The organism is Streptomyces sp. NPDC026538 (genome assembly GCF_055567535.1).
The window spans coordinates 281,872-337,244 of record NZ_JBVHQG010000009.1; the positions used below are offsets into that span (position 1 = coordinate 281,872).

Annotated in this window: 56 protein-coding genes and 1 pseudogene (1 of these 57 running past the window's edge); 36 read left to right on the forward strand and 21 right to left on the reverse strand. The window is 70.5% G+C overall.

Annotated features, from left to right (window positions below; all coding sequences use genetic code 11):
• Window positions 1-37: 37 nt before the first annotated feature.
• Window positions 38-631, forward strand: coding sequence for a histidine phosphatase family protein (locus ACZ4N4_RS32795; protein ID WP_453575452.1), 594 nt, complete (start codon window positions 38-40; stop codon window positions 629-631).
• A 288-nt stretch (window positions 632-919) separates the two neighbouring features.
• Here ACZ4N4_RS32795 and ACZ4N4_RS32800 read toward each other — a convergent pair whose 3' ends face one another.
• Entirely contained in the window at window positions 920-1,363 is a 444-nt protein-coding gene (locus ACZ4N4_RS32800; protein WP_467595830.1) for a DUF6314 family protein, read from the reverse strand.
• Window positions 1,364-1,401: 38 nt separating this feature from the next.
• Window positions 1,402-1,638, reverse strand: a complete 237-nt coding sequence (locus ACZ4N4_RS32805) for a hypothetical protein (RefSeq protein ID WP_467595591.1) — start codon at window positions 1,636-1,638, stop codon at window positions 1,402-1,404.
• A gap of 187 nt (window positions 1,639-1,825) precedes the next feature.
• Between ACZ4N4_RS32805 and ACZ4N4_RS32810 the strand changes: the two genes are divergently transcribed.
• Window positions 1,826-4,312: an alpha-L-arabinofuranosidase C-terminal domain-containing protein gene (locus ACZ4N4_RS32810; protein ID WP_467595593.1), complete on the forward strand. Its 2,487-nt coding sequence runs from the start codon at window positions 1,826-1,828 to the stop codon at window positions 4,310-4,312.
• On the opposite strand, the gene ACZ4N4_RS32815 is transcribed toward ACZ4N4_RS32810, so the two are convergent.
• Together ACZ4N4_RS32815 and ACZ4N4_RS32820 are read right to left on the reverse strand one after the other, a co-directional pair.
• Window positions 4,299-4,751 (reverse strand): carboxymuconolactone decarboxylase family protein, encoded by a 453-nt coding sequence (locus tag ACZ4N4_RS32815; protein ID WP_467595596.1) that lies wholly within the window; start codon window positions 4,749-4,751, stop codon window positions 4,299-4,301. The genes ACZ4N4_RS32810 and ACZ4N4_RS32815 overlap by 14 nt on opposite strands.
• A 51-nt stretch (window positions 4,752-4,802) precedes the next feature.
• The gene (locus ACZ4N4_RS32820; protein ID WP_467595599.1) at window positions 4,803-5,705 is read right to left on the reverse strand and encodes a LysR family transcriptional regulator; all 903 of its coding nucleotides are present in this window, start codon (window positions 5,703-5,705) and stop codon (window positions 4,803-4,805) included.
• 81 nt (window positions 5,706-5,786) lie between these two features.
• On the opposite strand from ACZ4N4_RS32820, the gene ACZ4N4_RS32825 reads away from it, so the two are divergent.
• The 5 genes from ACZ4N4_RS32825 to ACZ4N4_RS32845 all read left to right on the forward strand — a co-directional run bounded on the left by ACZ4N4_RS32825 (window position 5,787) and on the right by ACZ4N4_RS32845 (window position 11,249).
• Window positions 5,787-6,710, forward strand: coding sequence for a DMT family transporter (locus ACZ4N4_RS32825; protein ID WP_467595602.1), 924 nt, complete (start codon window positions 5,787-5,789; stop codon window positions 6,708-6,710).
• Between the two features lie 194 nt (window positions 6,711-6,904).
• Window positions 6,905-9,526 (forward strand): YfhO family protein, encoded by a 2,622-nt coding sequence (locus tag ACZ4N4_RS32830; RefSeq protein ID WP_467595605.1) that lies wholly within the window; start codon window positions 6,905-6,907, stop codon window positions 9,524-9,526.
• A gap of 22 nt (window positions 9,527-9,548) precedes the next feature.
• Window positions 9,549-10,523: a glycosyltransferase family 2 protein gene (locus ACZ4N4_RS32835; RefSeq protein WP_453575466.1), complete on the forward strand. Its 975-nt coding sequence runs from the start codon at window positions 9,549-9,551 to the stop codon at window positions 10,521-10,523.
• Window positions 10,523-10,936, forward strand: a complete 414-nt coding sequence (locus ACZ4N4_RS32840; protein WP_467595608.1) for a GtrA family protein — start codon at window positions 10,523-10,525, stop codon at window positions 10,934-10,936. The genes ACZ4N4_RS32835 and ACZ4N4_RS32840 overlap by 1 nt, the downstream gene beginning before the upstream one ends.
• Before the next feature lie 130 nt (window positions 10,937-11,066).
• Entirely contained in the window at window positions 11,067-11,249 is a 183-nt protein-coding gene (locus ACZ4N4_RS32845) for a hypothetical protein (protein ID WP_467595611.1), read from the forward strand.
• A 31-nt stretch (window positions 11,250-11,280) separates the two neighbouring features.
• On the opposite strand, the gene ACZ4N4_RS32850 is transcribed toward ACZ4N4_RS32845, so the two are convergent.
• On the reverse strand, window positions 11,281-11,571 hold the full coding sequence (locus ACZ4N4_RS32850; protein ID WP_467595613.1) for a hypothetical protein: 291 nt from the start codon (window positions 11,569-11,571) through the stop codon (window positions 11,281-11,283).
• Between the two features lie 133 nt (window positions 11,572-11,704).
• On the reverse strand, window positions 11,705-12,841 hold the full coding sequence (locus ACZ4N4_RS32855; RefSeq protein WP_467595616.1) for an ABC transporter substrate-binding protein: 1,137 nt from the start codon (window positions 12,839-12,841) through the stop codon (window positions 11,705-11,707).
• A 90-nt stretch (window positions 12,842-12,931) separates the two neighbouring features.
• On the opposite strand from ACZ4N4_RS32855, the gene ACZ4N4_RS32860 reads away from it, so the two are divergent.
• The 5 genes and pseudogenes from ACZ4N4_RS32860 to ACZ4N4_RS32880 form a co-directional block, all read left to right on the forward strand.
• On the forward strand, window positions 12,932-13,426 hold the full coding sequence (locus tag ACZ4N4_RS32860; protein WP_467595619.1) for a MarR family winged helix-turn-helix transcriptional regulator: 495 nt from the start codon (window positions 12,932-12,934) through the stop codon (window positions 13,424-13,426).
• Between the two features lie 1,177 nt (window positions 13,427-14,603).
• On the forward strand, window positions 14,604-14,741 hold the full coding sequence (locus tag ACZ4N4_RS32865; protein WP_467595621.1) for a hypothetical protein: 138 nt from the start codon (window positions 14,604-14,606) through the stop codon (window positions 14,739-14,741).
• Window positions 14,742-14,884: 143 nt separating this feature from the next.
• Window positions 14,885-15,418: a SigE family RNA polymerase sigma factor gene (locus tag ACZ4N4_RS32870; RefSeq protein WP_467595623.1), complete on the forward strand. Its 534-nt coding sequence runs from the start codon at window positions 14,885-14,887 to the stop codon at window positions 15,416-15,418.
• Entirely contained in the window at window positions 15,415-16,203 is a 789-nt protein-coding gene (locus ACZ4N4_RS32875) for a hypothetical protein (protein ID WP_467595626.1), read from the forward strand. The genes ACZ4N4_RS32870 and ACZ4N4_RS32875 overlap by 4 nt, the downstream gene beginning before the upstream one ends.
• 279 nt (window positions 16,204-16,482) lie before the next feature.
• Window positions 16,483-16,773: pseudogene (locus ACZ4N4_RS32880) on the forward strand (non-reducing end alpha-L-arabinofuranosidase family hydrolase); the annotation flags it as partial.
• Between the two features lie 89 nt (window positions 16,774-16,862).
• On the opposite strand, the gene ACZ4N4_RS32885 reads toward ACZ4N4_RS32880, so the two are convergent.
• Window positions 16,863-18,569, reverse strand: coding sequence for an RICIN domain-containing protein (locus tag ACZ4N4_RS32885; RefSeq protein ID WP_467595832.1), 1,707 nt, complete (start codon window positions 18,567-18,569; stop codon window positions 16,863-16,865).
• A gap of 217 nt (window positions 18,570-18,786) precedes the next feature.
• Between ACZ4N4_RS32885 and ACZ4N4_RS32890 the strand changes: the two genes are divergently transcribed.
• From ACZ4N4_RS32890 to ACZ4N4_RS32925, 8 genes are all read left to right on the forward strand, one after another.
• Window positions 18,787-19,017 (forward strand): hypothetical protein, encoded by a 231-nt coding sequence (locus ACZ4N4_RS32890; protein ID WP_467595628.1) that lies wholly within the window; start codon window positions 18,787-18,789, stop codon window positions 19,015-19,017.
• 649 nt (window positions 19,018-19,666) lie between these two features.
• Window positions 19,667-20,695: an N-acetyl-gamma-glutamyl-phosphate reductase gene (gene argC, locus ACZ4N4_RS32895; RefSeq protein WP_467595631.1), complete on the forward strand. Its 1,029-nt coding sequence runs from the start codon at window positions 19,667-19,669 to the stop codon at window positions 20,693-20,695.
• The gene (argJ, locus tag ACZ4N4_RS32900; RefSeq protein ID WP_467595634.1) at window positions 20,692-21,846 is read left to right on the forward strand and encodes a bifunctional glutamate N-acetyltransferase/amino-acid acetyltransferase ArgJ; all 1,155 of its coding nucleotides are present in this window, start codon (window positions 20,692-20,694) and stop codon (window positions 21,844-21,846) included. The genes argC and argJ overlap by 4 nt, the downstream gene beginning before the upstream one ends.
• A complete protein-coding gene (gene argB, locus ACZ4N4_RS32905; protein ID WP_453575472.1) occupies window positions 21,843-22,751 on the forward strand; it encodes an acetylglutamate kinase in 909 nt (302 codons plus the stop codon). The genes argJ and argB overlap by 4 nt, the downstream gene beginning before the upstream one ends.
• A gap of 38 nt (window positions 22,752-22,789) precedes the next feature.
• Window positions 22,790-23,944: an acetylornithine transaminase gene (locus tag ACZ4N4_RS32910; protein ID WP_467595835.1), complete on the forward strand. Its 1,155-nt coding sequence runs from the start codon at window positions 22,790-22,792 to the stop codon at window positions 23,942-23,944.
• Between the two features lie 7 nt (window positions 23,945-23,951).
• Window positions 23,952-24,497 carry an arginine repressor gene (locus ACZ4N4_RS32915; protein ID WP_351320293.1) on the forward strand — a complete coding sequence of 182 codons (546 nt, stop codon included), beginning with the start codon at window positions 23,952-23,954 and terminating at the stop codon, window positions 24,495-24,497.
• A 109-nt stretch (window positions 24,498-24,606) separates the two neighbouring features.
• Window positions 24,607-25,194 (forward strand): RNA polymerase sigma factor, encoded by a 588-nt coding sequence (locus ACZ4N4_RS32920; protein ID WP_453575474.1) that lies wholly within the window; start codon window positions 24,607-24,609, stop codon window positions 25,192-25,194.
• The gene (locus ACZ4N4_RS32925) at window positions 25,184-25,936 is read left to right on the forward strand and encodes a hypothetical protein (protein WP_453575476.1); all 753 of its coding nucleotides are present in this window, start codon (window positions 25,184-25,186) and stop codon (window positions 25,934-25,936) included. The genes ACZ4N4_RS32920 and ACZ4N4_RS32925 overlap by 11 nt, the downstream gene beginning before the upstream one ends.
• Before the next feature lie 50 nt (window positions 25,937-25,986).
• On the opposite strand, the gene ACZ4N4_RS32930 is transcribed toward ACZ4N4_RS32925, so the two are convergent.
• The 7 genes from ACZ4N4_RS32930 to ACZ4N4_RS32960 form a co-directional block, all read right to left on the reverse strand.
• Window positions 25,987-27,801 carry an ABC transporter ATP-binding protein gene (locus ACZ4N4_RS32930; RefSeq protein WP_467595639.1) on the reverse strand — a complete coding sequence of 605 codons (1,815 nt, stop codon included), beginning with the start codon at window positions 27,799-27,801 and terminating at the stop codon, window positions 25,987-25,989.
• Between the two features lie 75 nt (window positions 27,802-27,876).
• Window positions 27,877-28,059, reverse strand: coding sequence for a hypothetical protein (locus ACZ4N4_RS32935; protein WP_467595641.1), 183 nt, complete (start codon window positions 28,057-28,059; stop codon window positions 27,877-27,879).
• A 277-nt stretch (window positions 28,060-28,336) separates the two neighbouring features.
• Window positions 28,337-29,137, reverse strand: a complete 801-nt coding sequence (locus ACZ4N4_RS32940) for an FAD:protein FMN transferase (RefSeq protein ID WP_467595643.1) — start codon at window positions 29,135-29,137, stop codon at window positions 28,337-28,339.
• A complete protein-coding gene (locus ACZ4N4_RS32945) occupies window positions 29,130-29,918 on the reverse strand; it encodes an FMN-binding protein (protein WP_467595646.1) in 789 nt (262 codons plus the stop codon). The genes ACZ4N4_RS32940 and ACZ4N4_RS32945 overlap by 8 nt, the downstream gene beginning before the upstream one ends.
• Before the next feature lie 43 nt (window positions 29,919-29,961).
• Complete coding sequence (locus tag ACZ4N4_RS32950; RefSeq protein ID WP_467595648.1) at window positions 29,962-31,344, reverse strand: ferredoxin reductase family protein; 1,383 nt, start codon at window positions 31,342-31,344, stop codon at window positions 29,962-29,964.
• A 59-nt stretch (window positions 31,345-31,403) separates the two neighbouring features.
• The gene (locus ACZ4N4_RS32955) at window positions 31,404-31,898 is read right to left on the reverse strand and encodes an FMN-binding protein (RefSeq protein ID WP_467595651.1); all 495 of its coding nucleotides are present in this window, start codon (window positions 31,896-31,898) and stop codon (window positions 31,404-31,406) included.
• 10 nt (window positions 31,899-31,908) lie between these two features.
• Complete coding sequence (locus ACZ4N4_RS32960; RefSeq protein WP_453575490.1) at window positions 31,909-33,267, reverse strand: ferredoxin reductase family protein; 1,359 nt, start codon at window positions 33,265-33,267, stop codon at window positions 31,909-31,911.
• Window positions 33,268-33,417: 150 nt separating this feature from the next.
• Here ACZ4N4_RS32960 and ACZ4N4_RS32965 point away from each other — a divergent pair, with 150 nt between their 5' ends.
• Both ACZ4N4_RS32965 and ACZ4N4_RS32970 read left to right on the forward strand, forming a co-directional pair.
• Complete coding sequence (locus tag ACZ4N4_RS32965) at window positions 33,418-34,158, forward strand: response regulator transcription factor (RefSeq protein WP_453575554.1); 741 nt, start codon at window positions 33,418-33,420, stop codon at window positions 34,156-34,158.
• 59 nt (window positions 34,159-34,217) lie between these two features.
• Window positions 34,218-35,645 carry a sensor histidine kinase gene (locus tag ACZ4N4_RS32970; RefSeq protein WP_467595839.1) on the forward strand — a complete coding sequence of 476 codons (1,428 nt, stop codon included), beginning with the start codon at window positions 34,218-34,220 and terminating at the stop codon, window positions 35,643-35,645.
• A 75-nt stretch (window positions 35,646-35,720) separates the two neighbouring features.
• Here ACZ4N4_RS32970 and ACZ4N4_RS32975 read toward each other — a convergent pair whose 3' ends face one another.
• The 3 genes from ACZ4N4_RS32975 to ACZ4N4_RS32985 form a co-directional block, all read right to left on the reverse strand.
• Window positions 35,721-36,425: a L,D-transpeptidase family protein gene (locus ACZ4N4_RS32975; RefSeq protein ID WP_467595655.1), complete on the reverse strand. Its 705-nt coding sequence runs from the start codon at window positions 36,423-36,425 to the stop codon at window positions 35,721-35,723.
• A 3-nt stretch (window positions 36,426-36,428) separates the two neighbouring features.
• Window positions 36,429-37,016 carry a pyridoxamine 5'-phosphate oxidase family protein gene (locus ACZ4N4_RS32980; RefSeq protein WP_467595658.1) on the reverse strand — a complete coding sequence of 196 codons (588 nt, stop codon included), beginning with the start codon at window positions 37,014-37,016 and terminating at the stop codon, window positions 36,429-36,431.
• A 142-nt stretch (window positions 37,017-37,158) separates the two neighbouring features.
• On the reverse strand, window positions 37,159-38,037 hold the full coding sequence (locus ACZ4N4_RS32985) for a hypothetical protein (RefSeq protein ID WP_467595661.1): 879 nt from the start codon (window positions 38,035-38,037) through the stop codon (window positions 37,159-37,161).
• A 212-nt stretch (window positions 38,038-38,249) separates the two neighbouring features.
• On the opposite strand from ACZ4N4_RS32985, the gene ACZ4N4_RS32990 reads away from it, so the two are divergent.
• The 5 genes from ACZ4N4_RS32990 to ACZ4N4_RS33010 all read left to right on the forward strand — a co-directional run bounded on the left by ACZ4N4_RS32990 (window position 38,250) and on the right by ACZ4N4_RS33010 (window position 44,255).
• On the forward strand, window positions 38,250-39,446 hold the full coding sequence (locus ACZ4N4_RS32990; RefSeq protein ID WP_467595664.1) for an argininosuccinate synthase: 1,197 nt from the start codon (window positions 38,250-38,252) through the stop codon (window positions 39,444-39,446).
• Between the two features lie 98 nt (window positions 39,447-39,544).
• Window positions 39,545-40,978 carry an argininosuccinate lyase gene (argH, locus tag ACZ4N4_RS32995; protein ID WP_453575500.1) on the forward strand — a complete coding sequence of 478 codons (1,434 nt, stop codon included), beginning with the start codon at window positions 39,545-39,547 and terminating at the stop codon, window positions 40,976-40,978.
• A 139-nt stretch (window positions 40,979-41,117) separates the two neighbouring features.
• A complete protein-coding gene (locus ACZ4N4_RS33000; RefSeq protein WP_467595667.1) occupies window positions 41,118-42,092 on the forward strand; it encodes an aldo/keto reductase in 975 nt (324 codons plus the stop codon).
• 82 nt (window positions 42,093-42,174) lie between these two features.
• The gene (locus ACZ4N4_RS33005) at window positions 42,175-42,726 is read left to right on the forward strand and encodes a TetR/AcrR family transcriptional regulator (protein WP_467595669.1); all 552 of its coding nucleotides are present in this window, start codon (window positions 42,175-42,177) and stop codon (window positions 42,724-42,726) included.
• Window positions 42,723-44,255, forward strand: a complete 1,533-nt coding sequence (locus ACZ4N4_RS33010; protein WP_467595672.1) for an MFS transporter — start codon at window positions 42,723-42,725, stop codon at window positions 44,253-44,255. Before ACZ4N4_RS33005 ends, ACZ4N4_RS33010 begins: the two co-directional genes overlap by 4 nt.
• A gap of 4 nt (window positions 44,256-44,259) precedes the next feature.
• Here ACZ4N4_RS33010 and ACZ4N4_RS33015 read toward each other — a convergent pair whose 3' ends face one another.
• Window positions 44,260-45,900 (reverse strand): multicopper oxidase family protein, encoded by a 1,641-nt coding sequence (locus tag ACZ4N4_RS33015; RefSeq protein ID WP_467595675.1) that lies wholly within the window; start codon window positions 45,898-45,900, stop codon window positions 44,260-44,262.
• Window positions 45,901-46,061: 161 nt separating this feature from the next.
• Window positions 46,062-46,733, reverse strand: a complete 672-nt coding sequence (locus tag ACZ4N4_RS33020; RefSeq protein WP_467595678.1) for a lysophospholipid acyltransferase family protein — start codon at window positions 46,731-46,733, stop codon at window positions 46,062-46,064.
• Window positions 46,734-47,053: 320 nt separating this feature from the next.
• Between ACZ4N4_RS33020 and ACZ4N4_RS33025 the strand changes: the two genes are divergently transcribed.
• From ACZ4N4_RS33025 to ACZ4N4_RS33035, 3 genes are all read left to right on the forward strand, one after another.
• The gene (locus tag ACZ4N4_RS33025) at window positions 47,054-48,232 is read left to right on the forward strand and encodes a glycerophosphodiester phosphodiesterase (protein WP_467595681.1); all 1,179 of its coding nucleotides are present in this window, start codon (window positions 47,054-47,056) and stop codon (window positions 48,230-48,232) included.
• Between the two features lie 74 nt (window positions 48,233-48,306).
• A complete protein-coding gene (locus ACZ4N4_RS33030) occupies window positions 48,307-48,813 on the forward strand; it encodes a sigma-70 family RNA polymerase sigma factor (protein WP_467595683.1) in 507 nt (168 codons plus the stop codon).
• 44 nt (window positions 48,814-48,857) lie between these two features.
• Window positions 48,858-49,355, forward strand: a complete 498-nt coding sequence (locus ACZ4N4_RS33035) for a GNAT family N-acetyltransferase (RefSeq protein WP_351700595.1) — start codon at window positions 48,858-48,860, stop codon at window positions 49,353-49,355.
• A gap of 114 nt (window positions 49,356-49,469) precedes the next feature.
• Here the strand turns inward: ACZ4N4_RS33035 and ACZ4N4_RS33040 are convergent, their stop codons facing one another.
• Complete coding sequence (locus ACZ4N4_RS33040) at window positions 49,470-49,910, reverse strand: hypothetical protein (RefSeq protein WP_453575514.1); 441 nt, start codon at window positions 49,908-49,910, stop codon at window positions 49,470-49,472.
• Window positions 49,891-50,250, reverse strand: coding sequence for a hypothetical protein (locus ACZ4N4_RS33045; RefSeq protein ID WP_450758976.1), 360 nt, complete (start codon window positions 50,248-50,250; stop codon window positions 49,891-49,893). The genes ACZ4N4_RS33040 and ACZ4N4_RS33045 overlap by 20 nt, the downstream gene beginning before the upstream one ends.
• Before the next feature lie 69 nt (window positions 50,251-50,319).
• On the opposite strand from ACZ4N4_RS33045, the gene ACZ4N4_RS33050 reads away from it, so the two are divergent.
• From ACZ4N4_RS33050 to cbiE, 6 genes are all read left to right on the forward strand, one after another.
• Complete coding sequence (locus ACZ4N4_RS33050; RefSeq protein ID WP_467595687.1) at window positions 50,320-50,967, forward strand: HAD family hydrolase; 648 nt, start codon at window positions 50,320-50,322, stop codon at window positions 50,965-50,967.
• Window positions 50,968-51,287: 320 nt separating this feature from the next.
• A complete protein-coding gene (locus ACZ4N4_RS33055) occupies window positions 51,288-52,322 on the forward strand; it encodes a methionine ABC transporter ATP-binding protein (protein ID WP_467595690.1) in 1,035 nt (344 codons plus the stop codon).
• Window positions 52,319-53,044, forward strand: a complete 726-nt coding sequence (locus tag ACZ4N4_RS33060) for a methionine ABC transporter permease (RefSeq protein ID WP_467595694.1) — start codon at window positions 52,319-52,321, stop codon at window positions 53,042-53,044. Before ACZ4N4_RS33055 ends, ACZ4N4_RS33060 begins: the two co-directional genes overlap by 4 nt.
• 77 nt (window positions 53,045-53,121) lie before the next feature.
• A complete protein-coding gene (locus ACZ4N4_RS33065; protein ID WP_453575522.1) occupies window positions 53,122-53,958 on the forward strand; it encodes a MetQ/NlpA family ABC transporter substrate-binding protein in 837 nt (278 codons plus the stop codon).
• 223 nt (window positions 53,959-54,181) lie between these two features.
• The gene (locus tag ACZ4N4_RS33070) at window positions 54,182-54,811 is read left to right on the forward strand and encodes a GNAT family N-acetyltransferase (protein WP_453575524.1); all 630 of its coding nucleotides are present in this window, start codon (window positions 54,182-54,184) and stop codon (window positions 54,809-54,811) included.
• A 113-nt stretch (window positions 54,812-54,924) separates the two neighbouring features.
• Window positions 54,925-55,373, forward strand: partial view of a precorrin-6y C5,15-methyltransferase (decarboxylating) subunit CbiE gene (cbiE, locus tag ACZ4N4_RS33075; RefSeq protein WP_453575525.1) — the 5' end (the start) only. The gene runs 784 nt beyond the window's last position; only the first 449 of its 1,233 coding nucleotides appear in the window; it begins with the start codon at window positions 54,925-54,927; its stop codon lies beyond the right edge, outside the window.

Here is a 55,373-nt window from a genome sequence, read left to right on the forward strand (position 1 = left end):
CCTTGACCTGCGCACTTGAGCGTCACACCATCGCCGCATGTCACTTCGGGTCACGTTCGTCGCGGCCGCACGCAGCTCACCGCTGCTCGCGGAGCGCTTCGAGGACGCCCGCCCCCTGGACCAGGCGGGCTGGGAAGAGGTGCAGCGCGTCGCCGCCGACCTGCTACCGCTCGCGGCGGCCGAGCTGCGCTACTGTTCGCCGACTCCGCGCAGCCGTGCGACCGGCGAGGGTCTGGGGTACGCCCCGCTGGTCCAGCTCGCCCTGCGCGACTGCGACATGGGCCGCTGGCGCGGGCTGACGCTGGGTGAGGCGATGGCCAGGGAGCCGGACCAGGTGGACGCCTGGCTCTCCGACCCGCGCGCCACCCCGCACGGCGGCGAGTCGCTGCTGTCGTTCATCTCCCGGGTCGGCGGCTGGCTCGACACCCGCCCGGTGGACGACGGCGGCCGGATCGTGGCCGTCGCCGAGCCGTCGGTGATCCGCGCCGCGCTCGTCTACGCCCTCAAGGCGCCGCCGTCGACCTACTGGAACATCGACGTGCGCCCGCTGTCCACGACCACGGTCACGGGCCGCGGAGGCCGCTGGAACCTGCGGTTCGACGTATCGCCGGCTCAGGCCGCACGCACCTGAGCGCTCCGCCGCAAGTGCCGGACCGCGCGGTCGGCCGGGCGTCGTGCCCTGGTGGTCGGTCATGCGTCGTGCCGTGGTGGCCGGCCCGGCCGTGCGTCGTGTCGTGGTGGTCGGCGTGCGTCGTGCCGTGGTGGTCGGTCGTGCGTCGTGCCGTGGTGGCCGGCCCGGCCGTGCGTCGTGCCGTGGTGGTCGGCGTGCGTCGTGCCGTGGTGGTCGGCGTGCGCCATGCCGTGGTGGCCGGTCGTGCCCACGTGACGGTGGGCCGGTGCCGGATCCGCTTGTCCGGTCTCAGGCCCGGCGTACGTAGTCGGTGGTCAGGACCAGGTCCTTCGCCGGGCCGCCGACCCGCCAGACCGTGCGCCAGTGGTCGGCGTCCCGGACGGTGAACTCGCCCCGGTAGAGGTCGGCCGCGCACGGGTGGTCGGCGACATACCGCCCCGAGGTCAGGTCCAGGTCGTGGAAGGGCCGCCCGTCGGCGAACCGCACGTCCGCCGTCCCGGGCCGCGGCCCCGGCAGGAACCGCAGCGTGCGCTCGGCCGGCCGCGCCACTCCCTGCCAGGTGAACGTCCCCGACTCCTCGTGCAGCAGCCCGCCCCCCTCCAGCGCCCGGAACACGGCGGCCCCCTCGAACCACCCTTCGTCCCCGCTCGTCAGGTCCCGCACACTCCGCTCGACACGCCACCGCCCGGCCAGATGCGCGAGCACATCCGCCACCGGCCAGAAATCATCCACGGTCGTGCCTTCGGTCGTGCCATCGGTCGTGTCTTCGGTCATGGCTTCTTCGGGCGGGGGGAGCCGGCCGGCGCCTTGCGCTCGGCCTGCTGCCGGATCTCGTGGTGCGAGGCGTGGCCGGTCGCCCGGAACGCCTCCTCGTACGCGGCCAGCGCCGCGCCCAGCCCGCCACCCGCCGTGCCCCGGCGCCGGATGTACCGCGCGAGCCAGGTGAAAGCCGTGAGGACGACGGCCAGCCCGGCGATCACGAACAGGTACGGCAGCAGCGTCTGCATGCCCCGACCTTACGCCCGCCGTGTCACCCGGCCCGGGGTCGGGCGGCGTCCGCCCCATTGACGCGCTCATGCCCCGTACCTATCTTTCCGTTCGAAGTGCTGACCGCTGTCCGATATTTCGAACCCGATTGACCTCGGTTGCGCCTGGCCCCTCCAGGCCAACTCCTTCACGAGCCGCGGAGTATCCATGTCACGCACCAACCGCACCCGGCTGAGACTCGGCCTCGGAGCAAGCGCTTTCCTGCTCGCGGTGGGCCTGGTCCCGGCCCCCGCCCACGCCGAGGACGTCACCGACTACGCGATCACCGTCGACCCGACGGTCCAGGGCGCCAGGATCGACAAGACGATGTACGGCGTCTTCTTCGAGGACATCAACCGCGCCGCCGACGGCGGCCTCTACGCGGAACTCGTCCAGAACCGGTCCTTCGAGTACACGACCGACGACAACAAGTCGTACACCCCGCTCACCGCCTGGACGGTCACCGGCGCCGCCCAGGTCGTCGACGACTCCGGCCGTCTCGACGACCGCAACCGCGACTACCTCTCCCTGTCCGCCGGTTCGGCCGTCACCAACTCCGGCTACAACACCGGCATCCGGGTCGAGGACGGCAAGAAGTACGACTTCTCGGTCTGGGCCCGCGCGGCGGGCCGCACGACCCTCACCGTCGGCCTGTCGGACGCCGGCGGCACACTCGCCACCGCCCGCCGGGTGGCCGTGCGGAAGAACGGCTGGGCCCGGTACAGGGCGACCTTCACCGCGACCCGTACCAGCTCCGCCGGCCGCCTCACCGTGGCCACCTCGGACGCCGCCGCGCTCGACATGGTCTCCCTCTTCCCGCGCGACACCTACCGGCACGAGCCCAACGGCCTGCGCAAGGACCTCGCCGACAAGATCGCCGCCCTGCACCCGGGCTTCGTCCGCTTCCCCGGCGGCTGCCTGGTCAACACCGGCTCGATGCAGGACTACAGCGCGGCCTCCGGCTACCAGCGCAAACGGTCGTACCAGTGGAAGGACACCATCGGCCCGGTCGAGACGCGCGCCACGAACGCGAACTTCTGGGGCTACAACCAGTCGTACGGCCTCGGCTACTACGAGTACTTCCGCTTCGCCGAGGACATCGGCGCCATGCCGCTGCCCGTCGTCCCGGCCCTGGTGACCGGCTGCGGCCAGAACCAGGCCGTCGACGACGACGCGCTGCTGAAGCGGCACATCCAGGACACCCTCGACCTCATCGAGTTCGCCAACGGCCCGGTGACCAGCGAGTGGGGCCGGAAGCGGGCCGAGATGGGCCACCCCGAGCCCTTCCACCTCACCCACATCGAGGTCGGCAACGAGGAGAACCTCCCCACCGAGTTCTTCGCCCGCTTCACGCGGTTCCGGGCCGCCGTCCAGGCCGCGTACCCGTACATTCAGGTCATCTCCAACGCCGGCCCGGACGACTCGGGCACCACCTTCGACACGGCGTGGCAGCTCAACAAGGACGCCAAGGTCGACATGGTCGACGAGCACTACTACAACAGCCCGCAGTGGTTCCTGCAGAACAACGACCGCTACGACTCCTACGACAGGAGCGGGCCCAAGGTGTTCCTGGGCGAGTACGCCTCGGGCGGCAACGCATTCAAGAACGGACTCGCCGAAGCCGCCTACATGACCGGCCTCGAACGCAACGCGGACGTCGTCAAGCTCGCCTCCTACGCGCCGCTGTTCGCCAACGAGGACTACGTCCAGTGGAGCCCGGACATGGTGTGGTTCAACAACCACGCCTCCTGGGACTCGGCGAACTACGAGGTCCAGAAGCTCTTCATGAACAACGTCGGCGACCGGGTCGTCCCCTCCACGGCCACCGGCACCCCCTCCCTGCTCGCCCCGATCAGCGGCGCCGTCGGCCTGTCGACCTGGAACACCAGCGCCGCCTACGACGACGTCAAGGTGACCGACGCCGACGGGAACACCCTGCTCAGCGACGACTTCTCCGGTGACGCCTCCCGGTGGACCCACACCGGCACCGGCAGCTGGAGCGTCCAGGACGGGCAGTACGTGGAGACCTCGGACACGGCCGAGAACACCATGGTCTCGGCCGGCGACCCCTCCTGGCACGACTACGACCTGCACGTGAAGGCCACCAAGAGGTCCGGCAAGGAGGGCTTCCTCGTTGCCTTCGGCGTCAAGGACACCGGCGACTACTACTGGTGGAACATCGGCGGCTGGAACAACACCCAGACCGCGGTCGAGCAGGCCGTGGACGGCGGCAAGTCGACACTGGTCGCCAAGCCGGGGTCGGTGCAGACCGGCCGGACCTACGACGTCGACATCAAGGTGCGGGGGCGGAAGGTCACCCTCTCCCTCGACGGGCAGGAGTGGGGCGGCTTCACCGACGACAGGCCGGCCGAGCCGTTCCGGCAGGTAGTCACCAGGGACGAGAAGACCGGTGACCTGATCGTCAAGGTCGTCAACGCCCAGTCCTCGGCGGCCCGTACGGCCGTCGACCTCGGAGGTGCCGAGGTGTCGAGGAAGGCGAGGGTGACCACGCTCGCGGCCGCGCCGGACGCGGTGAACACCGAGACGTCCACCGCGGTCGCCCCGGTCACGTCCACCTTCGCCGGAGTCGCCGACCGGTTCACGTACACCTTCCCGGCGAACTCCGTCACCTTCCTGCGGATCAGGCAGAAGTAGCCCCTGGCGTGGGCTGCTGCCCGACCGGCAGCAGCCCACGCTCGGCGAAGACCTTCTTGGCGACCAGGGTGGCGTTGAGCGCCTTGGGGAAACCGCAGTACCCGGCGGAGTGCAGCAGCGCCTCGACGATCTCCTGGGGAGTGAGTCCGGCGTTCAGGGAGAAGTTGATGTGCACCTCCAGCTGGGGCTCGCAGCCGCCCAGCGCGGTGAGCATCCCCAGGGTCACCAACTGCCGGTCACGCGGCACCAGTTCGGGCCTGGAGTAGATCTCCCCGAAGCCCCAGGCGACGACCTGGTGGCCCAGCTCCGGGCTGATGTCGGCCAGCGACTCCAGGACCCGCTCCCGGAGCCCGCCGTCGACCTGGCTCATGACCTCGAGACCGCGGGCGAAACGCTCGTCACGGGTGGTGCTCTCGCTCGTGTCAGCTCGTGCGTCCATGGGGAGAACGCTAGGAGTTGGAGCGTGCTCCAGGTCAAGCCCGCTTCGCGATCAGCCCCTGAGGCGGATGGTCTCCGCCGCGGCCCGCAGTTCGCCGAGCACGGTCCGTACCGCCCTGCGAGCCGTGCGCTCGGGTCGGTGGAGCGCGTCGATGTGGCGGTGGGCCTCGATGCCGGCGAGGGGCCTGAGGGTGACGCCCGGGTGCGGGCGGGACGTCCAGCGGGGCATCAGGGCGATCCCGCCGCCCGCGGCGACCAGCTCGGCGACGACCGAGATCTCGTTGACGCGATGGACGATGTCGAGCCGGTGTCCGGCCGCGGCGGCGATGGCCTCGACGGTCGCGAGCAGCGGAAAGCCGTCGTGCACGGTGATCCAGGGCTCGCCGGACACGTCCCGCGCGGTCAGGGCGGTCCGCGCGGCCAGCGGGTGGCCGACCGGCAGGGCGATGTCCAGGGGCTCGCGCAGCAGCGGGGTGGCCGTGGCGGTCCGCGGCCAGGGCGGGGCGTGGTCGAGACGGTGGGCGAGGACCAGGTCGTAGGCGCGGGTCAGGGGCGGGAAGTCGGCCTGGGCCACGTCCTCGTCGTGCAGGGTGATCCTCGGGGAGTTCGGCCCGCGCACCTGTCGCAGCAGCAGCGGATAGAACGCGGCGGCCCCGCTGTGGAAGGCGGCCACCGACACCGTGCCCTCGGGCTCGTCGACGTACTCCTCGACGGTGTGGCGGGCCCGGGCCAGGGCCGTCTCCACCCCGATCGCCGCGTCGGCCAGGGCCTGCCCGGCCGCCGTGAGCACCAGCCGGCGCCCGGCGCGCTCGGTGAGCGGTACCGGGAGGGACCGCTGGAGCAGACGCAGCTGCTGCGAGATCGCCGAGGGCGTCACCCGCAGCGCCTCCGCGACCGCCGTGACGCTGCCCAGTTCGCCCAGCTCCCGCAGGACGCGCAGCTGCCGTTCGTCCATGCCGTGAGTGTAGCTCTGCTACAGGGTTGTTTGAGCAAGTCGTCGTTTACTTCAAAGTCCTGGCCAGGGATCGTGAACGGCATGCCGCACACCCGTCGTACCGATGGGGTGCTCCTGGCTCTCGCCGTCGTCTGGGGCTCCAGTTACCTGACGGCGAAGACGGCCACGGACGCCCTCCCCGTGCTGATCGTCCTCTTCCTGCGCTACGCCATCGGCGCGCTCGTCTGCCTCGTCGCACTGCGCGGCTTCGGCTCCCTCACCCGGGAGGAGAGGCGGTACGGCTCGCTCCTCGGCCTCACCCAGGCCGCCGTCCTCGTCCTGGAGACCTACGGTGTCGCCCACACCAGCGCCGGGAACGCGGGCCTGATCATCAGCCTGACCCTCGTCCTCACCCCTGTCCTGGACCGCGGGCGGCTGCCGGGGAGGTTCTTCCTCGCCGTCGGAGTGTGCGTCGTCGGCGTCGGGCTGCTGGTGTCCGGAAACGGGCTGCGCGCCCCCGGCGCCGGTGATCTGCTGATGCTCGCGGCCGCGGTGGTCCGGGCCGGTCATGTGGTGCTGGTCGGGCGGGTGACCGCGGGCCGGGCCGTGCGCCCGTTCCCGCTGACGGCCGTGCAGACCGCCGTCGGCGCGGTCCTCTTCCTGGTGCCGGCGGCGCCCGGACTGCCGGCGCTCGCCCGGACCGGCGCCGTCACCTGGGCCGAGCTGGTCTACCTCGCCCTGTGCTGCGGCCTGCTCGCGTTCCTCGCCCAGACCTGGGCGGTGCAGCGCACCTCCGCGACCCGGGCCAGTCTGCTGCTGGGCACCGAACCGGTGTGGGCCCTCCTGGTCGGCGTCGGCCTCGGCGGCGAACGCCTCACCGCCCTCGGAGTGCTGGGGGCCGCGCTGATCGTCTCGGGGACGTACTGGGGCCAATCCGTCGAACGCGCCCATCGGGCGGACTCCCCGGAGGCGGTGCGCGATACGGCCCTCCGTCACGCCGACACAGGCCTGCCACAGGCGCGTTAACCAGAAGAACACCTTCCTGAAATCCGCAGTTCCCTTTGAAGTCGCGAATTCTTTGCGATATCGCACGCGGATTCGGAATTCGAGTTATTACTTCACAGGAGACGTACAACCATCAGGAACTTCTACCCGTCTTAGTCGGCGAAACACCGACCAGCGGGGAGTACACCCCCGTATTTCTCTGGGGGCCGCACAGAATGAATCGCACGACCCTGACCGGGCGCGAACAGGGGGTGAAACCGGCGGGGGGCGAAGAGCGGGAGACCGGACCCGCGCGACGGCCCGACGCCGATCCGTGCAGGGCGGCCGCCCTGCTCGCGGCGCTCCTCACCGCCGTCACCCTCTGCGCGGCCGACGTCGTGGCCCGCAGCTACCCCTTCGGCTCCCACACCCGCGACGTCAACGACCTCGGCAACCAGTACGTGCCCTTCCACGCGCACCTGTGGGACCTGCTGCACGGCAGGGCCGACGGCGGGATCGTCTTCAACTGGCAGTCCGGCTACGGCTCCAGCTTCCTGCCGGACATCGGCACCTATGTCAGCAGCCCGTTCGCCCTGCTGGTCGGGGTGTTCCCGCGTGACGAGATCGACCTCGCGGTGTATGTGATCACGGTGCTGAAGACGGCGGTCGCCGGTGCCGCCATGGCCTGGCTGCTGCTCAGCCTGCGCCGGGGCCGCTGGTGGGGAGCCGGGATCCTGGGCGCCTCCTACGCCCTGTGCGGCTGGAGTCTCGCGCTCGCCTCCTTCAACCCGATGTGGCTCGACGGGCTGATCGCACTGCCGCTGCTCTGCCTGGTCGGCGAGTGGGCCACGGCCGGCCGGCGCCCGCTGCTCAGCGTGCTGATCGTGGCACTCGCCTGGACCGCCAACTTCTACACCGCCTACATGGCCACCCTCGGTGCCGCCCTGGTGCTGCTGCTCCGGCTGGTCCTCGCCGAACTGCCGTGGCGGCGGGCGCTGGCGGTGGTCGGCCGGGCCGCGGTCGTGGTCGGGCTGGGGGTCGGTCTGGCCGCGCCGCTGGTGATCGTCGTCTACTCCGGCACCAAGCACGCCTACCCGGGCCGCGAGGGCCACTTCGCCCCGGTGGGGGCCGACGACCTGTTCGCCCGGCTGCTGCCGACCACCTACAGCTACAGCTCCCCGGCCCTCTACGTCGGCATCACCGCGCTGGTGCTCGCCCTGGCCCTGCCCTTCCACCGGAAGGTGCCGGTCCGGGTGCGGGCGGGCTGGACGGTGCTGGTGCTCGCCGTGGGCCTGTCCCTGCAGTGGGCGCCGACCAGCCTGGCCTGGCACGCCTTCGCCGCCCCCAACGGAAGCTCCTACCGGCAGGCCTTCGTGTTCTGCGCCCTGCTGGTCATAGCGGCTTGGCATGCTCTTGCCTACGGGCTGCCGGACCGGCGTGCCCTGGGCGCGGCCGCCGTGCTCCTGGCCCTGGTCGGCGCCGTCGCCAGCCGCAGCGCCCTGACCCAGCAGCACTCCCACCACACCTGGCCGGTGGTGCTGCTCGCGGTCGCCGGTGCCCTCGGCGGACTCGCGCTCCTGAGTCTCAGGGACGGCCGGCCCGTCCTCGCCGCACTCGCCGCGGTGCTGCTGGTCGGCGCCCAGTTCGGCGAGGCCGCCGCCACCTCCGCCGTGGCCACCCACATGCGCCTCAACCAGATGGACGACTACGCGCCCTGGGGAGACCGCCAGCAGCGGGAGGCGGACGCCGTGGCCGAGGCCGACGCGTGGCCGAAGTACCGCACCGAACCCGGCCGCGACCAGACCGTCGCCAACGACCCGATGATGGTCGGCGGCCAGGGCTCCCAGTACTACAGCAGCCTCACCTCCGACGTCCTCAGCCGTACCCTCACCGCGCTCGGCGGCGGCTGGACCTCGCGCGGCCGCAGCCTGCAGAGCCTCGACAACCCGGTCACCGACGCGGTCTTCTCGGTGGGCGCCCGGGTGCACAACCCACCGGACCCGCACCAGAAATGGCTGCCCCAGGGCGGCGGCCCGTCGACCGTCACCCGCGAGGACGTCCCGCCGCTGGTGACCGTACGGCCCACCGCCCCGCGCACCACCCCGGCCTCGTTCGGCCCCTCGCCGTACCGCAACCAGGAACTGCTGCTCGGCACACGTGTCTACACCCTGCCCCACACCACCCTCAGCGGTGCGCGCGAGGGCGACGAGGCGCGCGGGCTGCTGGTCGACGGAGCGCAGACGCTCACCGCGCGCTGCCAGGCCGGCACCGAGGCGTTCCTGTGGGCGCCGCACTACTCCGGTACGGCACAACTGGCCAGCGGCGGGGAGCGGCGGCTCTACCGGTCCGACGCCCAGGGCACGAAGATCGCCGCGATGCAGCCGCTCGGCACGGTACGCGCCTCGGGGCAGGTACGGATCGACCTGAAGCCCGACCGGCTCGGCCGCGTCCCGGCGCAGGGCGCGGTCGGCTGCCTCGACACCGGCGAACTGCGCGCCGCCGTACAGCGGTTGAAGGCCACGGGGGCGACCGAGGTGACCGTCTCCGACGGCACCCTGCACGCCCGCCTCCCCGCCGGCAGCACGGGAACCGCCGTCGTGGCCGCCCCGCGCATCGCCGGCTGGCGCTGCTCCGCCGGGGGCGACGAGGTCGCGGCGGGCGAGTTCCACGGCCTGATCGCCGTCCCGCTGGGCGCCTCGGCCACCAGCCTCACCTGCACGTTCCACCCGCCCGGCCTGCGCCTGGGCACGGCCGTCGGCGGCGCCTCGCTGCTGACCCTGATCCTGCTCGGCATCTTCTCGGCCGTGCGCCGCAGAACCGCCGTCCGCTCCGGCGAGCGCACGACCACCGCCCACTGACCCGTCCCCAGGGGAGAAACCCATGCTGATATCGATCGTCGCGCCCTGTTACAACGAGGAAGACGTCATCGAGCGCTTCCACGAGCAGGTCCAGAAGATCGCCAACGAGCTTCTGCCGCTCGGTCACGACATGGAGTTCGTGTACGTCGACGACGGCAGCCGGGACAGGACGCTGCCCCTGCTCAGCCAGATCGCCGACGGCGACTCGCGCGTCCGGTACGTCTCCTTCAGCCGCAACTTCGGCAAGGAGGCCGCCCTGCTCGCCGGCCTGAAGCACGCCACCGGCGACGCCGTGATCGTCATGGACGCCGACCTCCAGCACCCGCCGTCGCTCATCAAGCGCATGGTCGAACTGCGAGGCGAGGGCTACGACCAGGTCATCGCCAAGCGCACCCGGCAGGGCGACCGTTTCACCCGCACCGTCACCGCCCGCCTCTACTACCGGCTGATCAACCGGCTCGTCGACGTCGAACTCGTCGACGGCGTGGGCGACTTCCGGCTGATGTCGCGCCGGGTGGTGGACGCGATCGTGGACCTCACCGAGTACAACCGGTTCTCCAAGGGCCTGTTCGCCTGGGTCGGCTTCCCCAGCACCACCTTCGAGTACGAGAACGCGGTGCGCGAACACGGCTCCAGCTCCTGGTCGTTCCGCAGCCTGCTCAACTACGGCCTCGACGGGCTGCTCTCCTTCAACAACCGCCCGCTGCGCGCCGCGCTCTACCTCGGCATGACCCTGCTGGGTCTGGCCGGCGTGTACACGGCGTGGATCGTGGGCGGAGCGATGATCAACGGCGTCCAGACGCCGGGCTATGTCACCATCATTACAGCCGTCACCGCCCTGGCCGGCGTACAGATGATCATGCTCGGGGTCATCGGCGAGTACACCGGCCGGATCTACTACGAGGTCAAGGGGCGCCCGCACTTCCTGGTGAAGGCGACGAACGTGCACCGAACGGAAGACCGCACCCGCGGCACGACGAAGGACCTCATCCCCTGATGCCGAACGCCCTGACGACCACCGGACCCACCCGCCCGCTATCGGGCCAGATCATCACCTTCGCGGTGATCGGGGTCATCAACACGGCGACGTACTACGGCCTCTACCTGCTGTTCCTGATGTATTTGCCGTACCTCGCCGCGCATATTCTCGCGTTTCTGCTGAGCATGATCGGTTCGTTCTTTCTCAATGCGAAGTTCACTTACCGAATACGGCCCACCTGGCGTAAGTTCCTGCTGTTCCCGCTGACCAACGCGACGAATTTCGTGATCACCACGGTGGGCGTGTACGTGATCGTCGACGTCCTGCACGCCGGCAGCAGGTTCGCTCCGCTGATGGCGTCGGCGGCGGCGATTCCGGTGACTTTCGTGGTGTCGCGCTGGGTCATGCTCCCGAAGGTGGAGGCGGCGTAGGGAGAGCGAGCGCCTCCTCGATCACGGACGGATCTCCTCGTCCTCCAGGAACGCGCGGTAGTCCCGGTACGTCGACGGCCGCGTCGCACTCCTGGGTGTTCTCGGTCCGAAGGGCTCCGGCGGAGCGGAGGTGGACATCCTCATGCTCGCCGCGCTTCTTGCGGTACTGGTGCTTGGACCGGGCACCCTGTCGCTCGACTCCCTGCTGGGGCTCGATCACAAGGAAGAAGCCGTGCAGTCGAAGCCGTCTCAGCCCCTGCAGGTCGGGACCAGCGGTGAGGGTCTGACGCGAGAGCCGTTGCCGGCGGACTAGAGCTTCAAGCGGATCTTGCCCAGAGCGGGAACTACGCGAGGGTGACCGCCGCTTCGTAAGAGGCGGCGGTTGGCTTTGTAAGTGAGTTCTGGCAGCGTTTGTCGATCAGGATCGGCAGCACCCGCAGCATCGGGGTGACTGTGTTCGCGAGTTTTGACAGCGGTCTTCCTCTTGCGGCGGCAGCATGGATGCGCGAACCGCATTCAGGGGGCGACGATGGCGTCGGACTCCTCGGGCTCCCGAACACATCGATCAGGTGCGCAAGCCGCCACGCGATCGCAGTCACAGGCTCGCGATCGCGCGGCGACTCGGCATAGTCCATAGTGAACTCACCCGTCCCGAGCGAGATCGGCGCCGACCTGCTACCCCGGCGGCTAAAGAGTTCACTCTACGTGGGCCCGCTACGGCGATGGGCGCCAGCCCTGTGGTCGGCGCCCACCCGGAACCGGGTCCGGTCAGAACTTGCCGGGCGTCAATCCGAGGGTGTTGGTCGGGTCGGCCGGGTCCGGACCGACGACCTGGCCGACGTAGAGCTGCACCTGCGAGCGGAACCGCTCCACCGCGTCCCGGTCGCTCATGAACGCCTGAAACCCGGCCACATCGGTCTGGTGATACGTGGCCAGCGGCCGCAGCCCGGCCGGTGGGGCGACGTCCTTGCGCACCGACCAGGTCCACGGAGCGATCAGCTGTTGCTGGGCCGTCCGCGACGTCAGCCAGCTCAGGAACAGCTTCGCGGCGGCCTTGTGCGGAGCGTTCTTGAAGATCGCACCGTGCTGCACCCAACTGTTGAACGGGTCGTTCGCCGGGAAGATCATGGTCGCGTTCGGCGTCGGATCGCCCGCCGTGCCGAGCGTCGCCAGGTAGTCCCCGGCCGCCACGGGTCCGGCCGAAAACGGCGTGCCGCGCACGAACGCGGGGTTCTGTGCGACCAGGGAACGCAGCCAGGTCCAACCGTACTTGTCGACGGTCAGCTTGAAGTCGTAAAGGACGGCGTCGTCATCGTTCGGGTACGTGAAGATCAGCTTCTTCTTGAAATCCGGCTTCAGTAGATCGGCCGCGGTGAACGCCGACGGATCCGACCCGGCCGCCTTGGTGTTCACCATGTCGGCGAAAGCGCCGTAGAACACGCCGGTCCAGTAGCCCTGCGAGTCCTTGGCGTTGTCGAAGACCTCGTCCGAGCCGATGGGCCGGTACTTCAGCAACTGGCCGGCGCTCTTCCAGCGGTCGAAGTCCTGCACGGTCTGCAGCACGGCCACGTCAGCCACTTGGTCGTGGGTGGCGATCTGGTTGTCGATCCGAGCATCGTGGACCTTGCTCAGATCGGTGACCAGATGGATTTTGACGCCGGGGAACTGCGCGGCGAACGCCTTGGCGATGAAATCCCACTGTCCCGGCTTGTCGCCGCCCATGTAGACGGTCACTTCGCCGCCATCGGCCTCAGCCTGGCGGTAGAGCGCCTGCAACATTGCCTGCTCGCCCGACGCGCCAGCCGTTGCCTTCGTGCTCGCATCGGCGACGGCGTAGCTCGCGCCTGCCCCCACCGCCACGACGGCCGCCACCAGCGCGGTCCCGGCCTTCCTGGTGAACCTCATGACACCTCCCAAGAGTTTGAGCTCTCAAACACTCGGATCGACGATAGCCCGATTTGTTTGAGAGTACAAACCTTCGGATATGCTGGTGTGATGAGCGACACCCCCTGGCTCTCCGAGGAGGAGATGCGCGCCTGGCTGGCATACATCGACCTCTCAACGCTGCTGGGCGACTACCTGGAGCGGCAGCTGCAACGGGCCGCCGGCCTGTCACACGCGACGTACAACCTGCTCAGCCGGTTGTCCGTGGCCCCCGGCCGGTCGCTGCGGATGAGCGACCTCGCCGAGCACCTGAAGGTCACCCGCAGCCGGCTCTCGCACGCACTATCGGCGCTGGAAAAACGCGGCTGGGCGAGACGCACCGACGACCCGACGGACCAGCGCGGCCAACTCGCCGTGCTCACCGACGAAGGCTTCGCCGTCCTCGCCGCCGCAGCCCCCGGTCACATCGAGGCGGCGCGCCGGGCGATGTTCGACCACCTCACGCCTGACCAGGTCCGCCAGTTCGCAGAGATCGGCGAGGCCATCATCAAGGGTCTCACCCACGAGGACGACTATCAGGCTGAGCTCCCTTGGCGGCGCAGATAGCGCGCACCGGTCTGCCGACTGGGAGAAGGCGATCCTGGGGCGCTCACATGCCGCTGCCGTCCGACGTCGGCGCTGCGCTGGCCGACTGGCTGCGCCACGGTCGTCGTCCTTCGACCTGCCGAGAGGTGTTCACTTGCGTCCTGGGTCCGGTGGCGCCGATTAACAAGCGCTGTCAAAACTCATCAACATCTCAAGGCCGGCTGACCCTCGACCGCTGCCAGAACTCATCGACAAGTGCTGTCGCTAGTCATAGACGAAGCCAGGCGGTCTTCTCGTATCTGATGGCGAGGCCGCGGGAGTCATGGAGCCGGTTGACACAGCGCTCGATGATGTCGCGCCGGCGCCGACGGGAGGTCTCCCGATCGAATCCTGCTGGTCTGCCACCGCGCTGGCCGCGAGCCGGCCGGAACTGCCTCGCCAGGGCCAGGACCAGGGCTCGGGCGGCGGGCCTTCTGGATGCGCATGCCCCGGGGTACCAGGCCGTGCCACCTCGGGTCATCAACGACAAGCCGCGATTCGCGACCACTTCGTCATCAGGCTCGACAAGACGGACAAGCCCTCCGGCGACCATCCTCTCGTCGATGGCGTCCCGCCAGGTGACACCGCGCGGGACGCGATGACCCTCTCGACCACCTCCGTCGCCCCAGCGCGTCGCGCGCGAGCGACGGGCTGCTCGCCGTAATACAGGGGGACTTGACGGACACAGCACTGAACTAGGCAAGAGATGCCCGGAGTTCGACACTAGATCCAAAGCTCCCTGCAGCCGGAACCCGCAGCAGACCTCCGATCAGACTGATTACCCGTCATTTCCCTGGACAGTGCAGTCTTTCCATCAGAATCTGGACGGAAACGACGACTTGCAGATGTGCGACGTACGTGACCCGCCGCGAGCAAACTGTGTGATGTTCCGTGGCCACCGATCAGCATTCCGGTACGAATCAAACCCATAGAGCGCGATACCTACCGGTAGTTCGTTGAACTCGTCGGTAGGTGGGGTTGACGGCTGAGTGGGTCGATCGTACTGCGGTGGGGTGTCGAGTTTCGGGGGCGAGGATGACCCAGCGACGTCCGTGTCCGCCGGCGCCGAGGCCGTTGGAGGAGTACGCGGCGGCAACCTTCTCGTCCTCTGCGGCAACTAGGAGCCGGAAGGCCGACTCGAACTACCGGATGGACGGGCATGAGGGCAACGAAGCACGCCGCGCCGCAACAGTGGCGCAGGCGCGGAATGGTCACGGGCATTCCCTTGGCGCTGCTCGTCGCCGCCGTGCAGTCGGACGTCGCGCAGCCGACCGGCGTCCGGTTCGCCGGGCCTTGACCAGTCCGCCGGCCGGCCTGCACCGCCCCGCAACCATGCACGACCGCCGTTCGCATCCCGGGCAGGGCACTGTTAGGCTGCGCTCCCCGTTGTTGAACGCGCAACTAACGCGCACATCATGGCAAGGAGAGGGCGACCGGGGGATGGTCCTCTATGACGCGTCCGCGGAGTTCCACGAATTCTTCGAACGCCACTATGCCGAGCTCGCCCGTCTGGCATACCTCCTGACCGGCGAGACCGACGCGGCGGACGACCTCGCGGCGGATGCCCTGGTCGCCCTGTGGCAGCGCTGGGACCGGTTGCGGCAGGCCGACCACCCGCTCGCCTACGCCCGCGGTGTGGTGGCCAACCTGGCGCGGGGGCGCATCCGCAGCACGGTGCGGGAGCGACGCCGGATCACGCTCTTCTGGTCCCGCAGCCCCGAGAAGGTGGAGGGGCCCGACATGGCGGCCGTGCTGGACGTCCGCGCGGCGCTCGCCCGGCTGCCGTTCCGCAAGCGCGCCTGCGTGGTGCTGCGACACGCCCTCGACCTGTCGGAGAAGGAGACGGCGGCAGCGCTGGGGATATCGGTCGGAACGGTGAAGAGCCAGACCTCGAAGGGAATGGCCGAGCTGGAAAAGCTACTGGGCGCACACGCGGCCGGGGACCTGGTGCCAGGGAGGAGGAGGAACCGGTGAACGAGGAGATCGACCGTCGGCTGCGCGAGGCCGCCGAGGCCCATCGGCCCGACCGCGCGCGGATGCTGGCCCGGGTGGAACGCGGCATGGCCGGCCCCGCCGTCCGTCACCGCGCGCGACCGTTCGCGCGGTCCGGCACCAGGATCGCCCTCGCCGGGCTCGCCGCCGGCGGCATCCTGACGACCGGAGGCCTCGCCGTCGCCGCGATCGTCGCGACCCCGTCGCCGTCGCCCACCGTGACCACGCCTGCCGCCCCGTCCCCGACCGTCAGCTCCCCGCACCCGACATCGGCCCGCCCCACCCCTGTCGCGCCGTCCCCGGCCACCACCCCGGGCAGCTCGCGCCCGACTCCGTCGGCCACCAGTCCCTCGCCGACTGCCGGCGAGAACCAGGACGGGCCGCTGTGGTCGGCCGGCTCGCTGAATTCGAAGAGCACTGTCTACTGGACACAGAGCGACCTCGTCCTCAAGACGACGCAGCCGCTCACCTCGCTCACGGTCGAGATCCGGATCGTGCAGACCGGCGGAGCGAAGAGCACCGGCACCTGGCAGACCCTGCCGAGTGATGACTTCACCGTCACCGTCCAGGAGGCCGGCGGCGCGCTGGTCTACCGCTGGGTCCTCAAGCCGGGCCTGACCGTACCGGCCGGGACCCATGAGTTCGCCGTCCAGTTCAACAACGGCGGCGCAGGCGAGCGCAGTGCCGCGGGCGACGGCTACCGCGTCGACGCACAGGGTACGGGCGGCTCCGCGTCGGTCCGGGGAGGGTTCGTCCCGACGCGGTGAACGCGGCTGTGCGGCAGGGCGACGACGGCGGCCGTGAGAATGGCTTCCCTTGATCGCCGCAACCTTTGGTGAGCGTGGCGGCAACTGGTGGGTGACCGGGGCCGGATCAGGGCCCGCTGTGCCAGAAGGACATACCGTTGTCAGATCAGAACCGTTCTCATCGTCGCCGTCCGGCGACCCGCCGCGTGATCGCCGCCGCCGTGGTCCTCGCGGCCGCGGGCGCCGCCGTACCACTGGTCGCCCTGGCCGCACGCACGCCGGAGGCCGCCACACCGGCCGATGGGTGCGAACGGGCGCTACTTCCGCTCGTTCACGGCCTCCAGCCTGAACGGCCCGTGGGCCGAGCAGGCCGGCAGCGAGAGCAGCCCCTTCGCGGGCAAGGCCAACAGCGGTGCCACCTGGACCAACGACATCAGCCACGGTGACCTGGTCCGCAACAACCCCGACCAGACCATGACCATCGACCCCTGCAACCTGCAGTTCCTCTACCAGGGCAGGAACCCCTCATCGGACGGCATCGATTACGCGAAGCTGCCGTACCGGCCGGGTGTCCTTACCCTGAAGCGCTGACCCTCAGCCCGACGAAGATGCCGAAAGGCGCCCCCATCGAAGAGATGGGGGCGCCTTTCGGCATCTTCACCTACTTGAGTGCCGCAGCGCTACTTAATCGCTGAACCACCCGAGTTGTGATAGGCGATCGTCTTGTTGATCAGGTTTCCGCCGTCGGACTCGACCGTGGTCTGTTCCTGCTGCCCCGGACCGAAGAACAGGCCGGCGACATGGGCGTTCGCCACCTGGTCCATGTGTCCGAAGAACCAGTCCACCTTGTCGTCCTTGTAGTGGTTGAGGGTGTTGTTCTGCGCCATGTTGCCCACGGGGATCTGCCACAGGACCACCGGCTTGCCCACGGACTCGGCCATCGTCTTGTAGAACTTCAGCGTGTCAGCGGCCGTCTGGTCGGTCCAGAAGGTGTCACGGCCGCCGTGGGCCGGCTGTGCGTACCAGCCCGCGTCGCGGTCCGACACGTCGGAGACCAGGAAGTCGGCGTTCTGCGCCCCGAGGCTCGCGTAGTCCTTGACGCAACCCTGGGTGTTGTTCTGCCAGTCCCAGCAGGTGAGGTGGAGTCCCGCGGCGGTGTTCGGCGCGTACTTGTGCGCCATCGAGATCAGGCAGCGGGAGAGACCGGCAGCGCTGTTCTCCTGTGATCCGCAATCCTTCGGATTTGCGGCCGAGACCTGCGCGGCAACCTTGTGCGGATCGCCGAGCGACCGGACGTAGCCCCAGAAGTCGGGCTCGATGTCGATCGCGTCGTGCGACGTGCCGATCTTCTGGAGGAAGAAACGGTAGTCGTTCAGGTACCGGGTGAGCAGGTCGACCCGGTTGATGGCCTTGACCTCACCCGGACCGTCGCCCTCGCCCGCCGCATCGCCGAGGTCGCGCAACGAGTACCAGGTCCACAGCATCTTCTGCGGACGCGAGCTGCCCTTGTACGTCGCCTGGGACGCCACCTCGTCCCGCCAGGTCACGTACGTGCCGGGCGCCGTGGTGCTGCCGTTCCAGCAGCCCCACCAGCCCGACCACCCGTCCTGGCAGCGCGCTGCCGTGTAGTAGTCCGACGAGGGCGCGGGCTGGCTGTGCACATAGGCGTAGCGCGCGTCGAACGGCGCGGCGTTCGCCGAGGCGTCGGACATCGAGCCGCCGATGATCACCTTGTCACTGCCCAGGAAACGCTTCGCCGAGCTGCCGCCACCGCTCGTGGGCGACGGGGACGCGGACGAAGGCGAGGACGACGGGCGCGGGTCGCTCGGAGTCGGGCTCGCGGGAGCGCTGCTGCTCGGCGTGGTGGGCGTACCGCCGCCGCTGACGTTCCCGACCGCGACCAGCTTCCACTGCTGATCGGCGCCGCTCCGGTCGCGGTTCTGGACGACGTTGCCCCCGCTGGCCTTGACGGCCTTGTGGACACCGACAGCCATGCCGCTGAAGCGATTGACCAAACGCACGTAGCCGTTGGACGACTTGAACAGCTTGAACTGCTGATTGCTGCCGTTCAGGTCTTTCCACTGCACGAGGGCGGAGCCGGCGGTCTTCGACCAGCCGAGGTCGTCCAGCACCTTGCCGGAGGTCCGGTTCTGCAGCCGGTAGTAACCGTCACCCGAGTCGATGAACCGCCACTGCTGGTTGGCCCCGCCGTGGCGCGCCCACTGCACCACAGCCGCGCCGTCGTTCTTGGCGGAGCCGCGGTCGTCCAGCACCTTGCCGCTGTTGTGGTTGACCAGCACGTACCACTTCTTCAGATCCAGGGTTTTCTGCTTCTGGTCTGCCGAAGCCTGGCTGACCACGACAGCCGAGCCGGCCACGACCACCATGGCGAGACCCGCCCAGAGGCCCCGACGCGCGAGCAACCGACGACCACGATGCTTCGGACGGCCACCGCGCGCACCGCCGTCGGCACGGTGGCCGCCGCGGGACGCCACCGATGACGAGGGTGGACCGGGGACATGTCTGCGCTCTCGTTCCAGGGACATGCCTGTGCTCTCTTTCAACTGTTGCATCTGTCCGGCCCACTTGGCCGGACAACACTGAGTGGTCAGAGAGGCCGAAAAGGTTGCCGCGAAGACCCACAGAACTTTTTCTGCGGGCCGGACGGTCACCCTGAAGCTCAACGGCGTGGAGGAAAAGCGACGCCGTCCCCGCCCGTCCACGAAAGAACAGCGAGCTGCAACGGTTGGTCGTCGGCTCCAGGAGACCGTCAGCTTGTACACCGTGATCGACCAGGCGATCGGCGTGGTCATCGAGGTGTCGTCGATGCCGTAGGTGTCCCAGGCGGGGAGCGGTCCGTGGGCGGCAGGCTCTCGCATTCGGCCATGAGGCAGTCGGTCAGCGCCGCATGCGGTGCGTCCCGGGCTGTCGGCGTCGCGTGCGGCTTGCGAGGGTAGAGGCTCCCCGTCCCGTGCCCGGCACACCCGACACGTGATCACCTCCGTTCTGGCACGGGAGTGGCACGGCTCGCTACCTTAGATAGGTGCCCTAAGGCACGGGAGTAGGCTTCCGGCCCGCGAGGCCGCGCCGCCACGCCGCACCGTCGGAAGTCCACGGTTGTGCGGCAGGGCACATTGGAGCGCCGTTGCTGGCCTTATGCAGGGCACATGGGCCGAGCGCCCTTGCTGGCCGCCACGGGGCGACCGACCTGGCCGGGGCAACTCCGTAGCTGGCGTCACAGCGCGCACTTTCCGTCCGGTGAAGAAGGATGCCCGCACACAACGGGTGACCAACCCGGTCACCGCCCGACAGCCGGGTGCAATACCGGCTCGGCTCCGGGCGCCCCGCGCCGACGCCTGCCCCACTGCCAGGACTCCAGGAGCCGCGGTATCCCGGCGCTTGTCGGTGCGCTCGGGTATGCGACGGCTCCGTTGCATAAAACTGCGTAGAACCGTATAGTCATGCCATCTAGAGGAGGATGGACATGGCGGTACGTGCGGCGGTTGCCGGAGCGAGCGGGTACGCGGGCGGAGAGGTCCTGCGACTGCTCCTCGGGCACCCCGAGGTCGAGATCGGTGCCCTGACCGGCAACTCCAACGCCGGGCAGCGCCTGGGCGGGCTCCAGCCGCACCTGCTGCCGCTGGCCGACCGCGTGCTGGCGGAGACGACCCCCGAGGCCCTCGCCGGGCATGACGTCGTCTTCCTCGCCCTGCCGCACGGCCAGTCCGCCGCCGTCGCCGAGCAGCTCGGCCCGGACGTCCTCGTCGTCGACATGGGCGCCGACTTCCGCCTGGACAACCCGGCCGACTGGGAGCGCTTCTACGGCTCCCCGCACGCCGGCACCTGGCCCTACGGCCTCCCCGAACTTCCGGGTGCCCGCGCCGCGCTGGAGGGGTCCAAGCGCATCGCGGTACCCGGTTGCTACCCCACCGCCGTCTCCCTCGCCCTGTACCCGGCCTACGCCGCCGGGATCGCCGAGCCCGAGGCGGTGATCGTCGCCGCGTCCGGCACCTCCGGCGCCGGCAAGGCGGCCAAGCCGCATCTGCTGGGCAGCGAGGTCATGGGCTCCATGTCGCCGTACGGCGTCGGAGGCGGCCACCGGCACACCCCCGAGATGATCCAGAACCTCAGCGCGGTGGCGGGGGAGCGGATCGCCGTCTCCTTCACGCCGACCCTCGCGCCGATGCCCCGGGGCATCCTCGCCACCTGCAGCGCCGCGGCGAAGAGCGGAGTGACCGCCGAGTCCGTCCGGGCCGCCTACGAGAAGGCCTACGCCGACGAGCCCTTCGTCCACCTGCTCCCCGAGGGGCAGTGGCCCGCCACGGCGTCCGTCTACGGTTCCAACGCCGTTCAGGTACAGGTCGCATACGACGAGGCCGTGGGCCGCATCATCGCGATCAGCGCCATCGACAACCTGACCAAGGGCACCGCGGGCGGTGCCGTCCAGAGCATGAACCTCGCCCTGGGTCTCCCCGAGACCACCGGGCTGACCACGATCGGAGTTGCGCCGTGAGCGTGACGGCAGCGAAGGGATTCACGGCCGCGGGCATCGCGGCCGGGATCAAGGAGAACGGCAACCCCGACCTGGCCCTCGTGGTCAACAACGGACCCCGCCGTGCCGCCGCGGGCGTCTTCACCTCCAACCGGGTGAAGGCCGCGCCGGTGCTGTGGTCCGAGCAGGTCCTCAAGAGCGGCCAGGTCTCGGCCGTCGTCCTCAACTCCGGCGGCGCCAACGCCTGTACGGGCCCCAAGGGCTTCCAGGACAGCCACGCGACGGCCGAGAAGGCCGCCGAGGTACTGGGGCGCGGTGCCATCGAGGTAGCCGTCTGCTCGACCGGTCTGATCGGCGTCCTGCTCCCCATGGACAAGCTGCTCCCCGGCATCGACACCGCCGCCGCCCAGCTGTCCGAGCACGGCGGCGAGAAGGCCGCCATCGCCATCAAGACCACCGACACCGTGCACAAGACCTCCGTGGTGACCGACAAGGACGGCTGGACGGTCGGCGGCATGGCCAAGGGCGCCGGCATGCTCGCCCCCGGCCTCGCCACCATGCTGGTCGTGCTCACCACGGACGCCGTCGTCGAGAGCGAGGTCCTGGACAAGGCGCTGCGGGCCGCCACCCGGACCACCTTCGACCGCGTCGACTCCGACGGCTGCATGTCCACCAACGACACCGTGCTGCTGCTCGCCTCCGGCTCCTCCGGGATCACTCCCGGGTACGAGGAGCTCGCGGAGGCCGTACGGCAGGTCTGCGACGACCTCGGCCAGCAGCTGATCCGGGACGCCGAGGGCGCCAGCAAGGACATCAGGGTCGAGGTGGTCAACGCGGCCAGCGAGGACGACGCCGTCGAGGTGGGCCGCTCCATCGCCCGCAACAACCTCCTCAAGTGCGCCATCCACGGCGAGGACCCCAACTGGGGCCGCGTCCTCTCCGCCATCGGCACCACCAGGGCCGCCTTCGAGCCGGACCGGCTGAACGTCGCCATCAACGGCGTCTGGGTCTGCAAGAACGGCGGCGTCGGCGAGGACCGCGAGAAGGTCGACATGCGCTACCGCGAGGTGCACATCGTCGCCGACCTGGCGGCCGGCTCCGAGACCGCCACCATCTGGACCAACGACCTGACCGCCGACTACGTCCACGAGAACAGCGCTTATTCGTCATGAGTACTACGCGTAAGCACACCGCGCTGCCCAAGGCGCAGACCCTCATCGAGGCGCTGCCCTGGCTGGTCCGTCACAACGGCAGGACCGTCGTCATCAAGTTCGGCGGCAACGCCATGATCGACGAGGACCTGAAGGCCGCCTTCGCCCAGGACGTCGTCTTCCTGCACCACGCCGGCCTCAAGCCGGTCGTCGTGCACGGCGGCGGTCCGCAGATCAGCGCCGCCCTCGACAAGCACGGCATCGTCAGCGAGTTCAAGGCCGGGCTCCGGGTCACCACCGAGGACGCCATGGACGTCGTACGGATGGTGCTCGCCGGACAGGTCCAGCGCGAGCTGGTCGGCCTGCTCAACCAGCACGGACCGCTGGCCGTCGGGCTCACCGGCGAGGACGCCCACACCATCACCGCCACCAGGCACCGGCCCGAGATCGACGGCGAGTTCGTCGACATCGGGCGGGTCGGCGAGATCACCGCGATCGACACGGGCGCGATCGAGGCCCTGCTCGCCGACGGCCGGATCCCGGTCGTCTCCTCGATCGCCCGCTCCCAGGACGACGGACATGTCTACAACGTCAATGCTGATACGGCGGCTGCGGCACTCGCTGCTGCGCTGGGCGCCGAGACCCTCATGGTCCTCACCGACGTCGAGGGCCTTTACGAGGACTGGCCGAACTCCGACGAGGTGATCAGCCGTCTCACCGCTTCCCAACTGGAGAAGCTGCTGCCGGAGCTGAGCTCCGGCATGGTGCCGAAGATGGAGGGCTGCCTGCACGCCGTACGCAACGGCGTCACCACCGCCCGCGTCATCGACGGCCGGGTCCAGCACTCGATCCTGCTGGAGATCTTCACGGACGAAGGCATCGGCACGATGGTCGTGCCCGACGAGCAGGAGGGGAAGCAGTCGTGAGCAACCAGGAGCTGACCACCCGGTGGCAGGGCGCGCTCATGAACAACTACGGCACCCCGCGGCTGCCCCTGGTGCGCGGCGAGGGCGTCAAGGTGTGGGACACCGAGGACCGGCAGTACCACGACTTCGTCGGCGGTATCGCCACCAACGCGCTGGGCCACGCCCACCGGGCGATCGTCGAGGCCGTCAGCAGGCAGATCGCCTCCCTCGGCCACATCTCCAACTTCTTCATGGCCGAGCCCACCGTCACCCTCGCCGAACGGCTGCTCCAGCTCTTCGGCCGCGACGGCAGGGTCTTCTTCTGCAACTCCGGCGCCGAGGCCAACGAGGCCGCCTTCAAGATCGGCCGGCTGACCGGGCGCACCCACATGGTCGCCGCCGACGGCGGCTTCCACGGCCGTACGATGGGCGCCCTCGCGCTCACCGGGCAGCCCGCCAAGCAGGACCCGTTCCGCCCGCTGCCCGCCGACGTCACCCACGTGCCCTACGGCGACGCGCAGGCGCTGGCCGCCGCCGTCACCGAGGCCACCGCCCTGGTCGTCATCGAGCCCGTCCAGGGCGAGAACGGCGTGATCGTCCCCCCGGCCGGCTATCTCAAGGCCGCCCGCGCGATCACCGCCGCCACCGGCGCGCTGCTCGTCCTCGACGAGGTGCAGACCGGCATCGGCCGGACCGGCACCTGGTTCGAGTACCAGGCCCACGAGGGCGTGCTGCCCGACGTGGTCACCCTCGCCAAGCAGCTGGGCGGCGGACTGCCGCTCGGCGCGACGGTGGCCTTCGGCCGGGCCGCCGACCTCCTCCAGCCGGGCCACCACGGCACGACCTTCGGCGGCAACCCGGTCGCCTGCGCCGCCGGGCTCGCCGTTCTCGACACCATCGAGAACGAGGGATTGCTGGAGAACGTCAAGCGGCAGAGCGAGAAGTTGCGGGACGGAATCGAGGGCCTCGGCCACCGGTTGATCGATTATGTCCGGGGCGCGGGTCTCCTCCTGGGTATCGTGCTCACCGAGCCGCTGGCAGCGCAGGTGCAGCAGGCGGCTCAGGAGGCCGGGTTCCTGGTGAACGCGCCCGCCCCGGACGTCGTTCGGCTGATGCCCCCGCTGAACCTCCGCGACGACGAGGCGGACGCGCTGCTCAGTGCCCTGCCCGGCATCCTCGACGCAGCGAGCGGGGACGGACGATCCGGAGAATGAGACGACGATGAGCCAGGCGCAGGAGTTCGACCAGTCCGGCGGGGCGGGGCCCGCGGTACCGCAGACCCGGACCGCCCGGCACCGCCGGATCGTGGACATCCTCAACCGGCAGCCGGTGCGCTCGCAGAGCCAGCTCGCGAAGCTGCTCGCCGACGACGGGCTGACGGTCACCCAGGCGACGCTCTCCCGGGACCTCGACGAGCTGAACGCGGTGAAGATCCGCAACACCGACGGGGAACTGATCTACGCGGTGCCGAGCGAGGGGGGTTTCCGCACCCCGCGCGCGCCGCTGGGGGAGTCGGCGAAGGAGGAGCGGATGCGGCGCCTCTCCCAGGAGCTCCTGATCTCGGCGGAGGCGTCGGCGAACCTGGTCGTCCTGCGGACCCCTCCGGGGGCGGCGCAGTTCCTCGCGTCCGCGATCGACCAGGCGGAGCTGCAGGACATCCTGGGGACCATCGCGGGGGACGACACACTGCTCCTCATCAGCCGTGAGCCCACCGGCGGACAGGCCCTCGCGGACCACCTGCTGCGCCTGGCCCAGAACGGCCACTGACCCGCGTGCGGGGCCCGGCCCGCCGACGGACAATGGGCATGTGATCTTCCGCGGCGAGCGGACAGGCGGGAGAGCAATCCCCTGGCGGCCGTCGAACGTATACAGAGGTGTGTCGGGATTCCGGTTCCCTGTCGGCCGCCTCCCGGACGAGGCTCTGCTGTCCGGGCTGGCCGCCGGAGATCCGGAGCTCGCTGTGATCTTCGTACGGAGGTTCCAGCACCGGGTCTTCGGCGTCGCCATGGCCGTCACCGGGGACCAGCAGCTCGCCGAGGACATAGCCCAGCAGACCTTCGAGCGCGCCTGGCGGCATGCCCAGATCTACGACTCGCGCCGCGGCTCGGTCGCGACCTGGCTGACCACCATCGCGCACAACCTCGCCGTCGACGCCGTCCGCGCACGGCGGACCGAACCGATGGCACCCGAGGACCTCGACCCCCTCCTCGACGCCGTCACCGAGACCCCCGAGCGGTGGGCGCTGGCCGACGAGGCCTCCACCCAGCTCCGGGCCGCACTGGCACGGCTGCCGCGGGAACAGGCCAGGGCCCTGATGATGGCAGGCATATACGGCATGACCGCCCAGCAGATCGCCGACGCGGAGAGGATCCCGCTGGGCACCGCCAAGACGCGGATCAGAGCGGCGATGGCCAAACTCCGCACCGCACTCGCGTCTCCGAAGCGAGGCGACCATGTCCAGTGACGCGCACTGCGAGAAGCTGCGGGAGGTCGGCGCCGAGCTGGCGCTGGGCGTACTGCCCGGCCGTGAGCGGGCCGAAGCCGTCGCCCATCTGGACGCGTGCGCGGACTGCCGGGAGTACGTACGCCAACTGACCGGGATCGGCGACCGGTTGATCGGCCTGTTGCCGGACGGCACACCGTCGCCCGGCTTCGAGACCCGGGTGGCGCGCAGTCTCACCGAGCAGGCGGCGGGACCCGAAGGGCAGCGGCCCGCCGCCCGCGCCCTGCGCGGCTGGCGCAGCCACGCCCGGCGGGCCAGGCTGCGGCTCGCGGCGGCCGCCGCCACTCTGGCCGTCGCGGTCGGGTTCGCGGGCTGGGCGATCGGCAGCGCGGTCGAGGGGGCCGTCACCGCCTCGCCCACCGTCGAGTCCGAGCCCGTACTGGTCGGGGACATGACCCCGGCCGGCGGCGGGCATCCCGTCGGCGAGGTGTACGCCCACCCCGGCAGCCCCGGCTGGATCTTCATGTCCGTGGCCCTCACCGGCACCCCGTACACCGGCAAGGTCACCTGCCTCCTCGAACGTGCCGACGGCGCCACCGTCAGGGTCGGCGAGTTCCCGCTGCGCGCCGGACGCGGCAACTGGGGCGTGGCGGTATCCGTCGACCTCACCAAGTACAGCGGCGCCCGTCTGACCTCCCCCGCCGGCGCCGTCCTGGCCACCGCCGAGCTGCAGAAGGGCACAGTGGTGGCTCCGCAGACGTGAACCGTCCGCTCGGGGACGCAGGGCGGCGCCCGCGTTCGGGTCCGCGAGGTTCATGGCAGGGCGGCGCCCGCGCTCAGCCGGTGCAGCCGGGCGTACGTCCCCTCCCGTCCCAGCAGATCCGCGTGGGCGCCGTCCTCGACGACCCGGCCGCGGTCGAGCACCACGATGCGGGTGGCGTCGCGGACGGTCAGCAGGTTGTGGGAGATGACGACGGTCGTCCGTCCGGCCATCAGCCGGCGCAGCGGGTCCATGATCCGCCGGCCCGACCGCACGTCCAGCCCGGCCGTCGGTTCGTCGAGGAGGAGCACCGGCGCGTCCCGGATCATCGCCCGGGCGATCGCCAGCCGCTGGCACTGTCCGCCGGAGAGCGTCCGGCCGCGCTGCCCGACGAGCGTGTCGTAGCCCTCCGGCAGCCGCTCGACGAACTCGTGCGCGTCCGCGGCCCGCGCCGCCGCGACGATCTCCGCCTCCGTGGCCCCCGGCCGGCCGTAGGCGATGTTGTCCCGGACGGTGCCGTGGAAGACCAGCGTCTCCTGCAGCACCACCGCCACGCTCTCCCGCACGCCGGACAGGCTGAGCTCGCGCAGGTCGGTCCCGTCCAGGCGGACCGCGCCCCGGTCGGGGTCGTAGAACCTCAACTGCAGCTTCGCGAGTGTGGACTTGCCCGCTCCGCTCGCCCCGACCAGCGCCAGCGTCTCCCCGGGCGCCACGTGGAAGGAGACGCCGGACAGCGCCCAGGCCGCCGTACCGGGATAGCGGAACCACACCCCGTCGAACTCGACGTCACCGTGCGCCCGGTGGATCCGCCGGGCCCCCGGCGCTTCGGTCACCTGGGGCCGCTGGTCCAGCAGTTCGATGATCCGTTCCGCCGACGCGGAGGCCGCGTAGAAGGTGGTGCCGAGCCCGGACAGGCCGTGCACCGGGCTGTACAGCTTGCCGATCAGGGCGAGGAACACCAGCAGACCGCCGAGGGTGAGCTGGCCCTGCGCCAGCTTCCAGGTGCCGAGGCCCAAAACCGCGAGGCCGCCCGCCACCTCGATGAACTCGACGACGGGTCCGTACACGGCACGGATCCGTGCCGAGGCCATCGCCGCCCGGAACCTGCCGTCGTTCTCCCGGTCGAACCGGCGCCCCTCCCACTCCTGCCGGTTGTACGCCTGCACCAGCACCACGTTGCCCAGCGACTCCTCGGCGATCGCGCTGAGCGAGCCGCCGCGCCGCCTGCGCTCCCGTGACGCCTCCTTGATCAGCCGGGAGAAGTGCCGGGCGGAGCCCCAGAACAGCGGCACGATGACGAGGGCGAGCAGGGTCAGGTCCCAGCGCAGGTAGAACAGCAGACCGACGAAGACACCGAGGCGGATCACGTAGTACAGGGCGTCCGCCACGCCCGAGAGCAGGAACGTCTCCACGGCGTCGACGTCGCCCGTGACCCGGGAGAGCACGTCCCCGAGCCGCCGGCGCTCGAAGAAGCCCAGCGACAGCCCCTGGACGTGCCGGAAGACATCGGAGCGCAGCGACAGCAGAAAACGTTCGCCGACCCAGGTGGACGTCACGTCGTCGGCGAAGCCCAGCACGCCGGAGCAGACGACGAGACCGAGATAGGCCGGTGCGACCCACAGGAACGGCCGCAGATCCCGTGGCACCAGCACGTCGTCGACGACGACCTTGAACAGCCAGAGTTCCGCCGCGTCGACGACCGGGGCGGTCAGGCTCAGCAGGACGACGGGCACCAGCCAGCGGCGGCCACCGCGGGTGTACGGCCAGAACCGCCGGAACACCTCGCGCGGGGACACCGGGGGAGCGGCCGCGACCACGGTGTCGGAGGGATCGCCGGCCGGCAGCAGACGCCGTAGCACGTGCGCCATGACAGGGTTTCTCGGAAACCGCCGGCGGAGCGGACCGGCTGACCCGTTTCCGGTCCGCTCCGCCTTCAGGTGTGGTCAGTAGCGGTCGTGCCCGTGCCGGTCGCCGTGGTCGTGCCGGTGACCGTGGCGGTCGTGGCGGTCGCGATCGTGGTGGTGCCCGTGGCCGTGGCCGTGGTCGTGGTCGTGGCCGTGCCGGTCGTCGTGGTCGCGGTCGCGGTCCCGATGGTTGAACGGCATGAGGTTGCTGAAGACAGCCATGGTGTTCCTCCCGAAACTTGCTTCACAGGGGGTACGGCCGGGAGGGGCGTTGGGATGGCGTTTTACGGGACGAATCTGAAATACGTCGCGGCAGAGTCCGAGTGTCGGCGGCTGCGGGTGGTTCGTGGCTGGTCGCGCAGTTCCCCGCGCCCCTACGGGGCGCTGCCCAGCCGCCCCCTTTCTCAGCTACCTCAGCCGCGGGCAGGCGTGCCGCAGGGCGGCACGGGTGGGCGCGGCGGCACCCGGCAAGCTCCGGTGAGCGTCCCTACCCCCCACCTCAGCCCAGACGGGCGGCCAGCCCCCCGGTGCACCGCACCTCGTCACCAGCCGTGATCAGCAGAGCCTCGACATCCGGCAGTGACTCCAGCCAGGCCAACCCGGCCCGCGACCCCATCGCGAACGCCGCCGTGGCCCAGCAGTCCGCCCACGTCAGACAGGGGCCGACCACCGTCACCGCCACCAGGTCCGTCACCGCCGACTTCCCGGTCCGCGGGTCGACGATATGGGCGCCCCGCTCCGCCGTACCGGACGTCGCCACCGCCAGCTCGTCCACTCCCGCCGCCGTGATCACCGCCGCCAGCCCGCCCGGCCTGAGCGGATCGGCGATCCCCACCCGCCATGCCCGGGTGGGCTCGGGTGCGCCGAACATCTGGACGTCGCCGCCCCCGTTCACGCTCACCCCGGTCACCCCGGCCACCCGCGCCAGCGCCCGCGCCGCCCGCTCGACGGACCAGCCCTTGACGATGCCGGTGGGGTCCAGGCTCCCTCGGTAGCGGGTGCTGAACCAGTCGTCGCTCACCCGCTCCGCCTCGGCGGCGAGCTCCAGCACCTCGGACACCTCGGGGTCGCACTCCGCGAGGCCGATCTCCGCCCGCGCCAGCCGGGACACCTGGCTGTCCTCGCGGTAGGTGCTGAAGACCTCGTCGACCCGGTGCAGTCCGGCGACCGCCTCGTCGAGGGCGGTCCGTACGGCATCCGGGTCCCCGCCACGGACGTCGAAGGAGAAGACGGTCCCCATGACCTCCTCCGCATGACGCACCGCGGCGGGAGCCTCCGCGTCCGCCACCGCCTCAGCCACCGGCCTGGTCCAGCGCCGACTGCAGGGACTGCTTGTAGCCGGTGCTGGTGTAGGTGGCCCCGGAGACGGAGTCGATGTTCGCGTTCCCCGCCGCCACCGCCTCCTGGTTGAGCTTCGGTACGGACAGCGCGGTCTTCTGGTCGCTGGTGCCGCCGCTGGGCGCCTGGACGGCCTCCGCCTTGGTGATCTTTCCGCCGGCGACGGTGATCCGGACCTGCACCGGCCCGTACTGGGTCTGCGCGACCTGCCCGGTCACCGTCTTGGCCTGCGCCTGCGCGGAGCCGGAGGAACCCGACGAGGAGCCCGAGGAGCCGGTCGCGCCCGCCGTCTCCTTCATCTTGTCCAGCGCCGACTGCAGGGACTGCTTGTAGCCGGTGCTGGTGTAGGTCGCGCCGGAGACCGAGTCGATGTTCGCGCTCTGCGCGGCCACCGTCTCCTGGTTGAGCTTCGGTACGGACAGTGCGGTCTTCTGGTCGCTGGTGCCGCCCTTGGGCGCCTGGACCGCCTCGGCCTGCGTGATCTTGCCGCCCGCGACGGTCAGCCGTACCTGCACGACCCCGTACTGGGTCTGGGTCGCGTCACCGGTGACGGTGGTGGCGCCGGCGGCCCCGGTGCCGCCCTGCGGCGACTCCTGTCCCGCCGCCGCGGCCGAGGGGGCCGCGCCCGCCGCCGACGCGGACGCCGGGTCGGACGACGGCTTCAGCGACAGCAGCAGCACGACACCGGACACGGTCGCCGCGGTGGCCAGCACCACACGCCGGATGGGGTGACTCTTCCTCATCGTTTCCGAACTCCCGATTCCCTGGATTCCGTGGTCCCGTCGCTCACATCTCGAACGACTCGTGATGGATGCGGCGGGCGGGAACCCCCGCGCCGCGCAGCGCTTCGTACACTCCCTGCGCGAACCCGGGCGGGCCGCACATGAAGACGTCGTGGTCGTCGATGTCCGGGATCTTCCGCTGGAGGTTCTCCGCGGAGATGTCCGGCCGCTCGCCCTCCGGGCTGTTGACCGCGTACATCAGCCGGGCCCCGCGCTCGTTGGCGATCTTGGCCAGTTCGTCCCAGAGCGCCAGGTCCTGCGTGGTGTTGGCACGGTAGAGCAGCGTCAGGTCGCCGGCGGCGCCGGGCAGCGTCTCGAACAGCGCCCGCATGGGCGTGATCCCGACGCCGCCCGCCACCAGCAGAACCTTGCCGCGGCTGCGCCGGGACGCGGTCATCGCCCCGTACGGCCCCTCGGCCCACACCTTGGTTCCGGGCCGTAGTTCGCGCAGCCGCGCGCTGTGGTCGCCGATCGCCTTGACGGTGATCCGCAGCATGTCGGGGCGGGGCGCCGCCGACAGCGAGTACGGGTGCGAACTGAACCGCATCCCGGGGGCCATGAACCGCCAGCGGAAGAACTGGCCGGACTGCGCGCCCATCCGGTGCAGCTTGCGCCCGCCGATCAGCACCGACACGATGCCCGGCGTCTCCTCGATGACCGCCTCGACCCGCATCCGGTGCCGCAGGTTGAGCCGGATCGGGGTGAGGATCCGGTACCAGACGACCAGCGCGGTGACGGCGCCGTACAGGCCGTACCAGAATGTCTTGGCGAGCGGCGTGAGGGCGAAGTCGTTGCCGGTGGTGATCTGGTGCCAGAAGGTCAGGAACACCGCCGCGTACGTGAGCAGGTGCACGTGGTACCAGGTGTCGTACGGCATTCTGCGCCGGACCGGGCCGATCGAGGTCAGGCCGATGACCACGAACAGGCCGGTGCCGATGGCCGCCTTGCCCATGTCGGGAAGCTGGTTGATGGAGTCGATGGTCTGCTGGACGATGTCGTTGAGCGTCTTGCCGGCCTGCAGGGCATAGCCCCACATGATGAGGAAGACGTGCGCGAAGACCAGGCAGAGGGTGTATCGGCCGCTCATCGCGTGCCAGCGGGCGACGCGGTCGGAGCCGACCCGCCGCTCCAGCGCCGGCACCCGGGCCATCTGCAGCACGACGAGCGCCATCAGGTACCCGGCCAGCAGCCCGGTGATGCGGCCGGCGTTGAGGATCTTGCCGTTCTGGTCGGCGATGGACGGGGTGTTGTGCCACCACAGCCACAGCACGGCCGCCGCGCCCGCCCATACGGCGAGGAGCAGCGGTACGGCCGGGGAGCGGCGCGGGCGGATGCGGCGCATCGTCTGGCGGCGGGCGGCACGTCCGCCTGCGAGCGTGGTGGTCACGGTTCCTCCGTGGGGACTTGACCCTTGGCCCACAGATACGTGCGGCACAGCCTGAGTGTTCAGAGACCCGCCGAGTCCAGCGCGGACTGGAGTGACTGCTGGTAACCCTCGCTGGTGTAGGTGGCCCCGGAGACGGTGTCGATCTGCGCGCTCTGTGCCGTCAGCGTCTCGCGGCGCAACTGCGGGATGGCGTAGCTGTTGATCTGCTGGTCACGGGGGTTCTCCGTCGGGTACTGCACGGCCGTGACGTCGGTGATCTTTCCGCTCTTGATGGTCACCTTCACCTGGACGGGGCCCCAGCGGGTCTGGACCGTGTCCCCGGTGACGGTCCGGGTGCCGGAGCTGCCGCTCCCGGACTTGCCGGAGCTGCCCGAGCCGCTGCTCGCGCCCGGTGAGTCGCTCGCGCCGGCCGACGGGGCAGGAGCCGCCGAGCCGCTGATCACGGTCGGGGTGGTGTGCGGCTTCAGCGCCAGCAGCATCACCATCCCGGAGACGGTGGCGGCACTCGCCAGCATGATCCGCCGCAGCGGCCGGTTCTTGTTCAGTGCGTGCACGGCAGGGGCCTCACAGCTCGAAGGACTCGTGGTGGATACGGCGATCGGGCACCCCGGCGGCGCGCAGCGCCCCGTACAGCTCCTGGGCGAAGCCGTGCGGACCGCAGATGTACACGTCGTAACCGGCAAGGCCCGGGAAGGCCGCCCGCAGCGACTCCGCCGTCAGGGCGGGGCGCTCGCCCTGTGAGCCGTTGAGGGCGTACAGCACCTGGGCCCCGCGCCAGCGTGCGATCGCCTCCAGTTCGCCGCCCAGCGCCAGGTCCTCGGCGGTACGCGCCCGGTAGAGCAGCGTGACCTCGCCGGGCAGGGTCTCGAAGAGCGCCCGCAGCGGGGTGACGCCGACGCCGGCCGCGATCAGCAGGGTCCGGTGACTGCTCGCCCGGTCCGCGGTGAGCGCGCCGTACGGGCCCTCCGCCCACACCCGGGTGCCCGGGCGCAGCAGTGCCACCGCCGTGCTGTGGTCACCGAGTGCCTTCACCGTGATCCGCAGCAGGTCGTCGCGCGGCGGTGCCGACAGGGAGTAGGGGGTCGACGTCCAGCCCATGCCGTCACCGCCGAAGAAGCGCCAGCGGAAGAACTGCCCGGCCTGCGCGCCCAGCTCCTCGATCCGCCGGCCCTGGACGACGACCGAGTAGACGCCCGGCGCCTCCTTCTGCACGGAGTGCACGCGCAGCCGGTGCCGGAGGTTGAGCCGCACGGGCCCCAGGATCCGGAACCACAGCACCAGCGCCGCGACCCCCAGGTACAGCGCGTACCAGAAGGCGGTGGCGACCGGCTTGCCGTTGAAGTCGTTGCCCAGCGTCAGCTGGTGGAAGAAGGCGAGGAAGACGGCCGCGTACGTGAGCAGGTGGACGTAGTACCAGAACTCGTAGCTGGTACGGCGCCGCGCCGCGCGCATCGAGGTGATGCCGACGGCGAAGAGGATCACCGTGCCGGCGGTCGCCTTCAGCATGTCGGGGTAGTCCAGGACGACGTTCAGCGTCTCGTGGACGAGCGAGGCGTGGTCCTGGGCCGCGTACCCGGTGAGGATCAGCGCGACGTGGACGACCAGCAGACAGACCGTGTACCGGCCGGCCATCGCATGCCAGCGGGCGACCCGGTCCGAGCCGATCCGCACCTCCAGCACGGGCACCCGGGCCATCAGGCCGACGAGCACCGCGCAGGCGTACCCGCACAGCAGCCCGGCGATCCGGCCGGCCCCGGTCAGCCAGCCCGCCGCACCGACGACCGAGCCGGTGTCCGACCACCACAGCAGGACCACGGCCGCCGCACCGGCCCACAGCAGAGCGAGCACGGCAGCGGTGGGGGAGCGGCGCGTGGCCACGGCGTGCAGGGCCGAGGCCGTACGCCGTTCGTCCACGGTCGTCATGAGTCGTGTCCTTTCTCCGGTCAGGACGCCACTGTGCAACCCGAACTTCTGAGCACCCTCTGAACCGGGACCGCCTGAGCCGGCTCAGAGGAAACTCAGAGCACCGGGGGTCCCTCAGCGCGGCTCGAAGGAGCGATGCTGGTAGACGCGATGAACACCACCCGCTCCGGCCGCCCCGCCCTCACCCGACCCGACGGCACCCCGCTCCGCGTCCTCGTCGTCGACGACGACCCCGACCTCGCGGAGGTGCTCACGGGTGCCCTGCGCTACGAGGGCTGGGAGGTCCGCGAGGCCGGCGACGGCGCGGCCGCGCTGACCGCGGCCCGGGAGCTGCTGCCGGACGCGGTGGTCCTCGACGTGATGCTCCCGGACACCGACGGCTTCGCCGTGCTCCGCTCGCTGCACCGGGTCAAGCCGGACGTCTGTGTGCTCTTCCTCACCGCCCGGGACGCCGTGGAGGACCGGATCGCCGGTATCACCGCGGGCGGCGACGACTACGTCACCAAGCCCTTCAGCCTGGAGGAGGTCGTCGCCCGGCTGCGCGGACTGCTGCGCCGCGCCGGCATGGCCCGCCAGCTGGACGAGGGACCCCGGCTCGTCGTCGGCGACCTGACCATGGACGAGGAGGCCCGCGAGGTGAGCCGGGCCGGCGAACTGATCGAACTCTCCCCGACCGAGTTCGAACTCCTGCGTTTCCTGATGCGCAACCCGCGCCGCGTCGTCAGCAAGGCGCAGATCCTGGACCGGGTGTGGTCGTACGACTTCGGCGGCCGCGCCCATGTCGTGGAGCTGTACATCTCCTACCTGCGCAAGAAGGTGGACGCGGGCCGCGAGCCCATGATCCACACGGTCCGCGGCGCGGGCTACGTCCTCAAGCCGGTGACCAGGTGAGACTCGTACGACAGCTACGACGGCCAGGCCGGATACGGCGCCTGCCCCGCCCCCGCACCATGCGCGCCCGCCTCACCGCCGGTCTGGTCGTCCTGCTCGCGCTGAGCTGCGCGGCCGTGGGCGTCGCGGCCGTGGTCGAGCTGAACGGCTTTCTCACCGGGCGCCTGGACCAGCAGCTCCAGCAGACCGGGCCGAGTTTCCCGCAGTCCCTGGAACACGGCTCGTACAAGCCCAGTGACCGCGACGGCGACGAGCACGGCGACACCCGGCGCCAGGCCGCCGGCACCTTCGGCGCCCGCCTCCTGAACGGCCGGGTCACCAACGCGGCCCTGATCCCGTCCGGCGCCGACCCCGACCTGACCGTCGGCCTCACGGCGGGGGACCGCGCGGCCCTCGCCCGGCTACCGGTGGACGGCAGGGCGCACACGGTCCCTCTCGCCTCGATCCACGACTACCGGCTGCTGGCCTGGACCGGCCGCGACGGCGACGTCCTGGTCACCGGGCTGCCCCTGGAACCGGTCCGGGCCACGGTGCACCGCCTGGAACTGGTCTGCGCCGCGGTCTTCGGCCTCGCCCTGGTCGTGGCCGGGGTGGCGGGCGCCCTCTGGGTCCGCTGGTCCCTGCGTCCCCTGAGCCGGGTCGCGGCGACGGCCACCCGGGTCAGCGAACTCCCGCTCGCCAGCGGCGAGGTGGCCCTGCCGGCCCGGGCGCCCGGCTCCGATCCCCGCAGCGAGGTCGGCCGGGTGGCCGCCGCCTTCAACCGCATGCTGGGCCATGTCGAGGACGCGCTGACGAAGCGCCACGCCAGCGAGGAACGTCTGCGCTCCTTCGCCGCCGACGCCAGCCACGAACTGCGCACCCCGGTCGCCTCGGTCCGCGGCCACGCGGAACTGGCGCTGCTCCATCCGGGCCCGCTGCCTCACGAGATCACCCGGGCCCTGGAGCGCATCGCCGCCGAGTCCTCCCGGATGGGCGAGATGGTCGACGATCTCCTCCTGCTGGCCCGCCTGGACGCGGGCCGCCCGCTGGAACGGCACCCGGTCGACCTCACCCGCCTGACCCTGGACGCGGTGACGGACGCCCGCGCCACGGGCCCGGACCACCGCTGGACCCTGGACCTGCCCGAGGAACCGGTGACGGTGCCGGGTGACACGCACCGCCTGCAACAGGTGTTGGCCAACTTGTTGGCCAACGCGCGTCTGCACACACCCGTGGGCACCAAGGTGACGGTGACGCTGGAGACGGACGGCGGGACGGCGGTCCTCCAGGTCCACGACGACGGCCCGGGCATCCCGGCAGACATCCAGCCGGGCGTCTTCGAACGCTTCACCAGAGCAGAACACCGCCGCCGCGCGGACGCCTCCGGCGGGGGAGCGGGCCTGGGCCTGTCGATCGTGGCGGCGGTGGTGGAGGCGCACGGGGGGACGGTCGCGCTGGCAAGCGCCCCGGGATCAACGACGTTCACGGTCAGGCTCCCGCTCGGGTGACCCGGTCAGGACCGGTTCCCCGGCGCTACCGCGAGCCGCCGCACCCGCCGACGGGCACCACGGACACCACCGTCGTCAGTACCGGGTGATCGCCGTGGCCCCGCTCGCGGTCCCGATGGCGATGTGCGGCGCCCGGGAAGGATCCGCCCACCGCAGGATCTCCCGCATCGTGTCCAGGGGCACCGATACGCAACCGGCGGTGGCGCCCTGCCCGTTGACATGTAGGAAGATCCCGGCACCCCGCCCCCGCACGGGCCGCTCGTAGTTGAACCCGATCACCAGCGCGTGCGCGTACGGCGTCGTGTACGACGACAGCCGTTCCGACTCGGCGGCACGGCAATCGGCCGGCAACGGCTCGACCCAACGGTTGTATGAGGTCGAGTCGTTGTCCTCGCACCACCACGAATCGGCCTTCACCGCCCGGTAGTCGACGGAAGTCCCGGCCGGCGCCGGCTGGATGCCGAACCCGAACGGAACGTCGTACAACCCCGTCGGAGTCGTGTTCGTACCCTGCTGCCGCTCGGCTCCCTCGACCAGCCCCTTCGCCCCGAACCGGGCCGCGGCCGACCCCACCTGCGCCCACTGCCCGTCCCGGCGCTCCCACCAGGTCAGAGTCCCCGAGGTCGAATTCAGCGCGGACGCCTCCGCGGTGATCAGCTGGTCGCCGCCGCCCGTGTCGGCCATCCGCGCGGGCAGCGGCGCGGCGTCCCCGCCCCCCGGTGCCGCGCCGAGCAGCAGCAGGGACGCGGAGACAAGGGTGACGACGATGCCTGTACGCATGGCTCAGACGGTAGACGGCGGCAGCGGCAACGGCAGCCCGGGTAGGCCATCCAGGCTCACCGCGATGTGGTCCTTCTTCTCGAAGTACGTGCTCAGCGAGGCGTCGTCCTCGCGCGCGAAGCGCCTCCCGTGCAGGTCGCGGTCGGCGTCGTACGCCATGTAGGGGACGGCGTAACCGCAGGTGTCCCGGACGAGTTCGGCGTGCACGACGATGATCGCGCGCAGGCCGTGCGGGGTGGGGTCGATGCCGGGGAAGCGGGTCAGCAGTTCGCCGAAGCGCGGATCGTCGCGGAAGACCGGCTCGCCGCGGCCGTGCACCCGCACGATGTTCGGCGGGCCCTGGAACGCACACCACATCAGGGTGATGCGGCCGTTCTCCCGCAGGTGGGCGATGGTCTCGGCGTTGGAGCCGGCGAAGTCCAGGTAGGCCACGGTGTGTTCGTCGAGCACCGCGAAGGAGCCCTTGAGGCCCTTGGGGGAGAGGTTGACCGTGCCGTCGCCCGCGAGCGGGGCGGTGGCGGTGAAGAAGAGGGGCTGTTCCTCGATGAACGTGCGGAGTCTGCCGTCGATGCGCTCATAGGTCTTTCCCATACCGGGAAATTATCGGCGCATTCACTTCGGGCGGCTGAGCAGTTCCGGCATCCGGACGCCAGGGTCGGGCCCTGGCCTGCGGACACCACTGTGGCCGCCCCGGCCGGCGCTGTACACGGGGCGGCCACAGCTGCCTGTCACGTCACTTGGTGAGCGTGCAGGCGGCCAGGGAGTCGAGGCCGGTCGGCTTGGCCGACGTACGGCCGATCGCGATCGCGATCCGGTCGATGGTCGACTTCCGCTTGTCCGCCAGGGGTCCGAGGATCGCGTTGTTCACGAAGTTCGGGCCGCCCTGGCCGACCGTGGTCCGAAGCCGGTTGTCGGCCTCGTCGATCTGAGTCTGGAGCAGGGTGAGGTTCCGGTCGACCTCCGCCCGCGCGGACGCGGGGATCGCCGGCAGCCGCGAGGCGACGTCCGGGCAGGTGATCGTGCCTACCGCGGAGTTGCTCGTGCCGGTGCCGCCGGCCGACTGCTGCTGGGTGGCCGCCGTGCTCGGGGTGGCCGAGGCCGTGCCCGCCGCCGTACCGCTGCCCGTGTTCGTACCGCTGCCGGTGTTCGTGCCGGTCCCGCTCGCGTTCAGGGTGCAGGGCGCCAGCGCGTCCAGGCCGGTCGGCTTGGCGGCCGTCCGGCCGATCGCCGTCGCGATCCGGTTGACGGTCGCCACCCGCTTGTCCTTGAGGGGTCCGAGGATCGCGTTGTTCACGAAGTTCGGCCCGCCCTGGCCCACCGTGTCGACCAGCCGCTTGTTGGCCTCCTGGATCTGCGTCTGGAGGAGCGTGAGGTTGCGGTCCACCTCGGCCTTCGCGGAGGCGGGGACCGCGGGCAGCCGCGAGGCGACGTCCGGGCAGGTGATGGTGGAGGGCGAGGCGGCGAGGGTGCGCGCATTGCTCGTGCCACTGCTCTTGTCGGGCGTACCCGCGAGGGCCGAACCGGCGATGACCGCACCGGACAGCGCCACGGCGGCGGCACCGCCGATGAGTGCGACGCGACGCTTGTTGTACTTCGGAAGAGCCCTGGACATGGGGATGCCTCACTTGGGTCAGAGGTGGGTTTACAAAGGCGGCGCCGGCGTTCAGGCATGGGTACGAGAAAGCGATTTCGTTTGTTCAAACCCCTTTCATAAATCTCCGACGCGGCCCGGAAGGTCGCCGTGACGGAGCGGGCTGGATTGACGAATCATGCAGGGCTCTGCATACTCATGCATAGCCAGGGGATGTACGTGAGGAGGGACCCATGACCGAGCGCGTCGTACTCGCCTACTCGGGCGGGCTGGACACCTCCGTCGCCATCGGCTGGATCGCCGAGGAGACGGACGCCGAGGTCATCGCCGTCGCGGTGGACGTCGGCCAGGGCGGCGAGGACCTGGACGTCATCCGCAAGCGCGCGCTCGCGTGCGGCGCGGTCGAGGCCGAGGTCGCCGACGCCAGGGACGAGTTCGCGGAGGAGTACTGCCTCCCGGCGGTCAAGGCCAACGCCCTTTACATGGACCGCTACCCGCTGGTCTCCGCCCTCTCCCGGCCGGCGATCGTCAAGCACCTGGTCGCCGCCGCCCGCAAGCACGGCGCCACCACGGTCGCCCACGGCTGCACCGGCAAGGGCAACGACCAGGTCCGCTTCGAGGCCGGCATCGTCGCCCTCGCCCCCGACCTGACCTGCATCGCCCCGGTCCGCGACTACGCGATGACCCGCGACAAGGCGATCGCCTTCTGCGAGGCGAAGCGCCTCCCGATCGCGACCACCAAGAAGTCCCCGTACTCCATCGACCAGAACGTCTTCGGCCGCGCCGTCGAGACCGGCTTCCTGGAAGACATCTGGAACGGCCCGATCGAGGACATCTACGAGTACACGCAGAACCCGGCCACCCCGCGTGAGGCCGACGAGGTGGTCATCACCTTCCAGGCGGGCGCCCCGGTGGCGATCGACGGCAAGCCCGTCACCGTGCTCCAGGCCGTCCAGGAGCTGAACCAGCGCGCGGGCGCCCAGGGCGTCGGCCGGATCGACATGGTCGAGGACCGGCTCGTCGGCATCAAGTCCCGCGAGGTGTACGAGGCGCCGGGCGCCATCGCGCTCATCACGGCCCACCAGGAGCTGGAGAACGTCACCGTCGAGCGCGAACTCGCCCGCTACAAGCGGCAGGTGGAGCAGCGCTGGGGCGAACTCGTCTACGACGGCCAGTGGTTCTCCCCGCTCAAGCGCGCCCTGGACGGCTTCGTCAACGAGGCGAACCAGCACGTCACCGGCGACATCCGGATGACCCTGCACGGCGGCCGCGCGGTCGTCACCGGCCGCCGCTCCGCGTCCTCCCTCTACGACTTCAACCTCGCCACCTACGACACCGGCGACACCTTCGACCAGGCCGCGGCCAAGGGCTTCATCGACATCTACAGCCTGTCGTCGAAGATCGCCGCGCAGCGTCAACTGCGGGCGTAGCCCGACGCGGCCTCGCCCGAGCAGTAGCGTGACAACCGCCTCCCCGTTCATGGCCGGGGAGGCGGCGCCACATCCGTATCTCTCTAGGAGCAACGCAAGTGAGCAGCAACAGCGGTGACGTTCGGCTCTGGGGCGGCCGTTTCGCCGACGGTCCCGCCGAGGCCCTGGCGAAGCTGTCCGCGTCCGTCCACTTCGACTGGCGGCTCGCGCCCTACGACATCGCCGGTTCGCGTGCCCACGCGCGCGTGCTGCACAAGGCGGGCCTGCTCACCGAGGACGAACTCCAGCGCATGATCGCCGGCCTCGACCTGCTGGAGGCCGATGTCGCCGCCGGAACCTTCGTGGGCACCATCGCCGACGAGGACGTCCACACGGCGCTGGAGCGCGGCCTCCTGGAGCGCCTCGGCCCCGACCTCGGCGGCAAGCTGCGGGCCGGCCGGTCCCGCAACGACCAGGTCGCGACCCTCTTCCGGATGTATCTCCGGGACCACGCCCGGGTGATCGGCGGCCTGATCGCCGACCTCCAGGACGCCCTGACCGGCCTCGCGGAGGCCCACCCGGACGTGGCCATGCCCGGCCGCACCCACCTGCAGCACGCCCAGCCGGTGCTCTTCGCCCACCATGTCCTGGCCCACGTCCAGTCCCTGTCCCGGGACGCGGAGCGGCTGCGCCAGTGGGACGAGCGCACGGCCGTCTCCCCGTACGGCTCCGGCGCCCTCGCGGGCTCCTCGCTCGGCCTGGACCCGGAGGCGGTGGCGAAGGACCTCGGCTTCGAGCACGGCAGCTCCGCCAACTCCATCGACGGCACGGCCTCCCGCGACTTCGTGGCGGAGTTCGCCTTCATCACCGCGATGATCGGAGTCAACCTCTCCCGGCTCGCCGAGGAGGTCATCATCTGGAACACGAAGGAGTTCTCCTTCGTCACCCTGCACGACGCCTTCTCCACGGGCTCCTCGATCATGCCCCAGAAGAAGAACCCGGACATCGCGGAGCTGGCCCGCGGCAAGTCCGGTCGCCTGATCGGCAACCTGACCGGCCTCATGGCCACCCTCAAGGCCCTGCCCCTCGCCTACAACCGCGACCTCCAGGAGGATAAGGAGCCGGTCTTCGACTCCTGCGACCAGCTGGAGGTCCTGCTCCCCGCCTTCACCGGCATGATGGCCACCCTCACCGTCAACCGCGAGCGCATGGAGGAACTGGCCCCGGCCGGCTTCTCCCTGGCCACCGACATCGCGGAGTGGCTGGTCAAGCAGGGCGTCCCGTTCCGCGTGGCCCACGAGGTGGCGGGCGAGTGCGTCAAGGCGGCCGAGGCCGAGGGCAAGGAGCTCGACGAACTGACCGACGACCAGTTCGCGAAGATCAGCGCCCACCTGACGCCGGAGGTGCGGACAGTCCTCAACGTCCCGGGCGCCCTGGCCTCACGCAACGGCCGGGGCGGGACGGCGCCGAGCGCGGTGGCGGTGCAGCTGGCGGAAGTGAAGGCGGATGTAGCGGACCAGCACTCCTGGGCAACGGCCCGGCAGCAGGCCTAAAGGGGCGCGGGGAACTGCGCGACAGGCCACAAGGCGTCCGCACCCGCCAACACACCGCACCACCCGAGCCCTGAGGCGAGGCTCATCGCGGGTTACGTTGGTCAGAAGCCGAACCGGAGCCGACCTGACGGAGCCCGCGATGCCCTTCGCCCGACTGGCAACAGCAACAACCCCCACCTGCCACATCGGCCTCGGCCTCGCCGCAGTGGGTCGCCCCGGCTACATCAACCTCGGCCGGGAGGAGGACCTCGGCGAGGACCGCAGCGTCGGCGCCCTCCGCACCCGCACGCACGAACTCCTCGACGCCGCCTACGCCCAGGGCGTCCGCTACTTCGACGTGGCCCGCTCCTACGGCCGCTCCGAGGAGTTCCTCGCCGACTGGCTGAACGCCCGTCCCGACGCCGCCGCCGACGTGGTCGTCGGCAGCAAATGGGGCTACACCTACACCGCCGGCTGGTCCGCGGACGCCGAGACGCACGAGGTCAAGGACCACAGCGTCCAGACCTACGACCGCCAGCGCGCCGAGACCGCCGAACTCCTCGGCGACCACCTCGACCTCTACCAGATCCACTCGGTGACCCCGGACAGTCCGGCCCTCACCGACAAGGAACTGCACGCCCGCCTCGCGGAAGCGGCGGCCACCGGCCTCACCGTCGGTTTCTCCACCAGTGGGCCCGCCCAGGCCGACGCCATCCGTGCCGCCCTCGCCGTCACGGTCGACGGCGAGCCCCTCTTCCGTACCGTCCAGTCGACGTACAACGCCCTGGAGACCTCGGCCGGACCCGCCCTCGCGGAGGCGCACGACGCCGGACTGACGGTGATCGTGAAGGAGGGCATGGCCAACGGCAGGCTGGCCGCCCCGCACGCCCCCGACCCGCTGCGTGCCGTGGCCGAGGAGACCGGTCTCGGCTCCGACGCCGTGGCCCTCGCCGTCGTACTGCGACAGCCCTGGGCCGGAGTCGTCCTGTCCGGCGCGGCGACGCTCACCCAGCTCGTCTCCAACCTGCACGCGGCCGCCGTCGACCTCGACGAGGACCAGCTGACCCGCCTCGCGGCCCTGGCAGAGGAGCCGCACGCCTACTGGGAGCGCCGCGGCAGCCTGCCCTGGCACTGACGCGAGACCATCCCTGACCCTTCTGTGACTCACGCGTGCCCAGGATGAGACAGATGTGTCTCACATGCGCTACCATTGTCTCATGGCCCTTGATCGTGAGCAGGTGCTGCGCAGCGCAGCCGCGTTGCTGACCCGCAGATCCACCGCGACCATGGACGAGGTCGCCAAGGCCGCCGGGATCAGCCGGGCCACCCTGCACCGGCACTTCGCGGGCCGGGACGCGCTCGTGCGCGCACTGGAGGCGCTCGGTATCGAGGAGTGCGAGGCGGCCCTGGACACCGCCCGCCTGGACGAGGGCCCGGCGGCCGACGCCGTGCACCGCCTGGTCCGCGAGATCGAACCGGCCGCCGGGCTGCTGGCCTTCCTCTACACCGAGAACCAGCTGTTCGAGGGCGAGCAGCAGAACCAGGGCTGGACCCGGATCGACGACCGCATCGCGGCCCTCTTCCGGCGCGGCCAGCAGAGCGGCGAGTTCCGTATCGACCTCACCCCCGCCTGGCTCACCGAGGCCCTGTACGGCCTGCTGGCCTCCGCCGCCTGGGCGGTGACGGAGGGCAGGGTCGCCCCCAAGGACTTCACCCACATGATCGTCGAGCTGCTGCTCGGCGGTGCACGACGAAGAGAGGAATCATGACCAGCACCGTGCGGCCGGCGTTCGCCACGGAGACGGAGGAGAAGCGCCCGGGCCGCTGGCTCGCGCTCTCCGTCCTGGTGCTCGCCGTGCTGCTCGTGGCCGTGGACGCGACCGTCCTCGGTCTCGCGACCCCCTACATCAGCGAAGACCTCGAGCCCTCCGGCACCCAGCTGCTGTGGATCGGTGACGTCTACTCGTTCGTCATCGCGGGACTGCTGGTCTCCATGGGCAGCCTCGGCGACCGCATCGGCCGCAAGCGGATCCTGCTCGGCGGCGCGACGGCGTTCGGCGCGATATCCGTCCTGAACGCGTACGCGACGACCCCCGGGACGATGATCGCGGCCCGTGCCCTGCTGGGCGTCGCCGGCGCGACCCTCATGCCCGCCACCCTCGCCCTGATCCGCAACCTCTTCCACGACCCGCGCGAGCGCAGCCTCGCCGTCGGCATCTGGGGCGCCACCGCCTCCGCCGGTACGGCCGTCGGCCCGATCGTGGGCGGCTTCCTGCTCGAACACTTCTGGTGGGGCTCGGTCTTTCTGATCAACCTGCCGGTGATGGTGGTCCTGGTCCTCGTGGGCATCAGGACGCTCCCCGAGTCCCGCAACCCCGACCCCGGTCCCTGGGACCTGATCAGTGTCGTCCTGTCGCTGGTCGGCATGATCGCGGTCGTGTACGCGGTGAAGGAGGCCGCGACCCACGGCCTCACCGGAGTCACCGCGGCCACCGCCCTCCTCGGCACCACGGCCCTCTACGGCTTCGTCCGCCGCCAGCTCACCCTGCCCAAGCCCCTGCTGGACATGCGGCTGTTCCGCGGGCGCGGCTTCAGCGGCGCGGTCCTCGCCGACCTGCTGACCGTGCTCGGCATGTCGGGCCTGGTGTTCTTCCTCTCCCAGTACCTGCAACTGGTCCAGGGCAGGCACCCGTTCGAGGCGGGCCTGGCCGAACTCCCGGCGGCCGTCGGCGCGGTGGCGGCGGGCCTGGTGGCCGGCCGGGTGGCCCGCCGTCACTCGGTGCGCGCGGTGGTCTCCGGTGGCCTGGCCGCCGTCGGCGTGGCCCTCGCGGCCCTGACCACGCTCTCCCAGTCCACCGGCTATCCGATCCTCGGCGCGGCCCTCCTGGTGGTCGGCGTCGGCGCCGGCTTCTCCTTCACGGTGACGGCGGACGTGATCCTCTCCAGCGTCCCCAGGGACCAGGCCGGCGCCGCCTCGGCGGTCTCCGAGACGGCGTACGAACTGGGCGCGGCCCTGGGCATCGCCCTGCTCGGCTCGATCGTGATGGGCGTCTACCGCGGTTTCCCGGGCCCGGCGGGCACCCCGGCCGCCGCCCACGAATCCCTGGGCGCGGCGGTGCGGGCGTCGACGGCCATGCCCCCGCAGACGGCGGCCGAGATGCTGGCGGCGGCCCGGGACTCCTTCGTCCACGGCCTGCACCTGGCCTCGGGCGCGGGCGCCGCGGTCCTGCTGGCGACGGCGGTGGCGGCCTGGTTCCTGCTGAAGGGGCAGAAACTGGAAGGCGCCCTGTCGGCGTGACGTCTCACTTCTGGTAGCCGAGCACCGTCATCATCCCGCTCTCCGAGTGGTACTGGTTGTGGCAGTGCAGCATCCACAGCCCGGGGTTGTCGGCGTCGAAGTCGAGCACCAGCTTGCGGTGCGGCAGCACGATCGTGGTGTCCTTCCGGGCTCCCGCCGAGTTCAGCCCGGTGACCGAGAACGTGTGCCCGTGCAGATGCATCGGATGCCACATGTCGGTCGCGTTGATGAGCGTCAGCCGCACCCGCTCACCGGCCCGCACCGCATGCCGCTGCCGCACGTCGTACGTCTTGTGGTCGAACCCCCAGTCGTACCTCTCCATCGTGCCCGTGATCCTGATCCGCAGGTCGCGGTCGGGTTTCCGGTCGTCCATGCGGACGGATTCGGCCGGCAGCAGCTGGCGGGCCGGCACGATCTCCCGGTCCAGCTCGTTCGGGCGGACATCCGGCGACGGAAGGTTTCTTCCGTTGTTGGTGCGGAGGAGCGCGAGCGCCTTGCCCGGCTTGCCCTCGGCGAGTGCGACGAGCGGGAAGACGCCGTCCTTGGCGGTGACGAGGACGTCGTACCGCTCGGCCATGCCGACGAGCAGGGCGTCTGTCGTCTTGTGCTGCACGGGGTAGCCGTCGGTGTGGGTGACGGTCATGGGGTGGTCGCCGAGCGCGACCCGGAACGCCGTCTCGGAGCCCGCGTTGATGATCCGGATCCGGATGCGGTCACCGGGGCGGCAGCGGAAGACGGAGGGGTCGGTGCGCAGCCGTCCGTTGGCCAGGTAGTGCGGGTAGGCGACGTTCCCGCCCTCGCCGTGCAGCAGGCTGCTGTGGGAGTCGCGCAGCACCCGGTCGGGGCCCGTCCGCGTCTTGGACCCCGACTTGGACGGTGCCGGGGACGTGCCCGCCGACCGGCGCGGGCTCGGGCTGCCGTGGCCGGGCCCCATGCCCATCCCCATGTGCATCGCCATGGAGCCGCCGGGCTTGAGCTGGTCGAGCACCCGCTCGGGGTTGGAGCCGTCGATGTCGTCCACCCAGTCGTCCAGGACGACGACCCACTCCTTGTCGTAGGCGAGGGGCTCCTTCGGGTCGTCGACGATGAACGGCGCGTACAGGGCACGGTCGGGCTGCATGCCGACGTGCGAGTGGAACAGATAGGTGCCCGGGTGAGCGGCGACGAAGCGGTAGACGAAGTCCGTCCCCGGCGCGATGGCCGGCTGGGTCAGGTCCGGAACGCCGTCCATGTCGCAGCGCAGCCGCACCCCGTGGGCGTGCAGCGTGGTCTTCTCGGTCAGCCGGTTGCTGACGGTCAGGCTCAGGACGTCACCGGTGGTGACACGCACCAGCGGACCCGGAACCGACTCGTTGTATGCCCAGCTGTGCACCGACCGCCCGCCCAGGTCCAGCATGCTCTCGGCGGCCGTGAACGTGACCATGCGGACGGGGCCGGAGCCGCGCTTCCGCTCGGTCGCGAGCACCTCTGGATCCGACGGGTTGACGAACCCCTTGGGTCCCTGCGGGACGAAAGCCGCGGTCCGGGCCGTGTGCTGCGGGCCCGGGCGCGAGGGGGAGTCGGAGTCGGAACAAGCAGACAGGAGCCCCGCGCCGGCGGCAGCGAACGGAGCACTGAGCAGGGTACGCCGAGAAGGTTTCTGCATGTCTGAATAAGACATGCTGTCTGCTCATATGGCCGGTAAATGCGAAGGAATGACCGAAGTGTCGGGCCAGATTCCACCGCCAGGCGGACGTGGACAGATGTCAGGCGGATGGCAGACAGAAGGCACGGACCTCAGGCCCGTGCCCTTGCGCCGAAAGAGTGTCAGGCGGCCTTCGCCTTCGTGGCGTACATGTCGACGTACTCCTGCCCGGACAGCCGCATGACCTCGGCCATCACCGAGTCGGTCACGGCCCGCAGCACGTAGCGGTCCCGGTCCATCCCCTCGTACCGGGAGAACTCCATGGCCTCGCCGAACCGGACGGTGACCGTGCCCGGCCGCGGGATGCCCGCGCCGCCCGGCTGCAGCTTGTCGGTGCCGATCATCGCGAACGGCACCACCGGCGCGCCGGTCATCAGCGTCAGCCGCGCGATGCCGGTACGGCCCCGGTACAGCCGGCCGTCGGGGGAGCGGGTGCCCTCCGGGTAGATCCCGAAGATCCGGCCCTCGTCCAGGACCCGCTTGCCGGTCATCAGCGCGGCGACACCGCCGCTCGCGCCGTCCCGGTCCACCGGGATCATGCCGACGCCGGTGAAGAACCAGGCCATCAGCCGGCCCTTGAAGCCCTTCCCGGTGACGTACTCGTCCTTGCCGATGAAGAACACCTGCCGCTTGCTCACGAGCGGCAGGATCATCGAGTCGATGAACGTCAGGTGGTTCCCGGCGAGGATCACCGGACCGTCCCCCGGGATGTGCTCCACGCCCTCCACCTGGGGGCGGAACATCAGGCGCATGATCGGTCCGAGCACTGCCTTGATGAACGCGAAGCGGGACAACGGGTCCTCCGATGTCGAGGGGCGGTATGAGTCTGTGCAGGTGAGGACATTACTCGCGGCTCCCTGGGGAGCGCACATCGAGGACGGCCGGTTCACCGAGGTCTTACGCACTGTTGACGCGGGTTTACCTGCGGTGCCGCCCGGGAGACAGCTTGCGGCGCGGCCGCGTCGATGTGACGGAAGTCGCCGACGGACCGTCATGACGCGCCGTTCATCAGCCATACGGAGTCATCCGGCAGTTGGGCCGACGGTCTCCCTTCGGTCACGTGCGCAGCCCTACGATCAGCCGGCATCGAAGGGCGAAGGTCAGGAGAGCGCTCATGAACACGAACGACTCGAACGAGCGGACACAGGTGAACGGCATGACCGGACGGCGGGCACTGCTCGGCGCCGCGGTGCTCGGCGCCGGCGGGGCGGTCCTCGGACTGCCCGGCGCCGCCAGAGCGGCCGAGGCGAGGCAGTCCGGCCACGGCGGCCTAAAGAGCCTGCCGAAGCCGACGATCATCGGCCACCGCGGCGCCAGCGGCTACCGCCCGGAGCACACCTTCGGCTCCTACAACCTGGCCCTCGACCTCGGCGCCGACATAGTCGAGGCCGGTGACCTCGTCCCCACCAAGGACGGCCACCTGGTCTGCCGTCACGAGCCGGAGATCGGCGGCACCACCGACGTCGCCGACCACAAGGAGTTCGCCGACCGCAAGACCACCAAGGTCCTGGACGGCATCCCCACCACCGGCTGGTTCACCGAGGACTTCACGCTCGCCGAGCTGAAGACGCTGCGCGCGATCGAGCGCATCCCGGCCAACCGCCCGCACAACACGCTCTACAACGGCCACTGGGAGATCCCCACCTTCGAGGAGGTCCTCAAGTGGCAGGACGAGCAGACCCGCAAGCGCGGCAAGCAGGTCTGGATCTACCCCGAGACCAAGCACCCCACCTACTTCCGCAGGCTGGGCCTCGGCCTTGAGGAGCGGGTCGCCAAGCTGCTGCGCAAGTACGGCAAGGACAAGCGGAACTCGCCGGTCATCCTGCAGTCCTTCGAGCCGACCAGCATCCAGCGCCTGAACACGCTGCTCGACAACCCGCTCGTCGTCCTGCTCTCCGCGGCGAACACCCAGCCCTACGACTTCGTCGCGACCGGCGACCCGCGCACCGTCGCCGACCTGATCACGCCGAAGGGCCTGCGCGAGATCGCCGGCTACGCGCAGGGCATCGGCCCGACCCTCGACCTGGTCATCCCGAAGGACGCGAGCGGCGACTTCACCAAGCCGAGCACGCTGGTCGCGGACGCGCACAAGGTGGGCCTGGTCCTGCACCCCTACACCATGCGCAACGAGAACCCCTTCCTGCCGCCGGCCTACCGCAAGGGCAGCGACGTCACCGCGTACGGCGATGTCTTCCCGGTCTTCCGGACGTACTTCGAGACCGGTATCGACGGAGTCTTCTCGGACAACGCCGACACCGCGGTCCTGGCCCGCGACGCCTTCGTCAACGGCTGAGCCCTCGCACCCCGTTCGGGGTGACTCCCGGCCGCCCCGGCAACCTGTCCCGGGGCGGCCGCGTCGTTCCGCATATGACGGACGACCTGGTTGCCGCCCTGGGCCCCCTGCTCACCGCCGAGGCCTCGGCCGAGGCGTATGCCTGCGGCAGCGATCCCGGCGATCTGGAACAGACGGTCTGGCTCCGCCTCCTGGAGCGGCTGGCGGCCCACGGGCCGCCCCGGGCCCCCGAGGACTGGCTGCGCAGAGCCGTCCGTGCCGAGTCCCGCCGCACCCGCCGTACGACACGCCATGAACGCCCCGACGGCACCGATCCCGCCGACCACGCCACCCTCACGCCCGAACAGCGCGTCCTCACGGCCGCCCACCGCCGTGCCGTGCGCGAGGCGGTCGCCCGCCTCCCCGGCCGCTGCCCCCGACTCCTGCAGGCCCTGCTCTCCCCGAACGACCTGACATACCGGGAGATCGCAGGGGAGTTGGGTATCTCACAGGGCAGTCTGGGACCGGAACGTTCCAGATGTCTGGGATGTCTGCGCCGTTTGTTGACGCCGGAGGTTGCGTCCCGCGAAGCGCGGGGATAGGAGTGAGAACGACAGGCGATCAGGTGAGCGGGAGGCGTGCGCACATGGGCATGAGCGTGACCATCTCGGTGGCGACCGAGCAGGACGCAGAGCAGATCTTCAGGCTCCAGTACCTGTGCTTCCAGAGCGAGGCGGCGCTGTACGGCAACTACCGCATCGACCCGCTCGTCCAGAGCCTCGACTCGGTTCGCCAGGAGGTCGCGTCCGACTGCGTCTTCGTCGCCCGACTCGGCGAGGAGGTCGTCGGCTCGGTCCGCGGCTCGGTCACCGAGGACGGCGCCGCCGCCATCGGCAAGCTCTGTGTCCATCCCCGCCTGCAGGGCCACGGCATCGGCGCGCGGCTGCTGCGCGCGGCCGAGTCGGCGCTGGTCGAGGAGCGCGGCGCCAAGAGGTTCCGCCTCTTCACCGGCCACCGCAGCGAGGGCAACCTCCGCCTGTACCGCCGCGTCGGCTACGAAACGGTAGGCACGTCGAAGGGCGCAGACGGCGTCCCGATGATCGTCCTGGAAAAGCCGGCCGGTACGTACGCGACCACGGCCTAGCTTTCAACGTCCCGAAGTGGAGCGCCCCGAAAGGGGCGCGGGGCTCTGCTTGATGTGCGGCTACCGCCGCGTGGGCGCGACCAGCCCCAACGCACCCGCAGTCGCGCACACTCCTCAGGCCCGCTCGTCCCGCGCGCCCTTCCGCAACCAGTACAACGCCGAGATCGGCAACAGCACCGGAATGAACACGTACCCCATCCCGTAGTCCGACCACACGGTCGCGTCCGGGAACGCCGAAGAGTCGACCAGGGTCCATGTGCCCACGATCAACACCCCGGCCAGCTCGGCGGCGCAGCACGCCTGCGCCACCCTGCGCGCCGTCTCGCCGCCCCGCACCAGCGTGTACGTGATGAACCCGTACACCACTCCCGCGACCGCCGACAGCGAGTACGCGAGCGGCGCCCGGTCGAACTCGGTCGCGATCTGGTACGCGGATCGCGACACCGCCCCGACGACCATCACGCCGTAGAACCACACCAGAAGCGTGCCCGGCCCACTGGTGAGCCGCTTCGGCCTCTGCTCCACGGTCGTCATCTCACCCTCCCCAGATGTCATAGAGCCGCACCTCCAGCACGGCCAGCACCACACCGCCCGCGGCGACCGTCACGGAGCCCCACCGGGTCCGCTCGGCCAGCGACATGAACCCCGCCGCCGGGACACACGCGAAGGCGCCCAGCAGATACGCCACGAAGATCGTCGTACCCTGCGCCGGCTTGTCGCCCCGGGCCAGCAGCACGATCCCGGCCGCCAGCTGGATCACCGCCAGCACCGACACCACGGCCATCCCGATGAAGTGCCAGTCCTTCGTCGGCTGGTCCCGGTACGCGGCCCAGCCGCACCATGCGGCGAGCAGCAGCGCGGCGACTCCGGTCACCAGCAACAGGGCATTGAGCATGCGGTGACCTTATTACGGCGGAAACGGCCGCACGCCGTCGCCCCTGCCGTACACCGTAGGGTCTAGACCATGACGATCCACGCACAAGCCCTGCTTTTCGACAACGACGGCACCCTGGTCTCCTCCCTCGACTCCGTGGAGCGCTGCTGGATCCGCTGGGCGGCGGAGTACGGCGTCACCGAGGAGTTCGCCCGAGTCGAACTGCACGGCCGGACCGCCGCGGACATCGTCGCCGACCTGGTCCCCGCCCACCTCGTCCCGGCGGCCGTCGCCCGGGTCGAGCAGCTGGAGGTGGAGGACGTCCCGGGCGGCGGCGTCCGGCTGCTCCCCGGCACCGCCGCCCTCCTCGACTCCCTCCCCGCCGAGCGCTGGGCCGTCGTCACCTCGGCCACCCGCCGGCTCGCCGAGGCCCGCCTCGCCGCGGTCGGGATACGCCCCAAGACGCTGATAGCCGCCGACGACATCACCCGTGGCAAGCCCGACCCCGAGCCCTACCTCCTCGCCGCCCGCCGGCTGGGCGTCGACCCGGCCCGTTGCGTGGTCTTCGAGGACGCCCCGGCCGGTCTCCAGGCCGGCCGCGCGGCCGGGATGACCACCGTGGCATTGGCCACAACCCACCCGGCGCGGGAGCTGGACGCGGACCTCGTGGTGGAGGACCTCTCGGCCCTGTCCGCGCTGGTCACCGACCACCTCATCGAGATCTCCGCGCGCCGCTGACGGGCGTCCGCCGCTGTCCAGCATGCGGACAGCGGCGGACTGTCAGGACCGTAGGTCTGGTTTACTGATCGCATGACCACGACGAGCGACCGCACCCCTGCGACCGAGGCGACCATGACGCCCGGTGCTCGTTGTATGTGTCGAATGTGCGCCTTCTAGAGGGCCCCCGCACCACCCCAGAGCCTCGCGCCCCGAAGCGAGCCGCCGCCGTGGCCTGTCCGTACGCCCCGCGCCGTATGTGACCCGGCTGCCCCGCGCACATTTTCCCTCCCGTACCAGGGCACACCCACGCCCGCGTACTCAACAGTGATGGAATCCCAGTGATCACCACAACGGGCCTGACCAAGGTCTACCGCTCCCGCGGCCGCGAGGTCACCGCCCTCGACGGCGTCGATCTGCACGTCCGTGAGGGCGAGGTGTACGGCGTGATCGGCCAGTCCGGCGCCGGCAAGTCCTCGCTCATCCGCTGCGTCAACCTCCTGGAGCGTCCCACCGCCGGCACCGTGACGGTCGACGGCCAGGACCTCACCGCCCTCGCCGGGCGCGGTCCCCGGGCCGGCCGGGAGCTGCGGCAGGCGCGCAGCCGTATCGGCATGGTCTTCCAGCACTTCAACCTGCTCTCCACCCGGACCGTCCAGGACAACGTCGAGCTGCCGCTCGAAATCCTCGGCACGTCAGGGAAGGAACGTTCCCGCAAGGCGCTGGAACTGCTCGACCTGGTCGGTCTCGCCGACAAGGCGAAGGCCTACCCGGCCCAGCTCTCCGGCGGTCAGAAGCAGCGTGTCGGCATCGCCCGCGCACTCGCCGGCGACCCCAAGGTGCTGCTCTCCGACGAGGCCACCAGCGCCCTCGACCCGGAGACCACCCGCTCCATCCTCCAGCTGCTGCGCGACCTGAACCGGCAGTTGGGCCTGACCGTCCTGCTCATCACGCACGAGATGGACGTGGTGAAGTCGATCTGCGACTCGGCCGCCCTCATGGAGAAGGGACGCATCGTCGAGTCCGGGACCGTCAGCGAGTTGCTCGGCACCCCTGGCTCCGAACTGGCCGCCGCGCTGTTCCCGGTCGGCGGCGAGGCCTCCGGCGACGACCGTACCGTCCTCGACGTCACCTTCCACGGCGAGGCCGCCACCCAGCCGGTCATCTCCCAGCTCTCCCGCACCTACAACATCGACATATCGATCCTCGGTGCCGCCATCGACACCGTCGGCGGCCTCCAGATCGGCCGGATGCGCATCGAACTGCCCGGCCGCTACGAGGACAACGTGGTGCCCATCGGCTTCCTGCGCGAACAGGGCCTGCAGATCGACGTGGTGGGCCAGGAGCCCGCGCTGGTGAAGGAAGGTGCCAAGTGAGCTGGTCCGAGATGCAGCCGCTGCTGTCCCAGGCCTGTTGGGACACGCTCTACATGGTCGGCTGGTCCACGCTGATCGCCGTCGTCGGCGGACTCCCGCTCGGCGTCCTGCTCGTCCTCACCGACCGCGGCGGACTGCTCCAGAACGTGCTGGCCAACAAGGTCATCGGCCAGATCGTGAACATCGCCCGCTCGATGCCCTTCATCATCCTGATGGTCGCGCTGATGACCTTCACGCGCTCGATCACCGGGACGACCATCGGCCGTGAGGCGGCCATCGTGCCGCTCGCCATCGGCGCGATCCCGTTCTTCGCCCGCCTGGTCGAGACGGCTGTCCGCGAAGTGGACGGCGGGCTCGTCGAGGCCGTGCAGTCGATGGGCGGCAACACCTGGACCGTCGTACGCAAGGTCCTCGTGCCCGAGTCACTGCCCTCGCTGATCTCCTCCACCACGACCACGATCGTCGCGCTCATCGGCTACTCGGCCATGGCCGGAACGGTCGGCGCCGGCGGGCTCGGCGACATCGCGATCCGCTACGGCTACCAGCGCTTCGAGACCCAGCTGATGTGGATCACCGTGGCGATCCTCGCCGTCGTCATCTCCCTCATCCAGTTCGCCGGCGACTACGCGGCCCGCTCCCTGCACCGCCGCGGCGGTGCGTCCGGGCCCCTGCCGAAGCTGCGGCTGCTGAAGGCCTCCACGGCCACCGGCAAGACCGTCTGAGCCCCTTCGGCACCCCTTCAGATTTCCCCGCACCACCCATCGCGGGGTCGCTCCACCCTTAAGGAAAGGCACTTTTCGTGCGTAACACCGCCAAAATCACCACCGCCGTCCTCGCCGCCGGAGCCCTCACCTTCGGGCTCACGGCCTGCGGCTCGGACAAGGACTCCGCCTCCGGCTCCGCCGACTACAGCGGCCCGCTGGTCGTCGCCGCGAGCCCGACCCCGCACGCCGAGATCCTGAACTACGTCAAGGACAACCTGGCGAAGAAGGCCGGACTCGACCTGGAGGTCAAGGAGTTCCAGGACTACATCGTGCCGAACACGGCGACCGAGGACGGCTCGGTGGACGCCAACTACTTCCAGAACCAGCCGTACCTCGACGACTTCAACAAGAAGCGCGGCACCCACATCGTGCCCGTCGTCACGGTGCACCTGGAGCCGCTCGGCCTCTACTCCCACAAGGTCAAGAGCGCCGACGCGCTGAAGAGCGGTGCGACCGTCGCCGTCCCGAACGACGCGGTGAACGAGGCGCGTGCCCTCAAGCTGCTGGCCGCCAACGGGCTCATCACCCTCAAGGACGGCGCCGGCACCGAGGCGACCCCGCAGGACATCGCCAAGAACCCGAAGAACCTGCAGTTCAAGGAGGTCGAGGCGGCCCAGACCGCACGCTCCCTGGACGACGTGGACGCCGCGGTGATCAACGGCAACTACGCCATCTCCGCCGGTATCAAGCCCGCCAAGGACGCCCTCGTCCTGGAGTCCGCGAAGAACAGCCCCTACGGCAACTTCCTCGCGGTGAAGAAGGGCAACGAGAAGGACCCGCGGGTGAAGAAGCTCGCCAAGCTCCTCACGTCGCCCGAGGTCAAGAAGTTCATCGAGGACAAGTACCAGGGCTCGGTCATCCCGTCCTTCTGATCGTTCCTCCGATCGTCCTCCGGCTCGGCCTTCTGATCGTCCTTCCGATCGGCTTCAGGACGGCTGGTACACGTCTTTCCGACGGCACGTATACGGCGTATCGCCACGCACGGGGTCCACTCGCTCACCGCGGGTGGGCCCCGTCGTGCCGTTCAGTGGTTTCATGCTGCATGCTGGGCAGTTCGCACGCCCTGAAGGATTTCCGAAGGTTACGGAGTGGCGCATGACTAGCACCTTCCCCAACATCTCCATCAGCACGGAGCGGTTGGTGCTGCGTCCCCTCGATGAGGACGACGTGCCCGCCCTGGCCGAGATGATGAACGACGAGCAGGTCGCGGCCTGGACCGACGTGCCCCAGCCGTTCACCGAGGACGCGGCCCGGAACTGGATCACCGAGTACGCCCCCGCCGAACGCACCGACGGCCGGGGCCTGGACCTCGCGGTCACCGAGTTCCTCACCCAGCGCCTGGTCGGCGTCATCCAGCTCACCAAGACCAACTGGCACATCCGGTCGACCGAGTTGTCGTACATCATCGCCCCCTGGGCCCGCGGCGAGGGCTACGCCTCCGAGGCCGCGCTCGCCACCGCCCACTGGCTCCTGGGCGACCAGAAACTCGAACGCATCGAGATCCGCACCGCCGCCGACAACACCGCCTCCCAGCAGGTGGCCCAGAAGATCGGCGGTATCAGCGAGGGCGTGCTGCGCAACGCCTGCATAGTCCACGTCCGCACCGAGGACGGCACCTGGGCGGACGTGCGCACCGACTTCATCGTGTGGAGCCTGCTCCCGGAGGACCTGGAAGGCGCCGGCGAGGAACTCGCCGAGAGTGGCGGCTTCACCTCCTGGAACTGACGCCGACGGGACTCGCCCCGTCGCGCGCCGGACAACTCCACCAGGTACTCTCACTGAGCCCGTCCACGGGCCCGGACCCTGACGACCTGCGAAAACCCTGGAGACTGACGACGATGGCCGACCGGGTCACGGTGATCGGCTGGGACGGCTCGCCGCTGACGGCCGCGGGACGAGGCGCGCTCGGCGCCGCCACGCTCGTCGCGGGCGCGGCCCACCATCTGGACCTCCCCGAGGTGCCACCGACCGCCGAGCGCATCCGCCTCGGCAGCGTCGCCCTCGCCGCCCGCCGCATCGCCGGCCACCGCGGCACCGCGGTGGTGCTCGCCGACGGCGACCCCGGCTTCTTCGGTGTCGTACGGACCCTGCGCGCGCCCGAGTTCGGCCTGGAGGTCGAGGTCGTCCCCGCCGTCTCCCCGGTGGCCGCCGCCTTCGCCCGCGCCGGCATGCCCTGGGACGACGCGCAGGTGGTCGTCGCACACCCGCGCACCCTGCGACGCGCGGTGAATGTGTGCCGAGCCCATACCAAGGTCGCCGTCCTCACCTCACCCGGCGCCGGCCCCGC

Coding starts and splice junctions, on each gene's coding strand:
- ACZ4N4_RS32795 (WP_453575452.1), top strand. CDS start 38: ATGTCACTTCGGGTCACGTTCGTCGCGGCCGCACGCAGCTCACCGCTG.
- ACZ4N4_RS32805 (WP_467595591.1), bottom strand. CDS start 1,638: ATGCAGACGCTGCTGCCGTACCTGTTCGTGATCGCCGGGCTGGCCGTC.
- ACZ4N4_RS32810 (WP_467595593.1), top strand. CDS start 1,826: ATGTCACGCACCAACCGCACCCGGCTGAGACTCGGCCTCGGAGCAAGC.
- ACZ4N4_RS32815 (WP_467595596.1), bottom strand. CDS start 4,751: ATGGACGCACGAGCTGACACGAGCGAGAGCACCACCCGTGACGAGCGT.
- ACZ4N4_RS32820 (WP_467595599.1), bottom strand. CDS start 5,705: ATGGACGAACGGCAGCTGCGCGTCCTGCGGGAGCTGGGCGAACTGGGC.
- ACZ4N4_RS32825 (WP_467595602.1), top strand. CDS start 5,787: ATGCCGCACACCCGTCGTACCGATGGGGTGCTCCTGGCTCTCGCCGTC.
- ACZ4N4_RS32830 (WP_467595605.1), top strand. CDS start 6,905: ATGAATCGCACGACCCTGACCGGGCGCGAACAGGGGGTGAAACCGGCG.
- ACZ4N4_RS32835 (WP_453575466.1), top strand. CDS start 9,549: ATGCTGATATCGATCGTCGCGCCCTGTTACAACGAGGAAGACGTCATC.
- ACZ4N4_RS32840 (WP_467595608.1), top strand. CDS start 10,523: ATGCCGAACGCCCTGACGACCACCGGACCCACCCGCCCGCTATCGGGC.
- ACZ4N4_RS32850 (WP_467595613.1), bottom strand. CDS start 11,571: ATGGACTATGCCGAGTCGCCGCGCGATCGCGAGCCTGTGACTGCGATC.
- ACZ4N4_RS32855 (WP_467595616.1), bottom strand. CDS start 12,841: ATGAGGTTCACCAGGAAGGCCGGGACCGCGCTGGTGGCGGCCGTCGTG.
- ACZ4N4_RS32860 (WP_467595619.1), top strand. CDS start 12,932: ATGAGCGACACCCCCTGGCTCTCCGAGGAGGAGATGCGCGCCTGGCTG.
- ACZ4N4_RS32865 (WP_467595621.1), top strand. CDS start 14,604: ATGAGGGCAACGAAGCACGCCGCGCCGCAACAGTGGCGCAGGCGCGGA.
- ACZ4N4_RS32870 (WP_467595623.1), top strand. CDS start 14,885: ATGGTCCTCTATGACGCGTCCGCGGAGTTCCACGAATTCTTCGAACGC.
- ACZ4N4_RS32885 (WP_467595832.1), bottom strand. CDS start 18,569: ATGGTGGTCGTGGCCGGCTCGGCTGTCGTGGTCAGCCAGGCTTCGGCA.
- argC (WP_467595631.1), top strand. CDS start 19,667: ATGGCGGTACGTGCGGCGGTTGCCGGAGCGAGCGGGTACGCGGGCGGA.
- argB (WP_453575472.1), top strand. CDS start 21,843: ATGAGTACTACGCGTAAGCACACCGCGCTGCCCAAGGCGCAGACCCTC.
- ACZ4N4_RS32910 (WP_467595835.1), top strand. CDS start 22,790: ATGAACAACTACGGCACCCCGCGGCTGCCCCTGGTGCGCGGCGAGGGC.
- ACZ4N4_RS32915 (WP_351320293.1), top strand. CDS start 23,952: ATGAGCCAGGCGCAGGAGTTCGACCAGTCCGGCGGGGCGGGGCCCGCG.
- ACZ4N4_RS32925 (WP_453575476.1), top strand. CDS start 25,184: ATGTCCAGTGACGCGCACTGCGAGAAGCTGCGGGAGGTCGGCGCCGAG.
- ACZ4N4_RS32930 (WP_467595639.1), bottom strand. CDS start 27,801: ATGGCGCACGTGCTACGGCGTCTGCTGCCGGCCGGCGATCCCTCCGAC.
- ACZ4N4_RS32935 (WP_467595641.1), bottom strand. CDS start 28,059: ATGGCTGTCTTCAGCAACCTCATGCCGTTCAACCATCGGGACCGCGAC.
- ACZ4N4_RS32945 (WP_467595646.1), bottom strand. CDS start 29,918: ATGAGGAAGAGTCACCCCATCCGGCGTGTGGTGCTGGCCACCGCGGCG.
- ACZ4N4_RS32960 (WP_453575490.1), bottom strand. CDS start 33,267: ATGACGACCGTGGACGAACGGCGTACGGCCTCGGCCCTGCACGCCGTG.
- ACZ4N4_RS32965 (WP_453575554.1), top strand. CDS start 33,418: ATGAACACCACCCGCTCCGGCCGCCCCGCCCTCACCCGACCCGACGGC.
- ACZ4N4_RS32970 (WP_467595839.1), top strand. CDS start 34,218: ATGCGCGCCCGCCTCACCGCCGGTCTGGTCGTCCTGCTCGCGCTGAGC.
- ACZ4N4_RS32975 (WP_467595655.1), bottom strand. CDS start 36,425: ATGCGTACAGGCATCGTCGTCACCCTTGTCTCCGCGTCCCTGCTGCTG.
- ACZ4N4_RS32980 (WP_467595658.1), bottom strand. CDS start 37,016: ATGGGAAAGACCTATGAGCGCATCGACGGCAGACTCCGCACGTTCATC.
- ACZ4N4_RS32985 (WP_467595661.1), bottom strand. CDS start 38,037: ATGTCCAGGGCTCTTCCGAAGTACAACAAGCGTCGCGTCGCACTCATC.
- ACZ4N4_RS32990 (WP_467595664.1), top strand. CDS start 38,250: ATGACCGAGCGCGTCGTACTCGCCTACTCGGGCGGGCTGGACACCTCC.
- ACZ4N4_RS33000 (WP_467595667.1), top strand. CDS start 41,118: ATGCCCTTCGCCCGACTGGCAACAGCAACAACCCCCACCTGCCACATC.
- ACZ4N4_RS33005 (WP_467595669.1), top strand. CDS start 42,175: ATGGCCCTTGATCGTGAGCAGGTGCTGCGCAGCGCAGCCGCGTTGCTG.
- ACZ4N4_RS33010 (WP_467595672.1), top strand. CDS start 42,723: ATGACCAGCACCGTGCGGCCGGCGTTCGCCACGGAGACGGAGGAGAAG.
- ACZ4N4_RS33015 (WP_467595675.1), bottom strand. CDS start 45,900: ATGCAGAAACCTTCTCGGCGTACCCTGCTCAGTGCTCCGTTCGCTGCC.
- ACZ4N4_RS33025 (WP_467595681.1), top strand. CDS start 47,054: ATGAACACGAACGACTCGAACGAGCGGACACAGGTGAACGGCATGACC.
- ACZ4N4_RS33030 (WP_467595683.1), top strand. CDS start 48,307: ATGACGGACGACCTGGTTGCCGCCCTGGGCCCCCTGCTCACCGCCGAG.
- ACZ4N4_RS33035 (WP_351700595.1), top strand. CDS start 48,858: ATGGGCATGAGCGTGACCATCTCGGTGGCGACCGAGCAGGACGCAGAG.
- ACZ4N4_RS33040 (WP_453575514.1), bottom strand. CDS start 49,910: ATGACATCTGGGGAGGGTGAGATGACGACCGTGGAGCAGAGGCCGAAG.
- ACZ4N4_RS33045 (WP_450758976.1), bottom strand. CDS start 50,250: ATGCTCAATGCCCTGTTGCTGGTGACCGGAGTCGCCGCGCTGCTGCTC.
- ACZ4N4_RS33050 (WP_467595687.1), top strand. CDS start 50,320: ATGACGATCCACGCACAAGCCCTGCTTTTCGACAACGACGGCACCCTG.
- ACZ4N4_RS33070 (WP_453575524.1), top strand. CDS start 54,182: ATGACTAGCACCTTCCCCAACATCTCCATCAGCACGGAGCGGTTGGTG.